This is a genomic window from Streptomyces sp. NBC_00846 (assembly GCF_045207325.1).
GTDB lineage: Bacteria > Actinomycetota > Actinomycetes > Streptomycetales > Streptomycetaceae > Streptomyces.
Map to the genome: position 1 here is coordinate 401052 of NZ_CP108846.1, position 57671 is coordinate 458722.

The window sequence follows — 57671 nt, forward strand, 5'->3', positions numbered from 1 at the left end:
GACCTGTCCGCAGGGCTCCCCCTGCCCCTCGCCGGCGAGCAACCCACCCAGAAGAAGGTGTATGACGTGGCGAAAGCGCGAAAGAACGGTCTCTACACAGGGATCTCCGAGGAACTGTCCGCTCTGATGCGGACGGGATGGGCGGACACCGAACGGCACGACCTGCGGCTCGGCGAGCAGGCTCCGCACGCGGCCCGCCGCCGCGCCGCGCTCTCCACGCGCTTCCCCGGCGAACGCCTGGTGATCCCCTCGGGGAATCTCAAGGTCCGTTCCAACGACGACACCTACCCGTTCCGCCCGTACTCGGGCTATGTGCACATGACCGGAGACCGGGCCAGGGACGGCGCGCTCGTCCTCGAACCCCGTGCCGACGGCGGCCATGACGCCTACTGCTACCAGCTGCCGCGGGACAGCAGGGACAACGACGAATTCTGGGTAGGCTCCACGGCGGAGCTGTGGATGGGCCGACGCCGCTCCCTCGCCGAGTCGGAGCTCGTGCTCGGCCTGCCCTGCCGCGACGTCCGCACGGCGGCCGACGACCTGGCCGCCGCCTCCGGTACGCCGACGCGGATCGTCCGCGGTCTCGATCCGACCCTCGAGGCCGTCGTCACCACCGAGGAGGAGCGCGACGCCGAACTGGAAGAGGCACTCAGTGATCTCCGCCTCGTCAAGGACGACTGGGAGATCGCCGAGCTCCGCAAGGCCGTGGACTCCACCGTACGCGGATTCACCGATGTGATCGGTGAGCTCTCCCGGGCGGTCGCGTCGTCCGAGCGGTGGATCGAGGGCACGTTCTTCCGCCGTGCACGCCTTGAGGGCAACTCGGTGGGCTACGGATCGATCTGCGCCGCAGGTGAGCACGCCACGATCATGCACTGGACGGACAACGACGGTCCGGTGCGCCCGGGGGACCTGCTCCTGCTCGACGCCGGCGTGGAGACCCACACCCTCTACACCGCCGACGTCACACGCACTCTTCCGATCAGCGGCACTTTTGCACCCGTGCAGCGCAAGGTGTACGACGCGGTGTACGAGGCCCAGGAGGCCGGCATGGCCGCCGTCAAGCCGGGTGCCGCATACCGTGACTTCCACGAGGCGTCCCAGCGCCACCTGGCGGCCCGGCTGGTCGAGTGGGGCTTCATCGAAGGCCCGGCCGATCGCGCGTACGAACTCGGCCTCCAGCGTCGCTTCACCATGGCGGGCACCGGTCACATGCTCGGTCTGGACGTCCATGACTGCGCGCAGGCCCGGCACGAGGAATACGTCGACGGCGTACTGGAGCCGGGCATGGTGCTCACCGTCGAGCCCGGTCTGTACTTCCAGCCGGACGACCTCACCGTGCCCGAGGAGTGGCGCGGCATCGGCGTCCGGATCGAGGACGACCTGGTCGTGACCCAGGACGGCCACGAGAACCTGTCGGCGGGCCTGCCGCGGTCGGCGGACGAAGTCGAGGCGTGGATGGCCCGGTTCGCGGGCTGACAGCGTCGCGGCAGAAGCCGGACGGCCTGACCACGGGCGTGGTCAGGCCGTATCGTGGCCAAGTTCGTCGACCTTCCCATCGCCAAGGCCCAGGTCCGGGCCCAGGCCCAGGTCCAGGTCCAGGGCGGCGGAAGTCGGGGGGCGACTGCCTGGTCAGCGACTCGACAGCGTTCGACACCCCGGTGTGGGCCACCGGACCAATGCCCGACGTCGCCGACCGGGCGGACGACGACACTGCCGTCATCCCGGGGTGATGCCACCGCGTGAGTGACCACATTGTCAGTTCTGGAGTTCCCCGAGCCGGCGCAGGGCGCTCAGGCTCGGCAGAAAGCAGTACTCGCCGCCGCGGGTCACGACGAACCGCGGCAGTGGCGTGAGGCGCCGTCGCAGCGGCCGCCGGGGAATGGTGAGGCCGGTGACTCCGTCGTGGGATCCGGTAACGGGGTCCTTGGTGTTGCCCGCGCCGAAGAAGACGCCGTCGTTCATCCATTCCGACTGGACGAACTCGAACTGCCGCCCGAGGTGCGCCCCGATGAACGCGAACATCAGGCCGCGATCGGCCCCGTCGTCCGCCAGGACTCCCTCGGGCAGCGGCGGACCGTAGACGGCGCCGCGTCTGATCATGCGGTGCAGTCGCACTTCTCCCGCCACCGAGGCGTCGCGAGGGTTTGCCCGGCGGATGTGGCAGCCGCCGGGCGTGATGAATCCCGCCGGGTCGTCCCGCTCGTACAGGAAGGTGTTGCGGCGGTCCCCGTCGGCGCCGAGAGCGGGGTCGTCGTGCTGCGGACTGAGCGCGAGGGGGGCTCCGCTGCGCCAGCGTCCCATGATCTTGGCCGCGAGCAGTTCCTCGTCTTCGGGAGAAGTGGCGTTGTCCCGCAGATAGCGCCGGAACGCGGCGACGTCCTGGTGGAGCTTTCGGAAGACCGCGTAGCTGCCGTTGCGCCCCAGCACCTCCGGCTGAGGGGTCTGGAGACCGCCGATCTCGTCCCGGTAGCCGAGCACGAACTCCCCGGCCTTCAACGGCAACTCCAGCCGGTTCGACCCGGCGATGCCGCTTCCTTCGACGGCTGGATGGCTGACGCCGTCGCGGTAGCCGAAATGCTCGGTCTCGGTGGGCAGCGCGTAGCAGTCCTGCCGCCAGATCGCGGTCACACCGGAAAGGTGGTCGTACACGGGACGGGCCCGATCGAGAGCCTCCTCCAACTGCGGGAGGCCAGGCGCGACCGCCGCGAGCACCACATGGATGTCCGGCGTGCCCAGCGGTGCTTCCCAGTTCTCGGGACTGCTCTCGCCGACATCGCCCAGCGTCCGGGCCCTGGCGGCCATCCCCTGCCGGAACTCCCAGGCGAACGTGCCCAGCGATGCGCTCTGCACACCCAGGGCCTTGAGTCCGTGAAAGGTGACCGCGACACTGACCCAGGTGTCCCCCCGGGGGCTGACCGAGTCGGCGGCGGAGGTCACCACCGCGCTCGCGCGCCGCATCAGATTCCGGCCGGCCGCCCGGTCATCGACGCGGAACACAAGGTAGGTCGCCGCGTAGGGGGTGGGGCGAGGGCTGAGAACCCCGCGCTGAATATCGTCGAGTTCCAACGCAACTTGCTCAGAACCACTCACGGTTCGCCTCCCTGCGGTACTACTTCGAGACGAGGTTCCGCCAGAAGTTCCGCAGACTTTCGTCACCGCCGAACAGCGAACTGAAGATCGTGGAGTCCGCCAGCAGCACATCGCCGGCCCGCTCACCGCTCGGAGGCATCCACAGGAACATGTTGAACTCGGTGTTGCCGGCCTCGATGAACGGGTGCGGCCTGGAGGTGTCTATCGGCTGCCGGGCCAACACGCGTATGACATCCGACTCTTCGGTCGTCACGGCGTAATGCGGAAGGTGCTGGTGGAAATTGAAGTTCGTCACCCCGTCCAGCCACCCTTTCGCGTCCAGGTCCCTCACCGTGGAGAGCGGGGCGATCTTGTTCTTCTCCCGCACCGCGGGTCGCAGTCCGTAGCGGTTCTCGACCGGCACCGCGAGGCCCTGCATCAAGCCACGGACGTAGGCGGCGAATCGTTGCTGGCGGGGGACCAAGGGATCGCCGTGGTGGTGATACTCCACGTCCCGCACGGTCAAATCGTCCGATGCCCCGACGTCATGGTGAGGCCCCAGGACAAGACGGGCGTCCTCCCGGCCAAGGAAGGTCCGCAGTGCCTCAACCTCCTCGGGCCGGGCCTCCTGCCCGGTGACCATGTGGTCCAGCCCGAACACGAAGAGAGTGTCGGTGTCGGCCAGTACGCGTTCGTCGAGTGGGGTCCGGAATCCGGCCTGGTCGATACGCTGATACACGGGGACGGGGTGCCCGGTGACCTCCTCGACGAACTGCTGGAACGGCACCCAGGCCCAGAAGAACAATTCCAGTGAGCCGGAGATGCCCTGCTGGAAATTCAACGGGTCGGACCACTTCGGGTCCTCGTAGGCAGGCCACGCCACCCGCCTGACCTCCGTCATCGTGGAGAACCGGTTGTCCAGCTCAGCCGGATTCCGGCCCGCCTCGGCCGGATAGCTCCACGAGACGTAGATGCTCACCCGTCGCCGACCAGGGGTGTATTCGCGCGGGTTGTGGTTCTGATTGTACGTACGCGCGGTCCTGACCTCGGTCATCTCGTCTCCGATCCGCAATGGGAGAAGCACACGACAGCCCGCTCTCACTGCAACTGGTCGAGCATCTCCGACAGGGCGTCCTTGATCCGCAGAGCCTTCTTGATCTCATCAGCGGACACGTACGGATACTCCCCGTACTCAATGAAGCTCGGACAGTGGTGTTCGCGCACAAACCTGACGAACGCCTCAGGGTTGGTCCGCCAGTCCTCGGGAAACCCTTCGAGGTTCTCGAAGGCCGTGTTCACCCCTGCCTTACCGAAAAGCGCGATGGCGTCCTCGGTGTATTTGTCGAAATCGGTATCGAAGATCCCCTGATACATGAAGCGCGCGTCGTCGTCGAAAAGCACCCAGCGCAGGTAGTGCAACTTCAGTGGCGCGAGGAGATAGGGGTCTTCCTTCAAAGCCTCGGCCAGAGTGTTGCCGTAGGCACGCATCGCGGCGGCCCTGCCCGGCTTGACCTTCGCAACGATGGTGAACCCGTAACACGCCGGTGTCTTCGGAAACACAGGTCCGTATTTCCCCTGCTCGAGCTGGTCGATCTCGGGGATGACCGCCGCCTGCGGCTTGATCTCCATGTCCGCTCCTCCCGTCACCGGTCGGCCGGGAACAATCCTCATAATCTTCCCACCCAGCAGGTCTATCCGCCTCGTGAGCAGAACTGTCGTGATCCCGGTCGCGGGTGCGGACAGCACCGTCGGCGGCCTGGTCGGAGCCTGCCGCGGAAGTGGTCAAGGGCAGTTCCGGACACGTGCCCCTGTCGAGACGGAAGGTGCCGTGCGGGTTGGGACCCGCAGCTGCATCACTGTGCTGATGTGGGCCGCGGCACTTTGGAGAAGACGGGGAGTCGGCGTTGGCCGGGCGGGCCCCCTGTTGCGGGGACCGCCCGGCCGGACCGTGTGGCTACCGGACGTCGTAGGCGCGGGTGATGGTCTGGGTGACCGCGTTGCCGTTGGCGTCGGTGAAGGTGGCCTTCGTCATGACCTGCTTGTCGGCGGCGCCGGTGTGGTCGAGGACGGCCGTCCACTTGCCGTCCTGCTGCTCGGTCGGCGCCTGGGTCCAGGTGGTGCCGCCGTCGTAGGAGTAGGACAGCGAGGCCGCTGTGATCGCGCCCGCGGTGTACCCGGCGTGACCCTCGACCGACAGGCCGACCTCGATGCCGCTCTGCGCGGGCAGGGTGTTCATGCCGTCCACCGGCAGGTCGTACGCCGGGTGGAGAAGCGGCAGGCCGCGGGAGTAGACGTCCGGCTCCCGGTGGGAGCGGAAACTCCAGGTGGTGTCGGCGGCAGTGGAACGCAGCCAGTTGCGGTCGCCAGTGTAGATCTTCTCCAGGTGCTGGGTGAGCTCGTACGCGGAGTCCTCGTCCGGCACCTCGAACACGCCGTACGGGTAGGTGAGTCTGCCGATCTCCTCACCGTTGCGCTTCAGCGACATGTTGCCGATGTCGCCGAACGACCCGCCGTAGGTCCAGTGGTCGCCGGAGCCGTCGACCCAGAGGGCGTTCTGGATGCCGAACAGGTTGCCCTGACGCTCGGCGGCCAGCATCAGGTTGCCGTCGGCATCGCGCGCCGCGCCCGGTCGCAGGGGGCCGCCGTACCACTCCTCGGCGCTCCGCTGCCCGGCCTTGTAGGTGCGGTCCTGGTCGCCCATGAACGCGGCGAACGGGAAGCTGGTCATCGCGCCGTGGGACCAGGCGTCGTCGCCGGTCGTGTAGTAGGCGGTGCGGGTACCAGGCACGTGGACCGTCTGGTACAGGCTCACGGGGATCTGGGTGCCGCTGCTCCCGGAGGGACGGAGGAACAGCGCGTCGATGTAGTCGGCCTCCTTGCCCATGGCATGCCACGTCTCGGTGACCTGGGCCAGCCGGGAGTCATTCGGCTGGTAGGCCTGGTCGGAGTGCAGCGGCCCCTCGGTCGGGAACGACAGGTTGTAGACGTAGGACGAGCCGTCCTCGGAGCCGGTCGCGCGCCAGGTGGGCCGGAACACGAAGGTGCCCTTCTGAGCGCGTCCGTCGATGTCCGCGTAGAACTTCTGCACATCGCCGTCGGCCATGAGTGTTCCGCTCAGCTGCCAGGTGTCGTCCCACGTGCGGGCGTAGTTCAACGTGGTGCCCCGCAGCGTCGAGGGGCGGTCGGTGCGCAGGCTCAGCTGGTGGGCCTTGCGGGCGTCGAGGACGACGGTGGTGTCCTTGGTGATCCGCATCTGCGGGTGGGCGAGGTAGCTGACCGATTCGGGCTTGTTGCTCGCGTCGGGCGTCGCCACGAAGCTGCTGAGGGCGTAGTCGCCCGGGCGCACACGGTAGGTCTGCTCGGGCGCACCCGCGTTGGTGCGGCGCTCGCCCTCGTCGGAGTCGATGCTGGCGACGTCCAGGGAGGAGGCGCCGGTCGCGGGCTTGCCGTTACGGTCGACGACCTTGACCCGGAGGGTGACCGTATCCGGCTGGACGTAGAGGGTGACGGGCACGGAGACGTGCACATCGCCGCCGGTGGCCAGGATCCGGCCGGTGACCGCACCGTACTGGGCGGGCTTCAGACGAGCGGTGGGGTCGATCCGCACCGGCACCTGAGCGGTGGCCCCCGCCGGGACCGTCACCTTGTTCTGCTCCGGCTTGATGATTCCGGAGGTGACGTCGCTGCCGTCGTTGCCGTGCACACCGCTGAGCTTCAGATGGAGCGTCAGGTCGCTGTCGCTGGTGTTGGTGAAGGGCACCTGCACGGTGGTGCGGTCCGACGCGTCCTGCGGCCAGTTGTAGCTGCCGGCCTGGACAGCCGGCGCGGAGAGCGCCTTCTGGTTCACCGCGCCGAACACGTCAAGCACCCCACCGCCGGTCTGGTCGGCGCCGGCGACCTTGCCGCCGGTGCGGGCGGAGGAGACCAGGGCAGCCTTGATCTGCTGCGCGGTCCAGTCCGGGTGCGCCTGGCGGACGACGGCCGCAGCGCCCGCGACATGCGGGGTCGCCATGGAGGTGCCCGACATCGTCCGGTAGGCATAGACACCGCGGCCGCCCGCGGCGGCCGCCGAGATGTCGACGCCGGGGGCGGCGATCTCGGGCTTGAGGGTGTGGGTGACGGCCACCGGACCGCGGCTGGAGAACTGCGCGGTGGTGTCGTCGCGGTCGACGGCGCCCACGGTCAGCACGCCGGGCACACAGCCGGGCGAGGAAACGGTCTCGGCGCCCGGGCCGGAGTTGCCGGCGGCGACGACGAACAAGGTGTGCTTGCTCTTCGACAGCTCCTGCGTGGCCTGGGCCATCGGGTCGGCGCAGTCGCCGATCCTGGGATTGCCCAGGCTCATGGAGACGACGTCGGCCTTCTGGTCGACGGCCCACTGCATACCCGCGATGATCCAGGAGTCCAGGCCGTAGCCAGCGTCGTTGAGGACCTTGCCGACGAGCAGGGAGGAACCGGGGGCGACGCCCTTCTTGCGGCCGTCACTCGCCGCTCCGGACCCGCCGACCGTGGAGGCGGTGTGCGTGCCGTGGCCCACATAGTCGTTGGTGGTCTTGGAATCCGTGAAGTTCTTGGACGCGTCCACCCGGTTCACCAGGTCCGGGTGCTCGGCATCCACGCCCGTGTCCAGCACGGCGACCTTGGTGCCCTTGCCGTCGTAGCCGGCCGCCCAGGCCTCCGGCGCGTGCACCTGCTTGGTGGACCGGTCCAGCGTGGCCTCGACCTTGCCGTCCAGCCACAGCTTCTTCAGCGTGGAGCCGGAACGTGAGCGGGTGTCGGTGACGTCCTGCCAGAAGGCGGCGGCGGTGTCCTTGCCTGCCTTGAGCGCGACGCCGTCCACAGCGGGGAGGCTCAGGCCCCGCTCGGACCCGCGAGGGGCCGCCGGCGCGCTTTCGGCAACGTTCACACTGTTCTGGTAGGTGGCGATGAGCGGCAGCGTGTCGGTGTGCGCGTCGTCGTATCCCTGGCGGATGAGCCCAGTGACGTTGAACAGCTGCTCGTCGACCTTGCCCTCGGCGATCGCCTGGGAGGCGCCCTCCGGGTAGACGTAAAGGTCCTTGCCCCTCTGATAGGTCTGGACCATCGGCTGCGTGCCGTCCTTGCGGGGCAGCACCGCCGCCGAGCTGCGGCCCGACGTATCCGTGGTCACCAGCACCTTGTCGCCGGTGACGAGCGTGACCGTCACCTGCTTGCCACCCGTTGCCGCGGTCTTGCTGCCGACGATGGGCCTCTTCCCCGAGGCACCGTCAGGCGGCGTATCCGCAGCCCCGGAAGGCGCGACTGCGGTAACGGCCAGGACGGCGGCGGTCGCCGTGCCCAAGGCCATACGCGTTATGGAACGCATGAATCTCCCTATGTGAGCCATGAACATATGCCAAACTGCGGCTGCAGCCTGTCAGACGTGTGGATTGAGTGGGGATGCCGCGCGTGACGGGTTTCCCACGTGGCGGTATTCCGTCACGCGGTCACATCAATCGGCTCGTCAGCTCGGTGGATCTTCGGGCCCGGCAGATGGGGGCACGCTTCGCCGGGCCGACGCTCGCCCGGATGATCTCGCCGAAGGGGCGCGGGGCACATTCCCCGGCTCCTTGACCAGCAGCAGACCCCGGCCTGCCTCAAGCTCCTTCCGTGACGCCGATTCCGCCGGATCCGTGCGGACTCCGATCCACCACCGGGGAACGGGCCCGTCGGCGGCGATGCAGAACCCGCCAGGAGTTGGCGGCCACCCTCGCAGGGGCCACCGGCAGACGGAAAATCCTTGGCTGTCAGGCCGAAGAGGAGGTCAAAGCCAGCCCGCACGTGCAGCGTGCCATCCGAGTTGCAGGCGCGACTCCACCCCGGCAAGGTCCATCAGATGGCGTATCCGCCGCTCCACGGTGCGTATGGAGAGACCGAGTTGGGATGCCGCCCGCCGGTCCGAGATCCCTGCCAGCAGCAGGGCCAGGACCTCCATTTCCTCCTCGGTCGGCTGCTGACCGGCTGCCTGCTCCTCGCGTACGCCCGCGGCAGTGGTGTACATCGGTCGGGCCTGGGCCCATTCCTTGTCGAAGAGATGGACCAGGGCCGTCAGCAGGCCGCTGCGGTGCACAACGATTGCGCTCGGCTCACCGCCTGAGTCCGCCATGTCCAGCGGCACCATGGCGCGCTCCCGGTCCGACACGACCATCTTCAGCGGCAGCGAATCGACCAGGCGAAGCTCGATGCCTGCCGTGACGGCCGCCCGCACGTCCTGTACGACGTCGTGACTGTCAAGATAGTTCTTGTCAGCCACGACCCGGAAGTCGACCCCGCGGTCCAGCGCGGAGCTCTCCGACGTGTCGGTATCCTCGCGCGGGACCGCGATGGGCGCGCCGACGAGGAAGACGAGCAACTCCCGCTGAGCGCCGCGCTGCAGTTGGTGGAACCGGTGTGCGACCTGCTCCACACCGACGACCACCTCCACGAAACCGCCCGCAGTGTGTGCGGCGGTGCTGCGGTACTGCTCGGTCAGCATCGAGAACGCGGTCTCGGCCTGGTGCAGCGCGTTGCGCTGCTCGACGAGGACCGGGGCCAGGGCGACCGAGGGCGGTGTGAGCCGGTAGTGGGGAGGCCGGAGACCGGCATCGCAATCGGCCGGGTCGGGTGCCCCGCTCTCGGCCTCGGTGGCAACGGCCACCAGGCCGCGCGCCGCCAGGTCGAGCAGGATGCGCATGCTCTCGGCCTTGTCGAGTCCGGTTTGCCGGGCGAGGGTCTGCGCGGAGGCTGTCGGGCGGTCCAGCAGTGCCGTGTAGATGGCCTCTTCGGCCGGGCCCAATCCCAGCGCCTGCAGCATCCGGTTCCTCCTCGGGCGGCCACCGTGTTCGGCCCCGGCGCAGCTCCCGTGCACCGAGCGGATTCTTCTCAGCCGAACCCTATCCCTCACCAGGTTGCCAGGTTGTCGCCCTTGACTGTTCGCCGGGCCGGTACCCCCGCCAGGATGCCGATCACCGGGCTCCAGCCTGCTCGAATGTCGACGTGTGCGAGGTCCACCCTGGCGGCCTTCGGAGTGTACGGAGACGGGGCGCGGAGACCGTGGTCAGGTCTCCGCACCCAGCCAGGTCTCCCGTACGGAGCGGAGCGGGTCGCACTCCGTGCGGGAGTCCGTGTTCCACATACGGGTCTCGCGCCGCTCGGTGGAGTACGCGGGCCAGGCCGCGCCGGGATCGAGGTCGCGGACGAAGGCGACCCAGGCCGCGTGCACGGCGTCGGCGAGCCGCTGCGGGGGCGCCTCTCCCAACGCCTTGTCGACCCCCTCGGCACCCAGGAGGTCGAACGCGAAGGGAAGGTCGGCGCAGTGGTGGGCCAAGCCCTCGAACGCGGGTGCCGTCGCGGTCCAGTCGAACTGGTAGAGCCACGTGGGGAGATCACGGCTCGCCCGGGACTCGGCGATGGCAAGGGCGGGTGCACGGAAGATCTCGTCGGTGAGAGCCTGACCGGCCGCTCCCTCCGCGGCTCCGTTGAACTCGTGCGCGGTGCAGCCGATCATCAGCGGGATGTCCTGGCCCGCCGTGCCAATGGTCAGCGCGTCCGGTACGGGTTCGGGGATCAGCTCTCCGTCGGCGAAGGGTGCGAGGACCAGCATCGGGAGGGCATCACGATCGGGACCGGGGGCGTTCAACGCGTCCTGGAGGGCGAGGATCTCCTCGTCCGTCAGGTTCTGGAGCGCCGCGGCCGTGGCGGGCACTCCGGTGCGTGCGGTGAAGAGTTCGGAGACGGTCGCCGCGAGCTCGGGGCCCTGCGGTCGCATGACCGCGCCCGAAGCCGAGATCGCTGCCCGGAACAGGCCCGCCGCGGCCGGCGTGGCCAGGAGTGTCTGGACCGCGCCGCCGCCTGCCGACTGTCCGGCGACGGTCACCTTGTCCGGGTCCCCGCCGAAGGCGGCGATGTTCTCCCGAACCCACCGCAGGGCTGCGATCCAGTCAAGCACCCCACGGTTGTCGGGTGAATTGTCCAGGTGCAGGAAGCCCTCGATGCCGAGCCGGTAGCCCAGCGACACCAGGACCACTCCGTCGCGGCTGAAGGTCGTGCCGTCGTACCAGGGGCTGGCCGAGCAGCCCGCGACGAAGCCTCCGCCGTGGATCCACACCAGGACGGGTAGGCCGGTCTCCCCGGCGGTGCGGGCCGGGGTGAACACATTGAGGTTCAGGGTGGAGTCACCGGGAATGCAGGGCTCAGGGATGGTGGTGACCTCGGCGAACGGACGGCGCTGCGCGGTGGGTCCGTACGCGCGGGCGTCGAGGACATCGGCCCACGGCTCCGGGGGGACGGGCGCGGCGAAGCGGAGCGGCCCGACCGGCGGGCGGGCGTAGGGAATGCCGAGGAAGCGGACGCCTGTCTCGGTGCGTTCACCACGCACCGGTCCGTGACTGGTACGGATGATGTGTTCCGTCATGCGGGACCTCTCTGGCGGTGTCGGCCGGCGGCGGGGCGCGGAGCGCTCGACGCAGTGGAGGGATATGCCTGCGAGTACCGCCATCAGACCGTTTGGGGGCCATGAAGTCTACAGCGTTGTCATAAGACACCAACCTCCCAACCAGACACGCCATAACTAAACAGCGACACGCTACTAGCTTTGGCCTCTCCGCCGGTCTCCGCCGTGGTCGCCCGTCCCGCACCCGCGCACCGGCCTTCACGAAAGGAAGCAGCATGGATCTCTCCGGCAAGGTCGCCGTCGTGACCGGCAGCGGCCGCGGTCTGGGGCTGGCCTACGCCCGCTCACTCGCCGCCTCGGGCGCGGCCGTCGTCGTCAACGACGTGGACGCGAAGGCCGCTGCCGCGGCCGTGGAACAGATCACCGCCGACGGCGGGCGCGCGGTCGCGGAGGTGGTGCCCGTCGGTTCCACCGAGGCCGCCGATTGCCGTCCCCGACGATCAACCGTACCGACAGCACGGCGCCCCCGGCCGCCTGCACCCCACCACTCCTCGGCCCCTCACCGGACGCCTTACGACAACAGCATTGACATGTGAATGGGCACCTCGGTTGCATGACCGTTCGACACGTCCCTCCCTCCCGCCTCGGAGCACCTCATGGCCAAGCCCGATCTGATCTTCACCCGTGGCCCCATCCATACGGGCGATCCCGCGCGCACCCGGGCAAGCAGCCTGGCCGTCACGGGCGAGCGCATCACCGCCGTCGGCCATGACGAAGTGCGCGAACTGATCGGCCCGGACACCGAAGTCATCGATCTCCAGGGCAAGTTGCTGCTTCCCGGATTCCAGGACTCCCACATCCACGCCGTGTTCGGCGGAATGGAACTGGTCGAGTGCGATCTGACCGGAACGGTGGGCGTCGAGGACTACCTCACCCGCATACGCTCCTACGCCGACGCGCACCCGGACCGTTCGTGGATCACGGGCGGCGGCTGGTCCATGGAGAGCTTCGACGGCGGACTGCCCACCCGGCAGCTCCTCGACTCCGTGATCCCGGACCGCCCCGTTCTTCTGACCAACCGCGACCACCACGGCGCCTGGGCCAACACCCGGGCGCTCGAACTGGCCGGTCTCACACGGGAATCCGCTGATCCTGTCGACGGCCGGATCGAGCGCGAACCGGACGGCACCCCGAGCGGGATGCTGCAGGAGGGCGCCACCGCCCTGGTCTCCCGGATCGTGCCGCCGAGCACGCCGGCGGACCGCCTCGCCGGTCTGCTGCGGGCCCAGAAGCTGCTGCATTCCCTCGGTATCACCGGCTGGCAGGACGCCCTGCTGGGCGTGTTCGGCGGCAATCCGGACCCGTCCGACGCCTATCTGACGGCCGCCCGTGAAGGCACGCTCACCGCCCGGGTTTCCGGGGCCCTTTGGTGGGACCGCGAGCGAGGGGCCGCGCAGATCCCTGAGCTGCTGTCCCAGCGGGAGCAGTTGAGCCACGGACGGTTCCGGGCCCGTACGGTGAAGATCATGCAGGACGGCATCGCCGAGAACTTCACGGCGGCCATGACCACCCCCTACCTCGACGGCTGCGGCTGCGCCACCGCCAACTCGGGGATGAGCTTCGTCGACCCCGTCGCCCTGCGCTCGTACGTCACCGAACTCGACGCCCACGACTTCCAGGTCCACTTCCACGCGCTCGGCGACCGGGCGGTGCGCGAGGCCCTGGACGCGGTCGAGGCAGCCGTCGAGGCCCATGGGCGACGTGGCAACCGCCACCATCTCGCCCACCTCCAGGTGGTCCACCCCGACGATCTGGATCGCTTCGCACGGCTCGGCGCCATCGCCAACATCCAGCCGCTCTGGGCCGCACACGAACCCCAGATGGACGAGCTGACGATCCCCTTCCTCGGACCCGAACGGGCCTCCTGGCAATACCCGTTCGGCTCCCTCCTGCGTGCTGGAGCCACCCTGGCCGCGGGCAGCGACTGGCCTGTCAGCAGTCCCGACCCGATCGCCGGAATCCATGTCGCGGTGAACCGGATGGAGCCCGGGGCCACCGACGGCCGGGTATTCCTGCCGGAGCAGCGCCTCGACCTCGCCACCGCGGTCGCCGCCTACACCGCCGGCTCGGCACATGTGAACGGGCTCGACGACACCGGCAGTCTGCTCCCCGGCCACCTGGCCGACCTGGTGGTGCTGGACCGGGACATCTTCACGCTTCCGCCGGAGGAGATCGCCGAGGCCCAGGTCCTGCGCACCTACGTCGGCGGCACTCAGGTGCACTCCGCATGAGGTCCTAGGACGGCCGCCGCGAGGACTCCCGGACCAGTAGGCGCGTCGGCACGAGCACGCCCGTGAGCCCTTCGTCGCCGTTCTCCAGGGCGGCGACGAGGAGTTCGATCCCTGCCTCGGCGACCTCCCGTGGCTGAAGGCTCAGCGTCGAGATCGGAGGTTCGGTGTGCTCGGCCGTACCGTCCTCGCTCACACACACCACGAGAAGGTCACCTGGCACGTCGTAGCCGTGGCGGCGCGCCACCTCCAGGACGAGCGGCGGGCTGAGCTCCGCCACCACGAAGAGGGCGTCGGGCCGTTCGGCAGCGGTCAGCGCGCTGTCGACCGCCCGGACGGCCGGGCCGTGCAGCCGCGTGTGGCACACCAGTTCCGGTAGGCCGCCAGCACGCCCCGGTGGAAGCGGGTGGTGCTGTCGGGCAGCACCAGCGCCGTCCGCCGGGCGCCCTGCGATGCCAGATGCTCCAGGGTTTCGCGGACCGCCTCCTCGGCATCGACGTCCACCCAGTGCGCTCCAGGTCTGCCGTCCACCGATCCGTCGCTGACGACGGGGATACGGGCGGCAAGCAGATCGTCCACCACCCGGTCGGGGGGCGATGCTGCCGGCGCTCGCACCGTCCGCGTGCATCGTCCTCGCCGTGGTCGCCTTCGGCATCGTCGGCGAAGGGCTCGCCGACCGAATCGCGAAGCGGGAGCGGTGAGCGCCATGACGGGTCGACGCCGGCGAGACCGTGGGCCTGGTCGGCGAGTCCGGATCGGGCAAGTCGGTCGCGTGCGGCAGTGTGCTCGGGCTGCTGCCGCCTCGGGCGCTGACGCGTGGTGAGGTGCGGGTCGCGGGCCGCGACGTCCTGACCATGAAGCGCGCCGAACTGGCCGGGCTGCGTGCCAGACAGGTTGCGATGATCTACCAGGACCCGCGCGCGTCCGTGAACCCGCTGCGCCGCGTGGGCGACTTCCTCACCGAGGGACTGCGCGGTGCGGGCACGCCCGCCGCCGTGGCCGAGAAGCGGGCCGAGGAGCTCCTCGACGCCGTGGGCATCCGAGATCCGCGGGGCGCGCTGCGCCGCTACCCGCACCAGTTCTCCGGCGGGATGCTCCAGCGCGTGGTCATCGCGGCCGCCCTCGCGGGAGAACCCGCCCTGCTGGTCGCCGACGAGCCGACCACGGCCCTCGACGTCACCACCCAGGCGGAGATCATCGCCATCCTCACGCGCCTCCAGGCCGCACGCGGCACCGGAATGCTCTTCGTCACCCACGACCTCGAACTGGCCTCGGCGATCTGCGACCGCGAGTACGTCATGTACGCGGGCCGGATCGTCGAAACCAGCGGCCCCGACGCGCTGTTCGACCGCCCACGCCACCCGTATACGGCGGGACTCCTCGCCTCCACGCCCCGTATCGAGGCCGGAGCCGCCGCTCCACGCCCCATCCCGGGCCGGCCGGTCTCCCTCGCCGAGTCCCCACCAGGGTGCGCCTTCGCGGCGCGCTGCGCCCATGCGCAGCCACGCTGTTCCGAGGAGACACCCGAACTTGAGCACCACGGCGACGGACTCGCCGCGTGCCACCGCGCCGACGAAGGGATCAGACTGTGACCGGGGCGACCGAGGCACTCGTCGTTCAGAAGCTGTGCAAACGGTACGGAGACCACACGGCGGTGGAGGACGTGTCCTTCACCCTGCCGCCGGGCTCCTCCCTCGGCATCGTCGGCGAATCCGGCAGTGGCAAGACCACGACGGTGCGGATGCTCGTCGGCCTGGAGCGCCCCGACGGCGACACCATCCGCATCGGCGGACGTGACCGCTCGGCACCCGCCCGGGGCAGAGCCGAGCGCCTCGCCCGCGCACGCGAGATCCAGATGGTCTTCCAGGATCCGTACCTTTCCCTCGATCCGCGGGTGACCGTGGGCCGGTGCGTCGAGGAGGTCCTGCGCCTCCACTTCCCGATGGAGGCGACGTCCCGGCACGAACGCGTCGCCGAGCTCCTCGACCAGGTCGGGCTCAGGGAACGGGAGGCGGCCGCCCTGCCCGGCAAGCTGTCCGGCGGCCAGCGACAGCGCGTAGCGATCGCCCGCGCGCTGGCCGCCGAACCGCGCGTCCTCGTCCTCGACGAGGCCGTGGCGGCCTTGGACGTGTCCATTCAGGCGCAGGTCCTCGAACTCCTGGGCACCATCCGGCGCGAGGTCGGCATCGGCTTACTCTTCGTCACTCACGACCTCGCCGTCGTCCGTCACATCACCGACGAGGTGATGGTCCTCAGGGAGGGACAGGTGGTGGAGACGGGCCCTACGGCCGAGGTCCTGGACGCGCCTCATCACCCCTACACACGCTTGCTGCTCAGCTCCGTCCCACGACGCGGCTGGAACCCCGCCGATGCCGCAGCCGCCCGTCGCGCCCTCGGCTGACCCCCGTCCGAGCCCCGGGCCCGGACCGACCGGCGGACGTCCGCGCGTGCCGGCTGCCCGACCTCCGACAAAGGGGCTCGCTACGTCGTAACCACCGATACCTGCCTCCACACATCGTCACCGTGTACAGCTTCGGGTCCGGCCTGCACACTGGGCAGCCCTTGATCTGTCTCCTCATGGTGCCCCTGGTACAAAGGCGCCGATTCGACAGCCTGCAAGCAGCACCGTCCCCTCCTATCCGTTCCTTGTCCACTGGAGGACGCAGTGGGACGAACCCTGTTCCCGGCGCTGCTGTCAGGGGCGCTGCTCCTCGGTGCACTCGGAGCTGCCACGGCGGCTGCTTCCACAGGCGCGTCGCCCACGACCCGCATACCGGCCGGACACGGCACCTGGTCGATCCTGAACTACGACGCGCAGGGTCGCCGGTCGGGGATTCTCGGAGGCAGTGACTGGCGCGCGGCCGACTGGAGCCGTCTCGTCGGCGCGGCGCAGAAGAACGGCCCGGTCGCGGCCGTCGATACGTGGGACATGCTCAACCTCGGTCACGCGGACGCGGTCCAGTCACTCCGGACACGCGCCCGGGGAGACTGGGATCCGGGAGCCCGTAAGGGGATGTGCCCCGACGGCCGGCGTCTTGCCGGTCTGGCCCACAGGGAAGGTCGGGGCCTGTGTCCGACGCCGGGGCTTCCCTGACCGTCCCTGCCGGTGCGCAGTCCACCGTGGTGCGCGACGAACGCCATGTCCGGCAGGGCGACTGGGCCGGCGGATACACCAAGTACCAGCGCGGAGTGAACGAGTTCATGTCCGGGTACGGCGTCCGGGGTCAGGGGGTGTCTGCTGTCCCGTGCTCCCCCGCAGGCCGCACGCTCGGGATGAGCGGTCGGACCGCCTGGTTCGACAGTGGAGACAACCGGCCTGCCGGGGAGCCGGGCGGCGAGTTCGCCCTGGGCAACTTCAAGGGCCGGTGCCGCACCGATGGGTATCTGGCGGGTGTCGCCTTCACCGGCGCCTGGGCCAAGGGGAAGACCCCGGACGCCCTTCTGTGTCGCAGGACCGAGTCGGTGTCCCGGACCTGCTCGCCGAGGCCCGAGCTCGTATCGCGGCCCTTACGCCCGGCGAGGAGCCTTGCCCCGATGACTGGGCATCAGCTCCCGAACCCGAGGCCGAGCCGGTCGAGGGTCTTGAGCCAGAGGTTACGGCGCCCGAAGTTCTCGTCCGCGCGGGCGAGGGACCACGTGGTGGCCTGGATTCCCGCCCATCGGAGCGGTTCCGGCGGAAAGGGAAGGGGCTTGCGCCGCACCATCTCCAGTCGGGTCCGCTCCGTGCGCTCGCCGGCCAAGAGGTCGAGCATCACCTCGGCACCGAAGCGGGTCGCACCCACGCCGAGGCCGGTGAATCCGGCCGCGAAGGCGACCCTGCCCCGGTGGGTGGTGTCGAAGAACGCGGAGAAACGGCTGCAGGTGTCGATTGCTCCGCCCCAGGCATGGGTGAAGCGCAGTCCTTCCAGTTGGGGAAAGGTCCGGAAGAAGTGTCGGGCCAGGGTGGCGAAGGTCTCCGGCCGCTGGTCGTGCTCAGCACGCACCCGCCCCCGGTAGTGGTACACGGCGTCGTAACCGCCCCACAGAATGCGGTTGTCGGCGGAGAGCCGCACGTAGTGGAACTGGTTGGCGACGTCGGAGAATCCCTGCCGGTTGTGCCAGCCGACAGAGGCGAGCTGTTCGTCCGTCAGTGGCTCCGTCATCAGCGCGTAGTCGTACACGGGGACGGTGTAGAGGCGGTGCCGCTTGACCAGGGAGGGGAAGGCGTTGGTCGCGAGAGCGACCCGGTTCGCCAGGATGCGTCCGTACGGGGTCCGCACCGTGATCCCCGGGTCGGCCTCCGCGATGGCCGTTGCCCGGGTGCGCTCGTGGATGCGTACGCCGATGTCCAGACACGCCTGCTTGAGGCCCCATGCGAGACGTGCGGGGTTGAGCATCGCCGTACCCTCCTCGTCCCAGAGCGCGCCCAGGAAGGTCGGTGAGTTGATCTCGGCACGGACCTGGTCGGCGTCGAGCACTGTCTGCTCGGAGCCGTAGCGGGCGGCAAGCGCGGCCAACTCGTGCAATTCATCGACCTGGTACGGCTCGGTCGCCACGTTGAGGGAGCCGGTGCGCTCCCAGTCGCAGTCGATGTCGTAACGCTTGATCGTGTCCTCGATCGCCTGGAGGTTCTGGATACCGAGCCGTTCCAGCTCGGAGAGCTCGTCGGGCCAGCGATCAAGGCCGTTGCCCAGACCGTGAGTGAGGCTGGATTCGCAGAAGCCGCCGTTGCGCCCGGACGCGGCCCAGCCGATTTCCTCGCCTTCGATCAGGACGACGTCACGGGAGGGGTCGCGCTCCTTGGCGATCAGAGCGGTCCACAGGCCGGAGTAGCCACCGCCCACCACGAGCAGATCGCAGCTGGTGTCGGCGACCAGGGCCGATGTGGCCTGCGGGCGGCCGGGGTCATCCAGCCAGAACGGGGTGGGGCTGGCATCCCGGAGTGCGTGGACGGGATCCATGAAGGACTCCTCGGGTGGTGCGTGGTGCGGCTGGGCCAATGGGTCCTGCCATCAGACTCCAGCCCGAGATTGATGTCAACGGTGTTGACATAAGCCCACTGCGTCTCACCCGGACCCAGGCCGCGACGCGGCCAGGGCATGCTGCGATCGACCTGATCCGCGTCCCGGCGGGGCGTGGCGCGAAAGCGCCCGGTCCGGACTCAGCCGACCGCCCCGGGCAACTTCGCTTCAACGGCGTCGAGCAGCAACTCCAGCGCGAACGGATAGCCGCTGAGCATCATGTCGGCGGCCAACAGGCTTACGGTGGCGGCGATGTGGGGGTAGTCGTTCGCATCCAGGCGGCCGTAGCGGTCCTGCCATACCTGGAGATCGGCCGCCTGCGCGGTAGCCGGAAGGGCGAGTGCCGCGGCGTCCAGGGCCGCGAAGGCGAGCGCCTGGTCCACGAAGGCGTGATAGATCCGCACCGCATCCCGGTCTTGGAAACCCGCCGACCGCAGCAACCCGAGGATCGTCTCCACGGCCCGCGTCTCGTTGTTCCGCCCCGTCGTCCGGTGCGCCGCCAACAGAGCAGCCTGTGGGTGCGCCTGGTAGGAGGCGTGGACGCGCAGACCCAGCTCGCGCAGGTCGGTACGCCATTCTCCGACCGGCTGCCAGCCCCGCCGGGCACGGCCGATGAGCTCGTCGGCGATCGCCAGCAGCAGGTCGTCGGTGTTGCGGAAGTACCGGTAGAGCGCGCTGGGGTCGGCCCCCAGCGCGGCCCCCAGCCGCCGGACCGTCAGAGCGTCCGCTCCATGCTGGCCGACCAACCGAAGGGCCGTCTCCACGATGACCTGCTCGGACAGCACCGTGCCCTGCTTCGTCGGCCTTCTGCGCCGCCGCTGCGGCTCCGGAACCACACGCTCATTCATGGTGCGGAGCTTATGACAACGCCATTGACGTGTGAAGGGGACAACGGTTTCATGGCCTGCCATCCGGCCCCTTGGGCCACCTTCCCCCCCGAAGCAAGGCGACGACCGTTGGCGGTACCAGTGAAGAACACAAGCACCGCGCCGAGAAGAAGCGCCCAGGAACCGCCGACAGCAATGCGGAAATCCATCAGCGTCGTCGACGGCATCGTCCTCGCCGCGTCGAGCACAGCGGCCACCAGCAGTATCGGCATCGGACTCGGCCTGATGGCGAGCATCGTCGGCCTGCACCTGCCGGCGATCATGCTGCTGGCCTTCCTGCCCGTGCTCGGCATAGCCGGCGGATACGGGCGCCTCAACCGCGTCGCACCCAACGCGGGCAGCAGTTACAAGTGGGTCGGCCGCGTCTTCAGTCCCTGGCTGGGCTTCCTGGTCGGATGGGTCAATGTCGTCGGCACCATCGTGTTCATGGCCTACACCACCACGGTGACGGGCTCGGCGATCATCCAGCTCCTGGGCCAGGCCAACCTCCACAGTGTCGGCGGCCTCTCCCTCGATCCGGACTCCACCCTCCAGTCCACTCTTCTCGGCATGGCCGTCCTGGTCGCTGCCGCGCTGGTCGCCGTTCGCGGGCTCGATCTGGCTGCGCGTCTCCAGAAGTACCTGCTGATCTTCGAGTACGGCGTGCTGCTCGCGTTCTGCGGCTATGGCCTGTTCGCCGGGGACCAGCCCTTCTCGCTCCAGTGGTACAACCCCTTCGACATCCCCTCGGCCGCGGCCCTCGCCCAGGGCATGGTGCTCGCGGTCTTCTGCTACTGGGGCTTCGAGTCGGTCTTCAGCGTCGGTGAAGAGGTCAGTGACCCGCGGGACGCCTCCCGCGGCGGGTTCATCGCCCTGACCGTCATGCTCCTCCTCTTCCTGCTCGCCGGCACCGCCTTCCAACGGGTCCTGCCGCTGGACGAGTTGGCGGACAACGGCGCGCAAGGGCTCGCCTACTTCGGTACGAAGCTCGCCGAGCAACCGTTGGCCGCACTGCCGCTCATCGCCCTCATGTTCTCCGCGGTGGCGTCGCTCCAGGCTTCGGTCATCCCCACCGCCCGAGGGATGTACGCGATGGGCCGCGACGGTGTCCTCGGCCCCGTCTGGACACGCCTGCACCCCAAGCACGGGACCCCCGCCGTCGGCACCATGCTGATCACCGCGATCGCCCTGGTCCTCGCCGCGATGGCGCTGGTCATCCCCACCGTCAACGACTTGATCTTCGCCGCCGTGAACGCGATCGGAATCGTCGTCGCCCTCTACTACGCCCTCACCGCCGCGGCCGCCGCGGTGTGCTTCCGCCACTTGCTCCGCACATCACCGCTGGAGGGCCTGCGCGCGGTCGTCGGACCGGTGCTGGGCGCGCTCGCGCTGCTCGCCACCGGCGGCTACCTCACCTGGACGTTCTATCGCTCCACCGACCACTTCGAAGTCTCCGCCGACAACGGCTGGTTCGCACTGCTCGTCCCGGTCCTGATGATCGGCTCCGGCCTGCTGGCCGCCGCGTGGGCCCGCTGGCACCACCGGTCGTCCTATTTCACCGATACCCGTGACGCCGCCGACAGCGAACCGGTAGGCGCCCTCTGACCGGCACCCTGCCGACGCGCGGCACGGACCGCGGCACCTCGTTCCCTCCAGCATCCCGCTCGCGGACCGCCGCCCCATCAGGAACACCTCCCAAGGCGAAGGCCGATCCGGTCTTCATCGCCGAACCCCCCGTCCCACCATGCCCCCGTGACCAGTCCCCGACATCCCAACACCCACCACCGGACTCCGGGGCCGCGGCCCCGGACGGGATCCGGCCCCACGTCCGCGCATGCTCCCGCGCACTCACCCGACTCCTCCGATTCAACGCAAAGGACCACCACATGACCGACCTCACCGACATTGCCTATCTGCCGGCGACCGAGGCCCTGCGCCGATTCCGCGACCGCTCCCTCTCACCGGTCGAGCTGATGACCGCGGTCATCGCGCGTGCCGAAGCCGTCGAACCGAAGATCAACGCCCTTGCCGAGCGGACCTTCGAGGAGGCGCTCGCCGCCGCCCGCGTGGCCGAAGCGCGGTACGGCGGCAAGGGCGAGGCACCTCGCGCCCTGGAGGGTCTCGCGGTCGCGACGAAGGAGGAGCAGCCCATCGCGGGCCGCCGAAGCACAGACGGCTCCCTGGCGTTCCAGGACGAGATCGCCGAGCAGACGCACCCGGTGATCGAGCGGGTCCGGGCTGCCGGTGGCATCGTGCATGCACGGACCACAACCCCGGAGTTCAGCTGCGCGGGGTACACACAGTCCCGGCTGTGGGGCGTCACCCGCAACCCGTGGAACCTCGAGTTCAGTCCGGGCGGCTCCTCCGGCGGCGCAGGCGCCGCGCTCGCGGCGGGTGAAACGACGCTCGCAACCGGCTCCGACATCGGCGGCTCGATCCGCATCCCCGCTTCGTGCACGGGCACGGTCGGCTACAAGCCGCCGTACGGGCGCGTGCCGGCGATGACGCCGTTCAACCTCGACACGTACTGCCACGACGGCCCGATGGCGCGCACCGTCGGCGACTGCGCCCTGCTGGAGAACGTCATCGCGGGGCCCCACCCGTTGGACGCGGTCTCGCTGCGGCCTGAACTCGTCCTGCCCGAGCGGTTCGAGGGCGTCAAAGGCCTGCGGGTGGCGCTTTCGGTCACCCTCGGGGACTGGCCGGTCGATCTCGAGGTCGAGGCCAACACCCGCGCGGTCGCGGAGGCACTGCGCACCGCCGGGGCCGTCGTCGAGGAGGTAGAGGTCCCCATCATGCGGGCGGACGTGATGCGGGCAGCGATGATCCACTTCGGTTCGATCTTCGGCCCGTACATTGCATCGGTTGCTGCCGAGCACGGCGACCGACTCACCACGTACGCACTCGACTTCGCCCAGCGGGCTGCCGAGGCCGTCCGCGAGCCCGGCAGCTTCCTGCAGGGCCTTGAGGCCGAGGCCGCGGTGCAGACGACGCTCGGCACCCTGCTGGACCGCTACGACGTCCTGCTGTGCCCGACGACCGCAATCCCCGCGCTCAGGGCGGACGACGACTACCTGTCGACCAAGGTTGTGATCAACGGTGTCGAACTGGACTTCTATCTGGAATCGGCGATGACCACAGCGTTCAACATAGCCAGCCGCTGCCCGGTGCTGAGCGTGCCGTCCGGTTTCGCCTCGACCGGAGTGCCGACGGGAGTACAGGTCGTCGGACGCACCTACGACGACGCCACGGTCTTCCGTGCCGCGGCAGCGATCGAATCCGTCCGCCCCTGGAACAGCTTCCCGGTCCTCTGACGTAGCGTCATTCCGCCGGAACCACGGGCCAGGGGTTCTGCCGCAGGAGGCCGGGCGCAGACCGACGCAGGCAACCGCGCGTCGCCGAGCGGACCGTGTACTCCCGGACGAGAGCCCGGCTCCACCCGGCGGGTGTCGCCCCCCTGGCTGATCGAGTCGCCCCGGAGCGGTGCACCGCTCCGGGGCGACTCGATCAGCGGGTCGGTCTCGACGACGCATGCGCCGGCGTCCGGAGCCGTCGCACACATCCGCAAAGGCGAGAAAGCCTGGAACCCCGAACTTGAGCAAGAACGCCGGCTGCGCGGCCCGACTGGACACGGTCGCCCCGGTCACCACTTCGACACCGTGCGCGACCAGCCCCCGCTGCACCGCGTCGCCCTCGTTCCGGGTGACCTGGCGGCGCACGAGCGGCAGGTCTCCGGCTCGATCCGTGCCCTGGAACGTGAGGTGAGGGTCTCCCTGTTCCATCGCACCACCCGCCGCCTCGTACCCGCCTCGGCGGGCTGGGAGCTGGTCCCGCCGGCGCGGCGGGTGCTCGACGACGCGGTCGCCGTCCACGACGCGATGTGCAGCGCCCATGAGGCCGGGGGCGGCGTCCTCACCGTGATGTGCACACCGGACACGTCAGCTGAGGCGGTGGCCTCCTGGGCGGGGGATTCACCCGCAAGTACCCCGTGGTCCGCCTCGACAGCAGCGAGGCAGGTTCCCGGCAAGAGATCGTTGCGGCGGTGGCGGACGGGCAGGCCGAACCGGGGTTCACTCTTGAATCCGACAAACTGCGCGGTGACCTGGGTGGATTTGCGACAGGTGGAGCCGCTCCGCCGCGCGCCCCGGACCGCCGTGGTCCACCACAGCCAGAAAGTGTTCCAGCTGTCCCGGCTCGCCGCCGAGCAACTGGACGCAACGGTCCGCCACCCGGCCCGCCATCTCGGAACAGAACGGCTTGGCCGCTGCGATGCGATGCCGTGGGATGCTGCCGGAGTCGAAGGCCCGGGCCGCCTCCACGGTCAGGGCCCGGCCGGCCTCCTGGTCCGCGAAGCAGCCGCCGGGATCCGCCGGCACGGCACCGAGGTCCTCAGCCAGGGCGCCCTCCGACGGAAAAGCCCCTGCTGTAAACGGAAGCCTCAACGGTGTTTTGGCAGGTCAGGCGGACAGAACCGGCCTAAAACGGATGACCCCAAGATTAGGGCTCCCCAACCAGCACATCGTGGGCTTAACTTAGGTGTCATGACCTCCCCCCGCTCCACCTACGGCGGCGGCTACTACGCCGCACCGTCGTTCCCCGACACCCCGATCTACGACTCCCTGGTCGCGGAGCGGGGCACCCCTCAGATCGCCCCGATCCGAGTGCCTGCCGCCTATGACACCGGCAACAGCTACCTGCCGGCTCTCCCGGCGGCCCTGCCGGCTCTTCCCGCGGCACCTTCCCAGCCCGGCCCGTCGTACGGCTACCAGCAGCCGCCCCAGCAGGGTTACGCGCCGGTGCAGCCCCCGCAGTTGCAGCAGGCCCCGGCGCCGTACATCCCGCAGCAGCCGACCGCGACCCGCGGCGGATACCAGGCGGCGCCCTACGCGCCGCAGCAGCAACGGCCCGCGCCGGGCACCGGGTACGAGGCGATGCGTCCGGCGTCGCCGCGCCCCGCCCCCGCGCCCTCTCCGTACGAGGACCCGTACAACCGCCCGCACCAGGGCCGGGGGTACTGAGCCGGGGAAGTCGCACACGGTCGTACCGAGGTCGCCGTCGAGCCGTGGGGACTCGTCGGCGGCCTCGACGTTCCCGCACCGGGCCGGGTGCCGCCCGTCGTGACTCCGTGCCGCCCTCGCGCGCCGTGCCGCCCTCTTCGGCCGGCCCGTACAACCCTTCAGGTCGCTCGCGCGCCCCGGACGGGCCGTCAGTCTCCTTCGGTGGGCGGGGAACTCACGGGGTCGGTCCATGCGTTGTCCGGGGGTGACGTTCCTCTCTCTTCGCCGCTCCAGTGCGCGAAGCACGCCGTATCGGGTTAAGACGGATACGGAAGGGGGTGCGGGACTGTGCGAGCGCTTACGGGCATGTGGCGTTGGCGGCACAATCCCCTGCGCCGCGCCACTGACCGGCGCGAGGCGTGGGTGGCATTGGTCGCGCTGATTCTCATGGTGCTGGCGGCGCCGGCGCTGGGCTGGCGGTGCGGATCGTTCACCGATGACGCCCTGCAGAAGTCGGTACGGACCCAGCGGGCCCAACGCCATGCCACGACCGCGGTCGTGCTGCGCCGGGCGCCGCAAGCGCCGCACTTCGTCACCGATCCCGAGGTGTCCTCGGAGCGCACCCCGCAGACCCGGGTGGTGGCACGCTGGAAGGCTCCGGACGGCACCGACCGCCGCGGTACGGTGACCACCCTCTCCCGGCAGCCCGGGCCGGGCACCGAGGTGAAGATCTGGACGGACCTCGACGGCCACCCCGCGCCGCGCCCCATGGACGCGCAGACGGCCCGTACCCAGGCGGCGCTGGCCGGGTTCGGGGCGATGCTGCTCGCCGTCGCGCTGATCGAGGGCTGCCGCCGCCTGATCGTCTGGCGCATGATGCGGGGGCGGTACATCAGGATCGACCGGGACTGGGCCGAGGCCGGTCCTGACTGGGGCAGGACCGGGACCGGCAGCTGATCAGCCGGGATCGGGTCAACTCCCGCCCGCCGCGCGCGCTACGGTGGACCGGCCCGCCCGCTTCCTCGGCGGGCGGACCCGGGTTTCGTCGTGGCCGGAAGGCCGGTGGACCCGGGCATCACACACGCACGAGGTGGGGGCACAACAGCGCCATGGCACAGGGCACGGTCCAGGTGACGCACACCGGCACATCGCGGTGGCGGCGCCGCACAGGCGAATACGCCTCCCTCACCGCAGCCCTGGAGGCCGCGGCGGACGGGGATGTCCTCACCATCGCGCCCGGCACCTACCGGGAGAATCTGGTCCTGCACCGGGCGGTGACATTGCGCGGCCCCGAGGGCTCGGCCGGCTCCGTACGGATCGCGCCCATCGACGGCGTGCCGCTGACGGTCCGCGCCTCCGCCGTCGTCTTGGACCTGCATGTGGAGGGCCAGGACTCGACGGCCCCGGCGCTGCTCGTCGAGGACGGCGCACCGGAGCTCGCGGATCTGCGGATAGTGACCCGCTCCGCCGCGGGGATCGAGGTGCGCGGTACGGCCCGGCCCACCGTGCGCCGTTGCACGGTCGACAACCCGGCCGGCGTCGGCATCGCCGTACTCGACGGTGCGGGCGGCGTGTTCGAGCAGTGCGAGGTCGTCTCGGCCGGCCAGTCCGGCGTCTCGGTGCGCGACGGTGCGCATCCGCGGCTGGAACGCTGCCGGATCCACCACGCGTCGGGCGCGGGGCTCAGCGTCACCGGCGAGGGCAGCGGTCTGGAGGCCGTCGGCTGCGAGGTGTACGAGATCAAGGGCAGCGGGGTCCAGGTCACCGCTCGTGCGGCCGCCCACCTCACCGAGTGCACGGTGCACCGCACTTCGGCGGACGGCGTCACGCTCGACACCGACGCCGTCCTGACGCTGGCCGACTGCGACATCCACGACATCCCGGAGAACGCGGTGGATCTGCGCTCTCGTTCGGTCCTCACGCTGACCCGCTCCACGGTGCGCCGGTTCGGCCGCAACGGTCTTTCGGTCTGGGATCCCGGCACCCGGGTCGATGCCAACCAGTGCGAGATACATGACAGTACGGGCGACTACCCGGCCGTCTGGGTGAGCGACGGGGCGACGGTGATATTGGACTCCTGCCGGGTCCACGACGTGCCGGACGCCATTTTCGTGCTCGACCGGGGCTCGCGCGCCGACGTGGTCGACAGCGATCTCTCCCAGGTCCGCAATACCGCGGTGTCGGTGAGCGACGGGGCGACCGCCCAGCTCGACGACTGCCGCATCCGCGAAGCGTCCACCGGCGCCTGGTTCCGCGACCACGGCAGCGGCGGCACGTTGAACAACTGCACCATCGACACCGCGCAGACCGGAGTGATCGTCACCAAGGGCGCCGACCCGACGATCGAGCGCTGCACGGTCACCTCGCCCACCGAGGCCGGTTTCTATGTCTCCGCCGAGGGCCGCGGCACCTTCCACAGCTGCCGGGTCACCGGCAGCGACGGTTACGGTTTCCACGTGATGGACGGCTGCCGTACGACGCTGACCCGTTGCCGTACCGAGCGGTGTGCCCGCGGCGGCTACGAGTTCGCCGAGGGCGGCGCCCACGGCGACGGGCAGGGAGCGGGGCCCGTCGTGGAGGACTGCACGAGCGACGAGAGCGCGCTGCGCTCCCCCGCTCCCCCGGCCCCGGCCGTGCTGACGGCGACCCAGTCGGCCCCCGGGCTGCTCGGCGGGATCCCGGGGCAGCGGGCAGCGGAGCCCGCCCCGGCCGAGGCTCCGGCCCCCGAGCCGGTGCGCGCGTCGGACGCCGTTCTCGGGGAACTGGACGCGCTGGTGGGCCTGGACAGCGTGAAGCTGGAGGTGCGCGCCCTCACCGACATGATCGAGGTCGGCCGTCGGCGCCGGGAGGCCGGGCTCAAGGCCGCGTCGGTCCGGCGGCATCTCGTGTTCACCGGCTCGCCCGGCACCGGTAAGACCACTGTGGCCCGGCTGTACGGCGAGATCCTCGCCTCGCTCGGGGTGCTGGAGCGGGGCCATCTGGTCGAGGTGTCCCGCGTCGACCTGGTCGGCGAGCACATCGGCTCGACGGCCATCCGCACCCAGGAGGCGTTCGACCGGGCGCGCGGCGGGGTGCTGTTCGTCGACGAGGCGTACGCGCTGTCGCCCGAGGACTCCGGCCGGGACTTCGGCCGGGAGGCGATCGACACACTCGTGAAGCTGATGGAGGACCACCGGGACGCGGTGGTCGTCATCGTCGCCGGCTACACCCACGAGATGGAGCGATTCCTCACCATCAACCCCGGTGTGGCATCACGTTTCTCACGGACCATCACCTTCAGCGACTACGAGCCGGCCGAGCTGCTGCGGATCATCGAGCAGCAGGCCGAGGAGCACGAGTACAGCCTGGCCTCCGGGACCGGGGAAGCGCTGTTGAAGTACTTCACGGAACTTCCCAAGGGCCCTGCGTTCGGCAACGGCCGTACCGCGCGCCAGACGTTCGAGTCGATGGTGGAGCGGCATGCGGGCCGGGTCGCCCAGCTCACCGATGCGAGCACGGACGACCTCAGCCTGCTCTATCCGGAGGATCTGCCCGAACTGCCCTGATCCCGCAGGGTTTTCGGGGCTTCCTCCCCGCCCGCCTGGCGGGGCAGGGCCGGGTCGAGCCGCTCCAGCAGTGCGGCCCGTTCCTGGGCGAAGACCGGGTCGGCCTGGTAGTCCGAGTGCCCCAGAACCGGTTCCGGCAACGGATGTTCGGGGGCCCGCCCGTAGACCAGCGGGTCCTTCAGCGGCCCCCGGTCCACCTCTGGCCCCGGTCCGTCGTCGAGCCGGACCCGGCCGCCGATCGGGTCGGTGGCCCGCCAGAGGTTGCGCCAGCAGTGCACGGACCGGTGCAGCCCGTGCAGCGGTCCGGGGCCGAAGTAGGCCGGGAACCAGCGCGCGTACAGCCGCTCGATCGGCGAACCGTAGGTGAGCAGAGCGACCCGGCTCCGGGTCTCCGGGGGCAGCTGCCAGACCGCGGACGCCGCGAGGACGCTGCCCTGGGAGTGGCCCGAGATGACGAGCCTGCCATGGGTGAGCCCGGTCCAGCCGGACATCCGTGACGCCAGGTCGGGGACGGCGCGCTCGGCGTAGCAGGGCGGTGCGAAGGGATGGGCGGCGCGCGGCCAGAACGTACCGACGTCCCAGAGGATGCCGATGGTGCGCCGGGCGGAGGCGTCGCGGTAGGCGCGCCGTCCCCAGGTGACGAAGAGTACGAAGCCGAGCCCGATCATCCAGGAGCCGGTCGACTGGGCCGCTGCGGCGACGGACTCGATGAACGGGCCGCTGCCCTTCATCGCCAGGCCGGGCACCTCACCGCTCGCCCAGGCCCCGCCGACCGCCGCCACACCGAGCAGCAGCGTGGCGCCGGAGACCGGGCCGAGGATCCAGGGCGCGGAGTCGGTGAGGGCCGCCGTGGCCCGGATCCGGGCGATCTGCCGGGTCCGGGCGGGGTCCGGCCGCTGCTGCCCGTACTCCCGGTCGATCTCGGGCTCCAGGGCGCGCGCGATGAGCCAGGTACGTACGAGCAGCACGGCGCCGGGGACCGCCAGCAGCACCAGGAGCACGGGGATGACCGAGGCCTGCCAGCTGAGCAGCACCGGGGGCCCTTCGATGAGGGCGCCGCGGCCCATGCCCGGGGTGCCGGAGCCGTCGAGCCAGTCGGCGACACGCTGGGCGACCCCGCCGGTCATGACGCCACCGAGAGCGCAGGCGAGCATGGCGACCACCGGTCCGCCGAGTCCGTGCATGACGGTGCGGGGTTCGGGGATCTTTCGGTACAGGCCGAGTGACACCACGGCGAGGACGACGACGAGCGCTCCCTGGCCGAGGGTGACGATGCTGAAAGTGACGTCACCGGGCAGGGCCCCCGCCGAGACCCAGGCGGGACGCGACCAGGCCGCGTACACCGCGGCGAGGACGAGCAGGGCCAGGGCGCTGCCGGGCAGCCAGGTGATGAGGGCACGGTCGAGCCCGTTGTCGAGACTCCGCTCGCTGCGTCCGCGGCGGCAGACGACCCACAGCACCACGAGCGCGCCCAGGACCAGCGCCGCCTCGATCAGCGATCCGAGGACGCCGGGCACGGGGCCGGTGACGGCGCGGTCATGGCGGCCCGCGGCGCCCGCGACCGACGCGGCGACGGTGAGGAATCCGGCGGCGGTGTGGGCGGCGCGCAGCCGGGCGACCAGCCGGCGGCCGTACCAGAACCCGGGCCGGGCGAGAGCCGGGCGGCTCCCGGCCGGGGTGGCGGAGGTGTTCGGATCGGGTGCGGTCTCCGGGTCGGCGTCGTCCGGTCCGGAGCCGGTGAGCGGGCGTTGCGATTCGTACGCGCTCCAGGTCCGGTTGGACAAGAACCAGAGCAGCCCGACCAGCGCGGTGGGCACGAGCGCGGCGAGGGCGAGGCGTCGGCCCGGCTGGGACCACCAGCCGCCCTGTGCCGTCGACAGGAAGCCGAGCCAGGACCGCTGGTCCGAGCAGTCCGGCACGCCCGCGCACTGCCAGGCCGTCAGGTCGAGCGCGACCTCGCAGGCCGCCGCGGTCAGCAGGACCGTGAGGCTCAGGGCGACGAGCCGGACGAGGACCCCGTACAGGCGCACCGAGCGGGTGCGGCTCCGGGCGGTGGGGCGCATCCAGTGGGCGAGGTTGACCACCATGAACGGGAGCAGCAGCAGCCACAGGGCGCGGGAGCCGTTGCCGGAGGTGAGGTTGGACCAGCAGTAGGCCTCGGCGATGGGCCGGTCGTGGTACCGCTCGGGGTGCTGTTCGGCGTCCATGTCCCCGGCCCTCCGGTACATGGCGGCGGTCGCGTCGCCCGTGACCCGGACCGGCCGCGGATCGTCGAGCATCTCCTGTGGGGTGGCTCCGCCCACGCCGTGGACCAGCAGTTCCAGCGCGGGCCTCGGACTCTGCGGGGCCTGGGTGACAGGTGCCACTGGAGTGACTCGCTCTCTCGGTCGTGGGGAAAGGCGCTGATACGCGGTCACCAGGATCACGGATGAGGGCCGGTGGACGCACCGCTCTCACGGAATCTCCCCAGTGCGGCGGCCGGCGACACCGCGTGGCAGGATGACCCCGTTCCGAAGAGACTGTTGCGCTGTCTGAAGGAAGGACCGGACCAGCGTTGAGCGAGAATCAGAACCTGCTCGCGGAGCAGCGGCGCGCCCTGATCCTCGACGAGGTGCGCAGGCGTGGTGGGGTCCGGGTCAATGAGCTGACCCGGAGGCTGAACGTCTCTGACATGACCGTCCGCCGGGATCTGGACGCGCTGGCCCGCCAGGGTGTGATCGAGAAGGTGCACGGCGGGGCCGTACCGGTGGTCGAGGCCAGTACGCACGAGCCCGGTTTCGAGGCCAAGTCGGCACTGGAGCTGACCGCCAAGGAGGACATCGCGCGGGCGGCCGCCGCGATGGCGGTGCCCGGTACCGCCATCGCGCTCTCCGGTGGTACGACGACGTACGCGCTCGCCCAGCATCTGCTGGACGTACCGGATCTGACGGTGGTGACCAATTCGGTGCGGGTCGCCGATGTGTTCCACTGCGCGCAGCACTCGGGGTCCGCGGGCGGGGCGCGTGCCGGGGCCGCCACGGTGGTGCTCACCGGTGGGGTTCGGACTCCGTCGGACTCCCTGGTCGGCCCGGTCGCGGATCAGGCGATCGCCTCGCTCCACTTCGATGTGCTGTTCCTCGGGGTGCACGGCATCTCGGTGGAGGCCGGTCTGTCGACGCCGAATCTGGCGGAGGCCGAGACGAACCGCCGTTTCGTCCAGTCGGCACGGCGCGTCGTGGTGGTCGCCGACCACACCAAGTGGGGCACGGTGGGACTGAGTTCGTTCGCGGCCCTGGCGCAGGTGGACACGTTCGTTACGGACGCGGGTCTGTCGGCTGTCGCCCGTGAGGAGATCGAGGAGCATCTGCCGAGCCTGCTGGTGGCGGGCCGGATCGCGGACGACGCTTCCTAGGAGGGTGCTGAAGATCTTGGCCGGATCAGCGAGCGACGTCCGGTGCGTGCAGCTGCAAGGCGCCGAAGCGGCCTCAGATGAGGCCTCCCCTGCTCGAACGCAGTTGAGAGCTTGGGGAAGGAGCTGTCAGGTCGTTCTGGCAACGCCGCAGGTGTGCGTGCCAGGCGTCGGGAGCCCGGCCAAGACCTTCAGCCCCTCTCCTGGCTATTGCCCCTCCCGGCAGGCTTTGCTCCGTCGCGGCACTGGCGACCGGGCGGTGTGTCGGTTCCGCTCAGCTCGGACCGGGCGGTGCACGGCTTAGGATCGGGCTGTGGCCGTCTTCCGGATCGAGCGTTTCACGCATCTGCCCACGGCCGAGTCCTGGCGCCGGGTGACGGACTGGGAACGGCACGCGGCGAGGGTGCCGCTGACCACGATCACCGTCCCCACGGGGCTCCCGACCAGGGTGGGGACCGTCTTCGTGGCGCGTACGGGCGTGGGTCCGCTGGGTTTCGACGATCCGATGGAAGTGGTGCGCTGGACCCCGCCCGCCGTCGGGCGCGCGGGGCTGTGCCGGGTGGAGAAGCGCGGTTCGCTGGTGCGGGGCCGGGCGTCGATCGATGTGTATCCCACGGATTCCGGATCCCATGTGGTGTGGGTGGAGGAGCTGAGTGTCCGGCTGCTGCCGCGGTGGGTCGATCCTTTGATCGCCGCGGCGGGCCGCCGGGTCTTCGGCCGGGTGCTCGACGGCATGTTCGGCCGTCCGGCGGGTCCGGGGCCGTAGCCCGGCGTGGGAGCGCCCGCCCGCATAACATCCTTACGTACAAGGACATCTGACGGCGTGACAGCTATGGTGTGCGCGACCTGTACGACCCCGTACGCCGCCGACCTACCGCACGGGAGGTGCGATCCGTGCCACGCCGACTCCGTTCCGTGGGCCTCGATTTCGTCGAGTCCGCTGCCCTGCGACTGGTCTTCGACGCCGAGGTGTCCGCCCCTCCCGAGGCGGTCTACCGTGCGCTCGCCGACGACGTGGCGGGCTGGCCGAGCTGGTTCACCTCGGTGACTGCGGCCCGGCCCATCGAGGAGGGCGCGGGCCGCGAGATCCGGCTCAGGGGCGGCACGGCGCTGCGCGAGTCGATCCTCGCGGCCGAGCCCGGCGCGCGGTACGCCTACCGGGTCGACGAGTCCAACGCCCCTGGCCCGAAAGCCCTGGTGGAGGAGTGGCGGCTCACCCCGGCCGGGACCGGGACGCGGGTGCGGTGGACGTTCGCCGCCGACGGTTCCGCACCCTTCCGCTTCACCCTGCGGCTGGCCCGGCCGGGAATGGGCCGGGCGTTTCGGAACGCCGTGCGCAATCTCGACAGGCGGCTGGCCGCACCCGCGGCCTGAGTGCGGCCGCGGACCGGGCGTACCGCGCTCCGTCCGTGCTATCCGGGCCAGTTGCCGCTGCTCAGGAAGGATTCGATGGTCCGCGTGTACGGGGCGATGTCCAGGCCCTGTTCGGCGAGCCAGCTGTCGGAGTAGTACTTGTCGAGGTAGCGGTCGCCCGGGTCGCAGAACAGGGTGACGACGCTGCCGGTACTGCCCTGTTCGACCATCTCCGCGACCAGTTTGAACGCGCTCCACAGCCCGGTGCCGGTGGAGCCGCCCGCCTTCCGGCCGATGGTTCCCTCCAGGGCGCGCACGGCCGCGACACTGGCCGCGTCCGGCACCTTCATCATCCGGTCGATGGCCCCGGGCACGAAGCTCGGCTCCATCCGGGGCCTGCCGATGCCCTCGATCCGGGAGCCGCAGTCGCTGGTGGCCAGGAGGTCGTGGTGGGTCCAGCCGTCGAAGAAACAGGAGTTCTCCGGGTCGGGCACACAGATCCGGGTGTCGAACTGCATGTAGTGCACATAGCGGGCGATGGTCGCCGAGGTACCGCCGGTTCCGGCCGTGGCGACGATCCACGTCGGCTCCGGATAGCGCTCCAGCCTCAGCTGCTGGTAGATCGACTCGGCGATGTTGTTGTTGCCGCGCCAGTCGGTGGCCCGTTCGGCGTAGGTGAACTGGTCCATGTAATGACCGCCGGTATCGGCGGCCAGCATGGCGGACTCCTCGTACAGCTTCCGTGAATCGTCGACGAAGTGGCAGCGGCCGCCGTGGAATTCGATCAGCCGGCACTTCTCGGGGCTGGTGGTACGGGGCATCACGGCGATGAACGGCACACCGATCAGCTTGGCGAAGTACGCCTCCGAGACGGCCGTCGAACCGCTGGACGCCTCGATCACCGGCCTGCCCGGCCGGATCCAGCCGTTGCAGAGCCCGTAGAGGAAGAGCGAGCGGGCCAGGCGGTGCTTGAGGCTGCCGGTGGGGTGCGTCGATTCGTCCTTGAGGTAGAGGTCGATGCCCCAGGTCTCGGGCAGCGGGAAGCGCAGCAGGTGGGTGTCGGCGGAACGGTTGGCGTCGGCCTGGACCTTGCGAACGGCCTCCTTGAGCCAGGCCCGATACTCGGAGTCGGAGCGGTCGATGTCGATGGTCGCCACGACCCGGCCGTCGTCTGTGTGCTTTGCGGTGCCCATCAACGCGTTCCTCCTCGTATCACCGGACTCTCGCCGTCAACGATATTCCCCCTACCTGCAGAAACGTTCACTTTGATGCTCCATAGCCCTGCCTTGGCCCGGCCGGACAGGACGGCTGCCACATTGCTCCGGGACGCGGCCTGGCGCGCAGGTCCCGGATGCGTGCAGACTTCTGACAGAGGCGTTACGAAGGGGGCGAAGCAGTCATGCCGGAAACGGAGTTCAGTGCGACGGGGGTACGGATCGAGCGGTGGGCCCGCTCGCTCACGAGGGCCGGGCAGGTCATCGTCAAGGACGGCCGGCTGGCCCTGCTGACCAGTTACGGACGGGAGATCGACAGCGCCCCGGTGGTGGCGGTGAGCGCGGGCAGGCCGTGGTTCGCCGGAGCAGGGGCGGCCGTGGCGCGTCTCAACGGGACGCGGTACCGGCTGACGATGGGGCAGCGCAACCACGGTCCGGACACGGCCGGACCGGCCCACCGCTTCCTCGAGACGCTGCGGAGCGCGGGCAGCCGGATGATCTGACGGAGCAACCCCGCCGGGACAGCGCGAGTTGCAGAGCCGTGGCCCCTGAGCGACATTGGTCACATGTCACTCATGGTTCACCAGCGGTGACACTGAGATCCGTCACCGCCGGTCCGGATTCAGCGGTTCGTCGTCTGCTGGATCCGTCCCTCTCGTCTTCTTCCGGACCTATTTCGGGGAGTCGCAGCCGTGATCAGCGAGCCAAGCAGGCACTGCACGGTGGAGCTCCAGGCCCTGCCGTCGCGGATCGGTCAGGTCCGCAGAATCGTTTCAGCGCAGTTGCGCTACTGGCATCTCGATCCGTTGATCGACCATGCGGCGCTCGGCGTCACCGAACTGCTGACCAATGTCCACCGGCATGCTCAGCCGGACAAGTCGTGCACCGTCGAGATCGAGTTGCTGCTCGAACGGCTGACGGTGTCCGTCCACGACCACGACCCGCGGCTGCCGACCGTGCGCGACCTCAGTACGTCCAGTACGTCGGGGCGCGGGCTCGCGCTGATCGCCGCGGTCAGCGAGAGCTGGGGCGTCCGCCCGAGCGGCGAGGCCGGGAAGGTCGTCTGGTTCACCCTTCCGGCACCTCCTCCCCTGTTCACCGGGCGGCCACCGCACTCGGTGTACGGGGCGACCACGGACGGGCCGTTCGAGCCGGACGCCGTCACGTATCTGGAGAGCCGTACGCCCTCCGTCGCCCGGTCGGCGGTGGTCGGGTAGCGGAAATGGAGGAGCGGGGCGCCGGACGGCGCCCCGCTCCTCCATTTCCGTGCGCTGTTCGGCTCCTTTCCGTGCGCTATTCGGCGGCGATCGCGCGGAGCACGTCCAGCCGTGCCGCCCGGCGGGCCGGCCGGCGGCCTGCCAGCGCCCCGGCGGTGATCCCCACGAGGGCGATCACCAGGAGCCGCAGCGGCGGCAGCGCGAAGGCGAGGGCGGTGCCACCCGCGGATGCCTCGACCAGCACCCAGCCGAGGAAGCCGCCGAGCAGCAGACCGCCCGCCGTGCCGAAAGCGGCGACCAGGACGGACTCGCAGCGGACCATGGACCGCAGCTGGCTCCTGGTCTGCCCGACGGCCCGCAACAGGCCCAGTTCCCTGGTGCGTTCGTGGACGGCCAGCGTGAGCGTGTTGGCGATGCCCAGCAGCGCGATCAGTACGGCGAGTGCCAGCAGGGCGTAGACCAGGGTGAGCATCATGTCGATGCCGCCGGCCGAGGACTGTGCGTACTCGCTGCGGGTCTGTACGTCCGGGTTGCCGTACGCCTCCGCGGTCTTCGCGACTGCCGCCTTGCCGTCGGCGGTGGACACGCCGGGCTTGAAGGAGACGGCGATCAGCGAGTCGGAGTCCTGGGCGCGGTGCGGGTCCCAGGCCTGGCGGGTGATGACGTAGTCGCCCGCCAGTTCCGGCCGGTCGTAGACGGCGCGGACCGTGAAGTTCTGCCGGGTGCCGTCGGTGAAGGTGAGCCGTGCGGTGGAGCCGGTGCGCAGTCCGCGCTTGCCGGCCTCGGCGGCGGACACCGCGATCCCGTTCGTGCCCAGCCCGTTCAGCGATCCGTCGACCCGGCCGAGGTCGAAGACCCTGCCGAGCGCGGCCGGGTCGGTGACGGTCAGAGCGCGTCCGGCGCCGTCGACCTCGGCGACCCCTTTACCGAGGCCGACGGCGGTAGCGACCTCCGGCAGCCGGTCGACGGCCGGGGCGAGCCGGGGGCTGAGGCCGCTGCCGCCCGCCCCGAAGGCGGGGGCACTGATGGCGACGTCGCCCGCGAAGGAACGGTCCACCGTCTGGTTCATGGTGGCCTTCAGCGAGGCACCGAAGACGGTGAACAGGGAGACCACGGCGACGCCGATCATCAGCGCGGTCGCGGTGGACGCGGTCCGTCGGGGGCTGCGCAGGGCGTTGCGGCGGGCCAGCCGGCCCGTGACGCCGCGCAGCCGGTCGAGCGGAGCGCCGAGGAACCGTACGGCGTACGAGGAGGCGACCGGTCCGAGCGTCACGAACGCGGCGAGTGCGAGTACCGCGCCGGCGGCCGACAGCGGGCCGGACCGGCCGGCCGACACGCCGGCCAGGATGGTGCCGACGGAGGCGGCCAGCAGTACGAGCCCGCTCAGGGTGCGTGTACGGGATGCCGCGGAGTGGTCCACGGCGCTCTCGCGCAGGGCGGCGAGCGGAGCGGTGCGGCCGGCCCGGACGGCGGGCAGGAGGGCGGAGCCGAGGCAGACGAGGATGCCGACGGCGAGCGGCAGCAGCAGCGACCCGGCGCCGATCACCAGCGGGCCCGCGGGGAACGGGAATCCGACGGCGGAGAAGAGCGCCCGCAGTCCGGCGGCGACCCCGATGCCGCCGGCCAGCCCCGCGGCGGAGGCGGTCACGCCGACCGTGCCCGCCTCGACGAGGCTCGCTCCGACGACCTGGCCGCGGGAGGCACCGAGCGCGCGCAGCAGGGCGTTCTCGCGGGTCCGCTGAGCAACGACGATCGCGAAGGTGTTGTGGATGGAGAAGGTGGCGACGAGCAGCACGATCCCGGAGAACACCAGCAGCAGCGTGGTGAACAGGCTGAGGAAGGCGCCGGAGATCATGTCCCGGTCCTCGGCGGCCGAGGCCTGACCGGTGATGGCCTCGACGCCCTTGGGTAGTACGGGGCGCAGTGCGTCGACGAGTTCCTGCTGGCTGGTGCCCGGGCCCGCACGCACCTGGATGGTCGATGCCTCGCCGGGCTTCGGCGTGAGGTGCTTCTCGGCGTCGGCCTGCGTCATCGCGGTGTAGGTGACCTGCCCCATGCCGTCCTGGCTGCCGAAGGTGGCCAGTCCGACGATCGTGACACGTACGGGGTCGGGGGTGCGCAGCACGGTGGTGTCGCCGATCCTGAGCCCGCCCCGGTCGGCGGCGCCGCGGTTGATGACGACCTCACCGGGTGCGGCGGGGGCACGTCCGGCGGCGAGCCGGTACGGGTTGAGCTTCGGGTCGTCGATCCAGTTGCCGGCGAGGGTGGGCGGCCCCTGGCCGCCGACGGGTTTGCCGTCGGAGCCGATGAGCTGGCCGGCGCCCTGGATGTCGGGGGCCGCCGCGGCGACCTCGGGGGTCTGCTCGATCGTCTTCACGAGTGCGGTGCTCACCGGCTGCCGGGTGCCCCGGGACTCACCGGCGACGGTAATCACGTCGGTCCCGCGCACGACGGCGTCGGTACCGGCGGTGGCGTTGCCGAACATGGTGTCGAAGCTCGCGCGCAGGGTGTCGCCCATGACGAGCGTCCCGGTGAGGAACGCGACGCCGAGCAGGACGGCGACGAAGGTGCCGGAGAAGCGGCGCTTGTGGGCGCGGAGCGAGGAGACACTCAGGCGTACGGATGCCCGGGGGCTGGTCATGGCGTCACCGCCCTCGTGAGGGGTGGGGGGCGAAGGACTTGAACCGGTCGATTACGCGCTCCGCCGTGGGGTCGGTCATCCGGTCGACGAGCCGGCCGTCGGCGAGGAAGACGACCTCGTCGGCATGGGCGGCGGCGACCGGGTCGTGGGTGACCATGACGACCGTACGGGCGGTCTGCCGGACGGTGCCGCCGAGCAGCCGGAGCACCTCCTGGCTGGAGCGGGAGTCGAGGTTACCGGTCGGTTCGTCGGCGAAGACGACATCGGGGCTGCCCGCGAAGGCCCGGGCCACGGCCACCCGTTGCTGCTGTCCGCCGGACAGTTCGCCGGGGCGGTGGTGCAGCCGGTCCCGCAGTCCGACGGTGTCGATCAGTGCGTCGAGCCACTCCGGGTCGGGGCGCTCGCCCGCCAGATCCAGGGGCAGGGTGATGTTCTCCGCGACGGTGAGTGTCGGCAGGAGGTTGAAGGACTGGAAGACGAAGCCGATGCGCTGTCGGCGCAGCAGGGTGAGCCTGCGGTCGTCGAGGGCGCTGAGGTCGGTGTCGCCGATGAAGGCGGAGCCGGAGGTGAGGGTGTCGAGTCCGGCCGCGCAGTGCATGAGAGTGGATTTGCCGGAGCCGGAGGGGCCCATGATCGCGGTAAAGCGGCCGGCCGGGAATTCGACGCTCACCCGGTCCAGGGCCCTGACCCGGGTGTCTCCCGTGCCGTAGAGCTTCACGGCGTCGACGACCCGGGCCGCGGCGGCGGTGGCGGACGTGGGGGTGGGGGTGGGCCCGGAGGTGGGAACGGTGGTCGTCATGCCACTCCTTCCTTGTTGCCTCGGCCGAACTGTTCATCGAGGACGGAGATCCGGCGCCAGTACTCGTCCTCCTCGATCTCCCCGGCCGCGAAGCGGCGGCCGAGCAGCGTGATCGGTGACGGTTCGGCGGGGCTCTCCTGGGTGGCACGGGCCTGCCAGGGGCCGCGTCGGCCGCGCAGGACCGTGCGGCGCAGGAGAGTGACGCCGCCGATGACGACGGCTGCCCAGAAGAGCGGGAAGAGGAGGATCCAGGGCCCGGGTCCACCGCTGTACGCCAGGGTGTTCATCTCGGTCAGCTCCCTCGGTTCAGGATGCGCGGTCAGGTTTTCCCGACGACTGCGAGCCTGGCCCCGGAAGGGGGCCCGAGTCGTCGTACGGCCGGCGGCCGTGCGCGTACACCTTCGGGAGTACGCGGCGGATCCGCGGCTGCTCCCGTGGTCGGGCCGGGAGCGCTGGGGCAGATGTACCGGAAGGCCGGTCCTTCATCGGCTGGAATGCGTCGATCGCGTTCGTCACCGTTCTACCGGCGGTTCATCAGATGACGCTCGCTTTTGTCGGCTGGTCGGGCCGGACGGGCGTGGATACGGTCGGTCGCGTCGTCCGGAAAGGGCGGCATCCGTCGCGTGTTGCGCGCGCCCGGGCCGTCCCGGCCGTCATGTGCCGGTACGGAACACGCTCAGGCGGTTCCATGGGAGTGGACATGAGCTCTGTCGGTCGTAGGACCGTTGTGGTGATGGCCGCGGCTTCGGCGTCGCTGGGCGCGGGGAGCGGTGTCATCGCGTCTTGCGGCCGCCACGTCGTGCAGCGGGGCGCAGTGCCCCAGCCTGAAGCCGACCAGGCTCACGACGAGCCAGGCCGGCCTGAATGTCACCCGGATGCAACTGGAGAACATCCAGGCGACGGCGTCCGAGGCGGTGACCGGGGAGCCCATCCGCGGTGCGGAGACCGTGTTCGCCACCATCGGCGGCCGGACGCTGGGATCGGCCTGCACCGACTACGACGGCGTGGCCTCGGTCACCGCCCCGGAGAACCTGGCCTCGGGGCCCGTCACGCAAGCGCGGCCAGCGGATCGTCCAGCACCGGCTGCCAGGCGAGTTCCGCCGCGCCCACCAGGCTGTTGTAGTCGAGCGTGCACGGCAGGATCGGCACACTGCCGCTGCGCCCCCACAGGCTGCGGTCCGCCACCACCGCGCGCAGCCGCTCCGGATCCGCGTCGAGCAGGGCGCGGTGCAGTCCGCCGAGGATGATGCGGTCGGGGTTGAGGATGTTGACGAGCCCGGCGAGCCCGAGGCCGAGCCGGTCGATCAGCGCCTCGGCCGCGCCCCGCACCGCCCCGTCCTCGTACTCCGTACGCAGCAGATCGCCGGCCTGCTTGAGCAGCGACTCCTGCGGACCGGGTTCGCGACGGGCGGTGATCAGGAAGGCCAGCGGGTCGGTCTCGACGTCCAGGCAGCCGCGGCCGCCGCAGTAGCACGGCCGGCCCTCGGGGTTCACCGTGAGATGCCCGACCTCCAACGCGAGTCCCGAACTCCCGGTGTGCAGGCGGCCGTCGAGGACCAGTGCCCCGCCCACGCCGCGGTGACCGGTGGCCACACAGAGCAGATGCTGGGCGCCGCGCCCCGCACCGTGCCGGTGCTCGGCGAGTGCGGCGAGGTTGACGTCGTTCCCGGTGAACGCCGGCCCGGGGATGCCCGCTTCCCGTACCCGGTCGGCGAAGATCTCGCGCACCGGGGCACCCGCGGGCCAGGCGATGTGCAGTGGGTTCAGTGCGGTGCCCTCCGGTTCGGCGACCGCGGACGGCACCGCGAGGCCCGCGCCGACGCAGCGCAGTCCGCTCTCCCGCAGCAGCCGGGCGCAGTCGTCGACGACGTCGCCGATGACCTGGGCCGGGTCCGCGGTGACGGTGGCACAGCTCGGGGTGGTGGCGACGAGCCGTCCGCCGAGCCCGACGAGCGCGGCCCGGAACCCGTCGGCGTGCACCTGGGCGGCGATGGCGACGGGGCCGGACTCCCGGATGGCCAGCCGGTGCGAGGGGCGGCCCTGCGAGCCGGCGGCGGAGCCCGGCCGGGAGTCGACCCGGATCAGGCCGAGCGCCTCCAGTTCCGCGGCGACCGCACCGGCCGTCGCCCGGGTGACGCCGAGTTCGGAGGTGAGGACGGCGCGGGTGGGCGCGCGTCCGGTGTGGACCAGTTCCAGCGCGGGTCCGAGCGCGCTGCGGCCCCTCTCCAACTTTGTCCGGGTGGTGGTCACCTTGCCGTTCATGGGGGCGAGTCTCCCATGATCCGCGGGTGTTGCCGACGCCCCGGTGGCGCACATGCGCCTCGTGCGCCCGCGACAGGCAGCCGTCTTGCGCGCGTTGTCCGGACGCCCCTATGCTGAGTTTGTGCCGCAACTAAACAAATTGCGGACGGCCCTGCCGGGGGGACCGGGCGAAATCACCGCCCCAGCTTCATCGGCCCGCCTCCGTACCGCGCTGACCGTGTTCTTCGCCCTCGACGGCTTCCTCTTCGCCGGCTGGGTGGTCCGCATCCCGGCCATCAAGCACCAGACCGGCGCCTCGGCCGCCACTCTGGGGCTCGCCCTGCTCGGCGTATCCGCCGGGGCCGTGGTGACCATGACGCTCACCGGCCGGCTGTGCCGGCGCTTCGGCAGCCATCCGCTGACCGTGGTCTGCGGCGTTCTCCTTTCCCTGAGCATCGCCCTGCCCGCACGGACGCATTCGGCGCTCGCGCTCGGCCTGGTACTGCTGGTCTTCGGCGCCGCGTACGGGGGGATGAACGTGGCGATGAACAGCGCGGCCGTCGACCTGGTCGCTGCCCTGCGGCGCCCCGTGATGCCCGGCTTCCACGCCGCGTTCAGCCTCGGCGGCATGGTCGGCGCCGGGCTCGGCGGCCTGGTCGCGGGCGGCCTCTCCCCCGCCACGCATCTCTTCGTCCTCACCGGGGTCGGACTCCTGGTCACCGCGGCGGCCGGCCCGGTGCTGCTGCGTACTCCGGCACCGGGGCCCGCGTCCACGGCCGGCACCGCCGAGGTGCCGCGGCCGGCCGGGCGGGCCCGCCGCACGGTGCTCCTGTTCGGCGTGATCGCGCTGTGCACGGCGTACGGCGAAGGCGCGCTGGCCGACTGGGGCGCCCTCCATCTCGAACAGGACCTGCACGCCCACCCGGGTGTCGCCGCCGCCGGATACTCCCTGTTCGCACTGTCCATGACGGCCGGTCGGCTCAGCGGTACGGCGCTGCTCGAACGGCTCGGCCAGACCCGGACCCTCGTCGCCGGCGGGACGACGGCCGCCGCCGGGATGCTCCTCGGCTCGCTCGCCCCGACCACCTGGTCGGCGCTCCTCGGTTTCGCCGTCACCGGTCTCGGTCTGGCCAATATCTTCCCCGTCGCGGTGGGCCGGGCGGGCGAGCTGGCCGGGCCCGGAGGAGTGGCCGCCGCGTCGACGCTCGGGTACGGCGGGATGCTGCTCGGGCCGCCCGCGATCGGTTTCCTGGCCGACTGGCTCTCCCTGCCACTGGCCCTCACCACGGTGGCGCTGCTGGCCATCGCGGCCGCCGCGCTGGGATACGGAGCACGCAACGCGGCGCACGCCTGAGAGGCCGGCCCTGCTGCGCGAACGCCCCGCCGGGCAGCCCGGCCCGCTGACACAATCACCACCATGGAGATCACGGATCACATCAACACCCTCGCCGCCGAAGGGCACTTGCTGGCGGCCGCCGCACAGGGAGCGGGAACCGGGGCGCCCGTGCCGACCTGTCCGGACTGGCAGGTACGCGACCTGCTCCGGCACACCGGGCGGGTGCACCGCTGGGCGACCGCTTTCGTCGTCGAGGGCCACACCTCGTACCACCCCGCCGGTGAGGAACCGGATCTGGACGGACCCCAGTTGATCGACTGGTTCCGCGAGGGCCACGGCCTCCTGGTCGACGCGCTGAAGACCGCACCGGCCGGACTGGAGTGCTGGACCATCATGCCCGCCCCGTCGCCGCTGGCGTTCTGGGCCCGGCGACAGGCGCACGAGACCACGATTCACCGGGTGGACGCGGAGTCGGCGCGCGGTGGACGACTTTCACCGGTGACGGCGGATCACGCGGTGGACGGCATCGACGAGTTGCTGCGCAGCTTTCACAGCCTCCCGAGAAGCAGGGTACGTAGCGACACACCGCGCTCCCTGAGGGTGTGCACAACGGACACCGACGCCGCCTGGACCGTGCGGCTCTCGCCACAGCCGCCGCAGACCGTGCGGGATGACGCGTCGTCCGAAGCGGTCGCCGTGGACTGCGAGTTGAGCGCTACGGCCGAAGAGCTCTATCTGACGCTGTGGAACCGGCTGCCGCTCACGGCGATCACCGTGACCGGAGACCCGGAGCCGGCGCGGATCTGGTCCGAGAACTCCGGGATCTGATCCCGTCGGCGGGCCGGGGCGAGACGACGCCGGACGAGGCGCTCAGTCCCCCGGCCCGTTCAGCATCCGGGCGAGCACGGACCTCTGCAGCGGCTTCACCTCGGCATGGCGCGCCCGGCCCTTCGCCGTCAGCTCGACCCTGACGCCCCGGCGGTCCTCGCCGCACATCGCCCGGCACACGAGGCCGTCCTTCTCCAGCCGCGCGACGAGGCGGGACAGCGCGCTCTGGCTGAGATGGCCCCGGGCAGCCAGCTCCTGTACGCGGCAGGCGCAGCCGCCGTCCTGCGCCGCGCCTTCCGCGAGGATGTCGAGAACCTCGAAATCGCTGGCGCCCAGACCGTGCCGGTGCAGCTCGCGGTCGAGCTCACAGAGCGTCCTGGCGAGCGCGAGGATGTCCCGCCACTCGTCGACGACCACCCGCTCGGACTTGTTCGCCGCCATGACCGCACGTCAGCAGAGATGACACCTCTTGTTGCATGTGCATCAAATGCACATGCGTTCAATGCACGCGCACGTACTGTGCTGCTCGTGACCTCTCCGCTCAACGGTGGCCGAGGGGAAGTTCCCGGCCCTCGGCCACCGCACGCGTGAGCTTCGAGACCCGGGTTCACGAGGCCGTGGCCCGGCCGGCCGCGCCTGTCGGGGTGCGCCGGGTCAGCCGAGCCAGCCGGGGCGCACGAGCCCCGACTCGTAGGCGAGTACGACGAGCTGGGCTCGATCCCGGGCGCCGAGCTTCACCATGGTGCGGCTGACATGGGTCTTGGCGGTGAGCGGGCTGACGACCAGCCGTCGGGCGATCTCCTCGTTGGAGAGCCCTATGCCGACGAGTGCCATCACCTCCCTTTCCCGTTCGGTGAGTTCACTCAGGCCGGTGACCGCCGCGGGTTCCTTGGACCGGGCCGCGAACTCGGCGATCAGTCGGCGGGTGACCCCGGGCGAGAGCAATGCGTCGCCGGCCACCACCGCGCGTACCGCCCGCAGCAGTTCCTCCGGTTCGGTGTCCTTGACGAGAAAGCCCGAAGCGCCGGAGCGGATCGCCTCGAAGACGTACTCGTCGAGCTCGAAGGTGGTGAGCATGACCACCTTCACGTCACGCAGCCCGGGGTCCTCGGTGATCGCGCGGGTGGCGGCGAGGCCGTCGAGACATGGCATCCGGATGTCCATCAGCACGGTGTCCGGCCGTAGTTCGCGCACCTTGCGTACGGCCTCCTCACCGTCGGCGGCCTCGCCCGCCACCTCGATGTCGGGCTGGGCGTCCAGCAGGGCCCGGAAACCGGCCCGGACCAGTAGCTGGTCGTCGGCGAGCAGTACGCGGATCACGGTGTCTCCTCCTTGGGCGCCGCCGCGCCTGGCGAGTCGGACAGCAGCGGAAGCTCGGCCCGCACGCGGAAGCCGCCGTCGGCCCGGGGGCCCGCCTCGATCGTGCCACCCAGGGCGGCGGCGCGCTCCCGCATGCCCGCCAGTCCGTTGCCGCTGCCGCCCGCCTCGTTACCGGTGGCCGGTCCTTCGTCGTCGATACGGAGCCGGATGCGGCCGGGCTCGTAGCCGATCCGGACCTGCGCGGTGCGCGATCCGGAGTGCCGGACCACGTTCGTGAGCGCCTCCTGGACGATCCGGAAGGCGGCGAGATCCGCGCCGGGCGGTACGGAGCCCCGCATCCCGTCGGTCTCGACGGTGACGGTCAGTCCGGTGCTCGCCGCCTGTTCGACGAGTTCGGGGAGCCGGTCGAGTCCGGGAGCCGGGGCCCTGGGGGCGTCTCCGGGGGCGCGCAGCGTGTCAAGGACCTGACGGACCTCGCCCAGCGCCTCCTTGCTGGCGGCCTTGATAGTGGTGAGGGCGGTACGGGCCTGTTCGGGGTCGGAATCCAGCAACGCGAGCCCGACGCTCGACTGCACGTTGATGACGGAGATGCTGTGGGCCAGGACGTCATGGAGCTCACGCGCCATCCGCAGTCGCTCCTCGTCGGCCCGGCGCTGCTGGACGGCCTCCCGTTCGGCGCGCTGGTCCGCCCACTGCTCACGGCGTACGCGGACGAATTCGGCGGCGGCGACGATGGCCACCACCCAGGCGGCGATGCCCAGTTCCTGCCCCCACGGTGCGGCGTGGCCACCGGAGGGCGGGAGCCAGTGGGCCACCAGGACGTGCCCCAGCCACACCATGCCGACGGCCGACCAGGCGGCCCGCCGGTGCCCTGCAACGACGGCGCTGAAGCAGGCCACGGCGACGGCCAGGAAGACCGGCCCGTACGGATATCCGGCGGCCAGATAGACCATCGCGGCGGCCGACGCCCCGAAGACGGCCACCACGGGGTGACGGTGGCGCAGCAGAAGCACGGCGACGGCCAGGAAGAGCAGCAGCCGCGCGAAGAGGTCCAGCGGCGCCCGCTCGCCCATCTGCCCCCGGGCCGCGATGGTCGAACCGATCATGACGACGGCACCGAGCAGGATCGTCGACGGCCAGGGCAGCCGGGAGGCGGAGTACCCCGGTTCCCCCGTCAGCCACCGCGGCAGCCCGCCGTGGCCCCAGTGTGAGCGTTGCTCTTCCATGGCGGCCACGCTAGACGGCGGACCACCGCGCGGGCGTCAGCCGGGCGTGGTGATCACCCGTACTCCCTGTGGAGTACGACGTACGGACCGATGGAGGGCGACGCCCGGTCCCGGGCCTGCCATTCGGCGATCAGACCTGATTCGCGTGCCCCCGGCACCGCCGCGATCAGTCCCGGTCCGGACGAAGGACCCTAGCGCCCCTCCCGGCAAGCTTTGCCCCGTCGCGGCACCAGTGCCGGGAGCGGCACTAGTGCCGCGACCGGCAATGTTTGCCCGGAAGGAGCGTCGTCCAGTGCGTGCGATCGCAAGGCGGCCGGAAGTCCTTGTAGCGGAGCTACCAGGGCTTTTGGCCAACGCAGCGAGCGTGCGTGCTGGGCGGCGCGACGGGGCAAAGCTTGCCGGGAGGGGCACTAGTAGACCGTCGCAGCTAATTTTTGGGATAGAGGTGGCGCAGTTTGATGCGTGCGTCGTGCGTGGTGAACTGCCAGTCCACGTGACGTTGGTCGGTGTTGGTGGCGTTCTGCCAGGCCGAGAGTTCGGTGTTGAGGATGTCGAGGTCGCCGATCCGGCGGTCGAGACATTGCCGGGTCAGCGCGGAGAGTTCGATCTCGGCGATGTTGAGCCATGACCCGTGTTTGGGCGTGTGGTGGATCTCGAGGCGTTGGGCCAGCGCGAAGGCCTCTTCTGGTTCGAATGCCTCGTACAGTGAGGCGATGCCGTGGGTGTTGAGGTTGTCCATCACCAGCACCACGGCCTCGGCGTCGGGGTAATCCACGCTCAGCAGCTGCTTGACCTGGCCGGCCCAGTCGATCCGGGTCCGCTGGGACAGTGCCTGAACTCGACGCCACCCGCGCAGGGGTTCGACCCACACGAAGATTGAGCACGTGCCGCAGCGGATGTACTCGCTGTCCTGGCAGGCGTCGTGACCAGGGCGGGCCGGGAGCGGGTCGCGGGCATGGTCGAGGAGCTGGTAGGGCTTCTCGTCCATGCACACCACCGGACGTGCCGGGTCATATGGCCGGGCATAGACGGCCAGCACGTCTTCCATCCGGGCCGCGAACTCCGCGTTCGCTCGTGGTGGGATGGTCCAGCACTTCTTCAGGTGAGGACGCAGTTCCGTTTTTTTAAGACCCGCCCGATGGTGGAGTGGTCCAGATCGGGGATGTCCTCGACCAGCGCGACGTGCTTCTCCAGCAGCCGCAGTGACCACCGGGCATGGCCTTGGGGTGGCTGTGAGCACGCCATCGCGATCAGCCGGGCTTCGACCTCACCGGTCACTGGCGAGGGCACCGGTGGGAGGTCGCGCTTCTTCCGCGCGATCGTGGCGTGAACATCGCCACCGGTCTCGGCGAAACGCTTGGCGACCAGCCGCAACGTCTCACCGGAGACGCCGAGCCGGGCCGCGATCACCTCCTTGGGATCCGCCTCACCCGCCGAGGTATCCAGTGCAAGCAGTACCCGCGCACGCATGATCATCGAGGCCCCACGAACACCTGTCGTGGTCACCCGGACCAACTCCTCGCGATCCTGCACGGTCAACCTGACCGGCCGCTTCTTCTGCGAACCCATGACAACAGTCCTGTCTGGCAAAGGGGAAGGAATCTGCCAGACACCAACCTCCCAACCAGACACGCCATAACTAAACAGCGACACGCTACTAGCTGCCACGGGGGCCGAGCAGCCCGACCGTGCGGGCCAGTTCGGTGACGGCCTCCCGGAAGAAGACCTCCCGGGCCTCCACCACCCGGTTGAACTGGCCGAAGATCTCGAAGGAGATCAGCCCGAATATCTGTGACCAGGCGGCGATCAGCGGCGCTGCGACACCCGGAGGGAGGCCGGGCGCGAATTCGGCCACCATCCGCCCGGCCTCGGCGCGCAGCTCGGCGGCGAGTGGCGGCACGGCGAGACCGTCCGTGCGGTAGGCGTCGCCGACGATGGTGATCAGGACGAGGCCGACGCGGGAGGCGGGTCCGATCGTGGCCTGCGGCGCGGTGTAGCCGGGCACGGGCGAGCCGTAGATCAGGGCGTACTCGTGGGGGTGGGCCAGAGCCCAGTCGCGTACGGCGCGGGCGACCGCGGTCCAGCGTGCGAGGTGCGGGGCGGCCTCGTCGACGGCGGCCCGGTGAGCGGCCTCGGCGGTCTCGCCCACGGCGTCGTACGCGTCGACGATCAGGGCCGTGAGCAGCTCGTCCCGGCTGGGGAAGTAGCGGTAGAGCGCGGAGGACGCCATGCCGAGCTCCCGTGCGACGGCGCGCAGTGAGAGTTTCGCGGCGCCCTCGGCCGCCAGTTGCTTCTTCGCCTCGCCCTTGATGGCGGCGGTGACCTCGATACGGGCCCGTTCCCTGGCTCCCCGGACAGTGCTCATGGGCTTCAGTCTGCCACGGACAGAGAGCACCGACCAACAACGAGAGCGGCGCTCTTGTTTTTGAGCACCGATTCCGTGCACACTGCTCTCAATCGAGAGCACCGCTCTCACAATGAGGAGAGTCACCATGTCTCAGCCGTACTACCTTCAGGGCAACGCCTTCAGTGTCCGGATGAACGGCGTCATCGGCTGGCTGGCCCGGCACGGCGTCAGCCTTCAGGGCTCGGCCGAACTGTCGGTACGCGGCCGCAAGAGCGGGCAGCCTCAGCGCATCCCCGTGAACCCCCACACCCACAAGGGCGCGCAGTACCTGGTCTCCGCACGCGGTCACTCCCAGTGGGTGCGCAACATGCGGGCGGCCGGCGGCGGCGAACTGCGGGTGGGCCGGAAGGTTCGCACCTTCACGGCCGTGGAGATCGCGGACGACGAGCAGAAGGCACTCGTCGTCCGCACCTACCTGGAGCGGTGGGGATGGCAGGTCAACCAGTACTTCCAGGGCGTCACCGCGAAGTCCACGGACGCCGAACTCCTGGCAGCCTGCCCGGACCACCCCGTCTTCCGGGTCGCCGTACAGGACTGACCCGTAGCGGCCCGCCCCTCCCGGGCGTCCCGGCACCCGGCACCCGGCACCCGGCACCCGGCACCCGGCACCCGGCACCCGGCACGACCCTCCCAGTCTTCCGAGCGCCGCGAAGCGCCCCGGGTGTCAGGCCCTAACGGTCCATCGCCGACAGTGCCCGCTGCGCCAGCGGATGCGTACGGACCAGCTCGGCCAGCGAGGTCGTTCCCCGGGTGATCCCCGCGAACGCGTTCCACGCCGGGCGGAAACCCGTCAGCACCGCGTGCAGCACCCCGGGGCGGCGCTCGAAGAGCTTCAGCATGCGCCGTCCGACGCCCATCTCGACACCCAGGCCGGCCTTGATGGCGAAGGCGTAGTTCAGTGCCTGGCGCCGGGCGTCCACCGCGTCGTGCGACTCCGCGATGCGCACCGCCCACTCACCCGCGAGCCGCCCCGACCGGAGCGCGAAGGAGATGCCCTCGCGGGTCCACGGCTCCAGCAGTCCCGCCGCGTCGCCGCACACCAGCACCCGCCCGCGTGACAGCGGCGAGTCGTCGCTGCGGCAGCGCGTCAGATGCCCGGAGGAGACCTTCGGTTCGAAACCGGCGAGACCGAGCCGGGCGATGAAGTCCTCCAGGTACCGCTTCGTGCCCGCGCCGTCGCCCCGCGCCGAGATCACGCCGACGGTGAGGACGTCCCCCTTGGGGAACACCCAGCCGTAACTGCCGGGCATGGGACCCCAGTCGATGAGCACCCGCCCCGCCCAGTCCTCCGCGACCGTCTCCGGAACCGGGATCTCCGCCTCCAGGCCGAGGTCCACCTGGTCGAGCTTCACCCCGACATGAGCACCTATCCGCCCCGCGCTGCCGTCCGCGCCGACGACCGCGCGGGCAAGCACCGTCTCGCCGCCGGACAGCACCAGGGCGACCGTGCGCCGGTCCGGTACCGCGGCGCCGTGCTGCTCGACCCTTGTCACCGTCGCTCCGGTACGGAGTTCGGCGCCCGCCTTCTGCGCCTCCTCGACCAGTCCCGCGTCGAACTCGGGGCGGTTGATGAGCCCGAAGAGCATCTTCTTCGAGCGACGGGTGCGCGCCAGCCTGCCGTTGAGCGAGAACGTGACCGCGTGGATCCGGTCCCGCAGCGGCAGTTCGAATCCGGGCGGCAGCGAATCACGCGAATACCCGATGATGCCGCCGCCACACGTCTTGTAGCGGGGCAGTTCCGCCTTTTCGAGGAGCAGTACCCGTCGGCCGGCGACCGCCGCCGCGTATGCCGCGGAGGCTCCGGCCGGTCCGCCACCGACTACGACGACGTCCCACACGGACGACTCTTCGTGCTCATGCCCGGCATCTGCGTTCTCGCTGCTCACGATGTGCTTCTGCTCCCGATCCCACCAGTGGCCCATGCTGCTCACGGCATCCTACGGCGCGCCCGGCCCGCCGCCCGCTGTGGGAGGATCGACCGTACCTTCGTCCTTCATGCAACGCCGCACACCCGGTGTGCATGTAGCCGGATTCGTACACATAACGTCGCACCCACGAGGAGCGTGCCCATGACCGCCCGTCCGATCTCCGAGACCATTGCCTCGCTGATGCCTCGCGCCAAGACGGAGCTGGCCGAGCTGGTGGCCTTCCAGTCGGTGGCGGATCCCGCGCAGTTCCCGAAGAGCGAGTGCGAGGCGGCCGCCAACTGGGTCGCCGACGCGCTGCGCGCAGAGGACTTCCAGGACGTCGCCCTGCTCGACACCCCCGACGGCACCCAGTCGGTGTACGGCTTCCTGCCCGGCCCGGCAGGCGCCCCGACTGTACTGCTCTACGCGCACTACGACGTGCAGCCGCCGCTCGACGAGTCCGCCTGGCTCTCCCCGCCGTTCGAGCTGACGGAGCGGGACGGCCGCTGGTTCGGCCGCGGCTCGGCGGACTGCAAGGGCGGCTTCATCATGCATCTTGTCGCCCTGCGCGCCCTCAAGGCGAACGGCGGCGTCCCGGTCTCCGTCAAGGTGATCGCCGAGGGGTCCGAGGAGCAGGGCACGGGCGGCCTTGAGCGTTACGCGGAGGCGCACCCCGAGCTGCTGACCGCCGACACGATCGTCATTGGCGACACCGGCAACTTCCGGGTCGGTCTGCCGACGGTCACGGCGACACTCCGCGGCATGACGATGCTGCGCGTCACGCTCGACACCCTCGAAGGGAACCTGCACTCCGGACAGTTCGGCGGCGCCGCCCCGGACGCGCTGGCCGCGATGATCCAGCTGCTGGCGTCGCTGCGCGCCGAGGACGGCACCACGACCGTCGACGGTCTCGCCACGGACACCGAATGGGACGGACTGCAGTACTCGGAGGCCGAGTTCCGCAAGGACGCGAAGGTCCTCGACGGCGTCGGACTGATCGGCACGGGCACGGTCGCCGACCGGATCTGGGCCCGGCCCGCCGTCACCGTCATCGGCATCGACTGCCCGCCGGTGGTCGGCGCGACCCCCTCGCTCCAGGCGAGCGCACGGGCGCAGATCAGCCTGCGTGTACCTCCGGGCCAGGACGCCGCCGCGGCGACCGGGCTCCTGACCGCCCACCTGGAGGCGCACGCCCCCTGGGGGGCCAGGGTGTCGGTGGAACAGGTCGGCCAGGGCCAGCCGTTCCGCGCGGACACCTCCAGCCCGGCGTACACGTCGATGGCGCAGGCGATGGAGGCCGCGTACCCCGGCGAGAAGATGCAGACGTCCGGCATGGGCGGCTCGATCCCGCTCTGCAACACCCTCGCCGCGCTCTACCCGGAGGCCGAGATCCTCCTGATCGGCCTGAGCGAGCCGGAGGCGCAGATCCACGCGGTGAACGAGAGCGTGTCGCCGGAGGAACTGGAACGTCTGTCGCTCGCCGAGGCGCTGTTCCTGCGGAACTACGCGGAGTCCAAGCTGGCCTGACCCTGCGTCACCGTTCCCGCCGTGTTCCGGCGGGTCTCCTGTGCGCAGGGCTCGACCGGTCCGCCGCTCCGTCCGCGGTGGACCGGGTCCGGACCACGGAACGTTCCTTGGCGCCGACTCCGGTTCACCCCCGGCCCCGCGGGTTCCGGGCCGTCTGCGCAGCCGCACTACGCGGTGAGCGGAGCTCGCGGCTCGGGGGCCCGGGTGGTCCACTCCCCCGGCCACACCCCCGGTTCCATCGGTGTCCATCTGCCGCACCACGGTGTGCTGTTCACCGGCGACTGCGTGGCCGCGGTCGACCGGGTGATGCTGGGCGTCCTCAACATCGACCGGACGCGGGCCCTGGCCTCGTTCCGGCGGCTGGCCGCGCTGGAACCGGCCACGGCCTGCTTCGGGCACGGCGATCCGCTCACCGTCGACGCCGCCGCGGTGCTGCGCGCCTCAGCCGACCGGGACTCCGGCCTCCAGGTTGAGCACGGTTGACCGCTCCCGGGCGCGCAGCGCCCAGCGCAGCCGTTCGTACCGGGTGGTGGGCAGCATGGTGGCCGCCTCCTCCTCGGTGACGAACCGCCAGCAGCGCAGTTCGGAGCCGGGCAGCAGCAGCCGTTCGGCGTCCGCGCCGGGCAGCAGGCCGCCGTCGAAGAGCATCCGCAGCCCTCCGTAGCCGGGTGGTTCGGGCGCCTCCCAGTCGACCACGAGGAGTTTCGGCACCCGGTCGAGGTGGATGCCTATCTCTTCGGCCACTTCACGGATTCCGGCCTGTGCCGGTGCCTCGCCGGCCTCGACCACCCCACCGGGGAATTCCCAGCCGGGTTTGTACGTCGGGTCGACGAGCAGCACCCGGTCGTGTTCGTCGAAGAGCAGGACGCCGGCCGCGACGGTCTCCGCCGTCGGCTCGGGCGTCTGTACGATCTCGCAGGCGGCGGCCGCTCCGGTGCGGACCGCCTCGGCTATTCGCTCGGCCGTCTCGTACGGGGAGAGCGCGCTGGTGTCGATGGGGTGGGCGTCCCGGGTGAGCCAGCCGAGCGCCGCCCGGTAGGGCTCGATGTGCTCGTAGGCCCACTGCCGGATTCGTTCGCTGTGCTCCGGGTCGTCGGCGAACTCCACCCGGTCGGCGATCCTTTTGCGCAGGATCGTTTCCTCGGGTGAGAGCAGAACATGGCGCACCGGAATGCGCCGGGAGGCGAGCCCTCCGAAGATCTCGTCGCGATACTCCTGTCGTAGCAGCGTCATCGGCACCACCAGTACCCCGGACACCTCGGCGAGCACGGCTGCCGCGGTATCCACCACCAGACGCCGCCAGATCGGCAGGTCCTGGAAGTCCGTCACCTCGGCAAGTCGCTTCTGGGGCAGCAGATACCGCAGCCCCGCGCCGATCAGTTCGGGGTCGTAGAAGGTGCTGTTCGGGATCAGATCGACAAGCTCGCGCGCGGCGCTCGTCTTGCCCGCGCTGAACGCACCGTTGATCCAGACGATCACGGTTCCCCCTCTTCCGTAGCCCCCTGTGGCTTGCCCGCAACACCCTGCCGCGAAAACCCGCCTGTGGCGATGCTGCTACCCGAAAGGACCCGTCGGATGCCCGCGTGCGACGTCCCCTTGTGTTCGCCGTGCCCCGCCGAGCAGCGTGACGCTGTAGTGGACGGCCGCGCTACGGACCCGTCGTCGACTGTCCCCGGCCGGACGGACAGGCAGCACACGGCTGTTGCCGAAGCGACGGTGGCACGGGGGAACGAACGATGCGGAAGAAACGAGCCGGAGCACAGGAATCGGGCCGGCCGCCGGCGTATGACACGTCGATCGCCCAGCAGTCGATCGCCCAGCAGAAGTGCGAGAACGAACTGCGCACAAGGGGCTGTGCGCCAGGAACCGCCATGGCCCCTGCGGGCCGCGGACGCCCTCCCCTCGGCTCGCAGGGGCACAGGACCGGGACGAAGTCCTGCCGACCGGGCAGGAATCGTCGTCCCGGTGCGGGATCCTAGGACGGCGGCATGAGGACCTTGTCGACGAGGTAGACGGTGGCGTTGGCCGTCTTGATGTCCCCACAGACGATCTTCGCGGTGTCGTTGACCTTGAACGACGTGCCCGACCCGGTGGTCTTGAGCATCGAGCCCTCCCGCGTCTTGAAGCTGCCGTTGGGGAGCTCGCTGGGAGTGATGGTCTTGTCCACGACGTGGTAGGTCAGGACCTTCTTCAGCTGCGCCTTGTCCTTGAGCAGGCCGGCCAGCTGCATCTTGGAAATCTTGTCGAAGGCCGCGTTCGTGGGGGCGAAGAGGGTGACGTGCTTCGCGTCATTGAGCTTGGTGGTGAGTCCGGCATCCTTCAACGCGAGTGCCAGCTTGGTCAGTTTGGGGTTGTTGGCCGCTGCGGTGGCCACGCGTTCCTTGGCACTGCCCTTGCCCTCGTGCGGCAGCGAGGAACATCCCGGGCCGAACGGGCTCGGTGTGCTGGAGGGGCTGGACGCCGTGTTGTCGGCGAACGCCTGCGGGGCGAACGCGCCGAGCGAGAGCGGGAAGGCCACCACAGCGGTGATCGCTGCGGCACTCGTACGGATGCGATGTGAACTCATGCCGGTTCCTCTTCCCTCTGGAAGGAGGTCCGTGAGGCGTCGATGGCGACCCTCGCAGGACGAAGAGTGTGTCCGGCCGCCGGGGGCCTGTGCACCGCTCCGACATGCCTCATGGACCACTGGATCAAGCCTAGACATCACCTGGCGAAAAGCGCACCCCGAGGGCATTTGACTGGTTGCACCACTTACCCACGCCCGGTTTCTCACCGGCCGTCCGCTACCCCTTGCTGGAGCCCAGGGTGAGGCCCGCGATGAAGTGGCGCTGGAGCAGCAGGAAGACCACGAGCGTCGGCAGCGCGACGATCACGGAGCCCGCTGCGAGCAGGTTGTAGTCCGTGAAGAACTGCCCCCTGAGATTGTTCAGCGCCGAGGTGATGGGGAGCTTGTCGCCGTCGGAGATGAAGACCAGTGCCCAGAGGAAGTCGTTGTACATCCAGGTGAACTGAAGCGTGCCGAGTGCGGCCAGGGCGGGACGGCAGAGCGGCAAGGTGATCCGCCGGTACTGGGTCCAGACACCCGCGCCGTCGACGATGGCGGCCTCCAGGATCTCCTGCGGCAGGGTGCGCATGAAATTGGCCAGGACGAAGACGCAGAAACCGAGCTGGAAGCCGATCTGGACGACGATGACGGCCCAGTACGAGTCGAACATCGTCATCGAGTCGGACATCCAGTAGGGCAGCGGAATGCGGTTGAACACGACGTACAGGGGCGTGACGATCACCTGCTGCGGCAGCAGGTTCCCGGCGGTGAAGAGCATCAGCAGGACGAGCCCGCCACGCATCTTCAGCCGGGCCAGTGCGAAGGCCACGAACGAGGCGAGGAAGAGGGTGATGACCACCCCCGGGACGGCGATGATCATGGTGTTGACGAAGTACTTCGTCATGCCGGAATCGGAGAACGCCTGGCGGTAGTAGTCCAGGGAGAGGTGGCGCGGCAGCGAGAAGTAGCCGTGTGCGGAGGTCTCGTCGTACGGCCGCAGCGATGCGTACACCGCGAGTAGCAGCGGGGCGAGGAAGGCGAGGGAGACCGCCATCAGGAAGGCGTGGACACCGATCCTGCCGGGGCGCACCCGGCGCCGGGCGGCCGGGGCCGGATGCGTCTGTGGCGCGGTGGGGCGGGCGGCGGCGGGGGCGGCGTGGACGGTCAACGGTTCTTCTCCCCTCGGAGCTCCTGGACGAGGTACGTCACGACGAATCCCAGGGAGACGGCCAGCAGGACGACGGCGATGGCGGAGCCGAAGCCGATGCGGCTGGCCTCGCCGATGATGTTGTCGGTGACGAGCACCGAGAGCAGTTCGAGTCCGTTGCGGCCGTGATTGACGGCGTACACGATGTCGAAGGCGCGCAGGGACTCGATGACGGTGATGACGCCGACGATGACGTTGACCGGCCGCAGCGTGGGGAAGACTATGCGGAAGAAGGTCTGCGCCTCGCCCGCCCCGTCGATCGCCGCGGCCTCCTTGAGCGAGGGGTCGACGGCCTTGAGCCCGGCGAGGTAGAGGATCATCACGTAGCCGGTGTGCCGCCAGGCCGCGGCCAGCAGGACCATCCAGATGTTGAGGTCCGGATCACCGAGCCAGTCGGTCGGCGAACTCGTGTCCCCGATGACCGCGTTGAGTGCTCCCTGGTCGCGGGAGAAGACCAGTTGGGCGATGAAGCCGACCACGGCGAGCGACAGCACGACAGGCATGTAGAGCGTCGACTGGTAGAAGCGGCTGAAACGCACGCCCCTGTCGATGAGTACGGCGAGCAGCAGCCCGAACGGTGCGGCGACGAGGCCGAGGAAGGCGAGCCAGAGCAGGTTGTGCCGGGCGGCGGGCCAGAACTGCGGGTAGTTGGTGAAGAGGTTCGCGTAGTTCTGCGTACCGACCCACTTGATGTCACCGATGCCGTCCCAGCTGGTGAAGGAGAGCACGACGGAGGCAAGGGTGGGTCCCCATACGATGGCGATGTCGAGCAGGACGGGTATGCCGAGCAGCACACCCAGTACGGCGAGGTCGCGGCGGGTGAACCGCCGCGAGACCCGCCGCCCGGTGCGCCGCGTCGAGATGAACGACACGGTCGGTACTCCAGGTTCCGTCGGATTGCATCGGCGCGTCCGGGTCAGTCGGCGGCGAAGATGGTCTTCTTCTGCCGTTCGATGTCGTTGACCAGTCCGTCCACGTCGTTCGGGTTGCTGATGAACTTCTGGATCGCCGGGATCATGACCGTGGAGGAGAAGTCCGGCCGGGTGTCGCGGTCCAGGAACTGGGAGATCTGCTTCGCCCCGGAGACCAGATCCACGGCCTTCTTCTGGAGGGGTGAGTAGGCGGAGATGTCCGCCTGGTCGCTGACCGCGATGTTGTTCGGGTCGCTCTTCAGGTAGATGTCCTCGGCCTTCCCGGTGGCCAGCCACTTCAGCAGGTCCTTGGCGCTCTCCAGGGTCTTCTTGTTCTTGAGGTTCTTCGACTTCTTCGCCAGCAGGAATCCGTCGATGGGTGCCTCGACCGCGTCCTGTCCGTGCTCCGGGTTGATGACGGGGAAGGGGAAGAAGTCGATGTCGCTCTGTTCGCCCTTCGGGAACTGGGCTCCGGGGTGCGGCAGACCGAACACGGCCATGCCGGCCTCCCTCTTCTGGAGGCTGTTGGCGGCCTCCTGCCAGGTACGGCCGTTGGCGCCCTGCTGGCAGTACGGGAGCAGCCGGCGCCAGGTGTCGAAGACCTCCCTGACCCGCTTGTCGGTCCAGGCGACTTCCCCCGCCATCAGGCTCTTGTGGAACTCGTAGCCGTTGGTCCGCATGTCGATGTAGTCGAAGGTGCCCATGGCGGGCCAGCCGTCCTTGTCGCAGAAGGCGATGGGGTCGAGCTTGTCCTTCTGCATCTGCTTGGCGAGAGCCACGTACTCGTCGAGGGTTTTCGGAGCCTGATAGCCACGGTCGGCGAACAGGCTCTTCCGGTGGAATACGGCCCATGGATAGTAGTAGTACGGCGTGAGGTACTGCTTGCCGTCCGCTCCGGTGGACTGGGCTTTCAGTGCGGCCGAGAAGCCCTTGTAGTCCTGCCAGTTGTCGCTGATTTCGTGCAGCAGGCCCTTCTTGGCGAAGAACTGCATGCGGTTGCCCGCGAACCACATGAAGACGTCGTCCGGCTTGCCCTGCAGATACCGGTTGATGTTCTCCTGAAAGGTGTTGTGGTCGACCGTGTTGACCTTCACCTTCCGCCCGTCCGACTGCGCCTCGTACGCCGCGAAAGCTTCCGCGAATGCCTTCTTCGGAATGGGGTCGGACGAATTCGAGCCCATGGTGATCGTTTTCCCGTCGCCACCGGGGCCGCTGCCGCAGGCGGTGAGCAACGCCGGCAGGGTCACGGCTCCCGCACCAACTGCCGTACCACGCAACAGACTTCGCCGAGACATCCGATGTCCTGCGACGCTGCCCGGTACACCTGACCTGCCGTAATCAGACTGCGTCATGCCCGACTCCTCCGGAGATGCAACCCAACACAACCGAACGTGCGATTGGATCTCACCCCCAACTGGGGGCGTCGTCAAGGGTTTTGACGAGATAT

49 protein-coding genes and 2 pseudogenes are annotated in these 57671 nt (G+C 70.1%); 22 read left to right on the forward strand and 29 right to left on the reverse strand.

Annotated elements, in window-relative coordinates:
• Positions 1-66: 66 nt before the first annotated feature.
• On the forward strand, positions 67-1479 hold the full coding sequence (locus OG936_RS01885; RefSeq protein WP_406492072.1) for an aminopeptidase P family protein: 1413 nt from the start codon (positions 67-69) through the stop codon (positions 1477-1479).
• A 279-nt stretch (positions 1480-1758) separates the two neighbouring features.
• Here OG936_RS01885 and OG936_RS01890 read toward each other — a convergent pair whose 3' ends face one another.
• The 6 genes from OG936_RS01890 to OG936_RS01915 all read right to left on the reverse strand — a co-directional run bounded on the left by OG936_RS01890 (position 1759) and on the right by OG936_RS01915 (position 11482).
• Positions 1759-3093 (reverse strand): Dyp-type peroxidase, encoded by a 1335-nt coding sequence (locus tag OG936_RS01890; RefSeq protein ID WP_406492073.1) that lies wholly within the window; start codon positions 3091-3093, stop codon positions 1759-1761.
• 19 nt (positions 3094-3112) lie between these two features.
• Positions 3113-4126, reverse strand: a complete 1014-nt coding sequence (locus OG936_RS01895; RefSeq protein WP_406492075.1) for a hypothetical protein — start codon at positions 4124-4126, stop codon at positions 3113-3115.
• Between the two features lie 44 nt (positions 4127-4170).
• Positions 4171-4701, reverse strand: coding sequence for a hypothetical protein (locus OG936_RS01900; RefSeq protein WP_406492076.1), 531 nt, complete (start codon positions 4699-4701; stop codon positions 4171-4173).
• 325 nt (positions 4702-5026) lie between these two features.
• Complete coding sequence (locus OG936_RS01905; protein WP_406492077.1) at positions 5027-8416, reverse strand: S8 family serine peptidase; 3390 nt, start codon at positions 8414-8416, stop codon at positions 5027-5029.
• 438 nt (positions 8417-8854) lie between these two features.
• The gene (locus tag OG936_RS01910; protein ID WP_406492079.1) at positions 8855-9883 is read right to left on the reverse strand and encodes a helix-turn-helix domain-containing protein; all 1029 of its coding nucleotides are present in this window, start codon (positions 9881-9883) and stop codon (positions 8855-8857) included.
• A 243-nt stretch (positions 9884-10126) separates the two neighbouring features.
• Complete coding sequence (locus OG936_RS01915; protein ID WP_406492080.1) at positions 10127-11482, reverse strand: carboxylesterase/lipase family protein; 1356 nt, start codon at positions 11480-11482, stop codon at positions 10127-10129.
• Between the two features lie 254 nt (positions 11483-11736).
• Between OG936_RS01915 and OG936_RS01920 the strand changes: the two are divergent.
• Both OG936_RS01920 and OG936_RS01925 read left to right on the forward strand, forming a co-directional pair.
• Positions 11737-11943: pseudogene (locus OG936_RS01920) on the forward strand (SDR family NAD(P)-dependent oxidoreductase); the annotation flags it as partial.
• A gap of 174 nt (positions 11944-12117) precedes the next feature.
• Positions 12118-13752 (forward strand): amidohydrolase, encoded by a 1635-nt coding sequence (locus OG936_RS01925; protein ID WP_406492081.1) that lies wholly within the window; start codon positions 12118-12120, stop codon positions 13750-13752.
• A gap of 4 nt (positions 13753-13756) precedes the next feature.
• Here the strand turns inward: OG936_RS01925 and OG936_RS01930 are convergent, their stop codons facing one another.
• Positions 13757-14116: a substrate-binding domain-containing protein gene (locus tag OG936_RS01930; protein WP_406492082.1), complete on the reverse strand. Its 360-nt coding sequence runs from the start codon at positions 14114-14116 to the stop codon at positions 13757-13759.
• Positions 14062-14328, reverse strand: coding sequence for a hypothetical protein (locus OG936_RS01935; protein ID WP_406492083.1), 267 nt, complete (start codon positions 14326-14328; stop codon positions 14062-14064). The genes OG936_RS01930 and OG936_RS01935 overlap by 55 nt, the downstream gene beginning before the upstream one ends.
• 146 nt (positions 14329-14474) lie before the next feature.
• Between OG936_RS01935 and OG936_RS01940 the strand changes: the two are divergent.
• The 4 genes and pseudogenes from OG936_RS01940 to OG936_RS01955 all read left to right on the forward strand — a co-directional run.
• Positions 14475-14903, forward strand: a pseudogene (locus tag OG936_RS01940) (ATP-binding cassette domain-containing protein); the annotation flags it as partial.
• A 144-nt stretch (positions 14904-15047) separates the two neighbouring features.
• The gene (locus OG936_RS01945; RefSeq protein ID WP_406500295.1) at positions 15048-15341 is read left to right on the forward strand and encodes an oligopeptide/dipeptide ABC transporter ATP-binding protein; all 294 of its coding nucleotides are present in this window, start codon (positions 15048-15050) and stop codon (positions 15339-15341) included.
• Positions 15338-16150 (forward strand): ABC transporter ATP-binding protein, encoded by an 813-nt coding sequence (locus tag OG936_RS01950; protein WP_406492085.1) that lies wholly within the window; start codon positions 15338-15340, stop codon positions 16148-16150. Before OG936_RS01945 ends, OG936_RS01950 begins: the two co-directional genes overlap by 4 nt.
• Before the next feature lie 264 nt (positions 16151-16414).
• On the forward strand, positions 16415-16843 hold the full coding sequence (locus OG936_RS01955) for a hypothetical protein (RefSeq protein ID WP_406492086.1): 429 nt from the start codon (positions 16415-16417) through the stop codon (positions 16841-16843).
• Positions 16844-17294: 451 nt separating this feature from the next.
• Here the strand turns inward: OG936_RS01955 and OG936_RS01960 are convergent, their stop codons facing one another.
• On the reverse strand, positions 17295-18689 hold the full coding sequence (locus OG936_RS01960; protein ID WP_406492088.1) for an NAD(P)/FAD-dependent oxidoreductase: 1395 nt from the start codon (positions 18687-18689) through the stop codon (positions 17295-17297).
• Between the two features lie 200 nt (positions 18690-18889).
• Positions 18890-19597, reverse strand: coding sequence for a TetR/AcrR family transcriptional regulator (locus OG936_RS01965; RefSeq protein ID WP_406492090.1), 708 nt, complete (start codon positions 19595-19597; stop codon positions 18890-18892).
• A 174-nt stretch (positions 19598-19771) separates the two neighbouring features.
• Here OG936_RS01965 and OG936_RS01970 point away from each other — a divergent pair, with 174 nt between their 5' ends.
• On the forward strand, positions 19772-21220 hold the full coding sequence (locus OG936_RS01970) for an APC family permease (RefSeq protein ID WP_406492092.1): 1449 nt from the start codon (positions 19772-19774) through the stop codon (positions 21218-21220).
• Positions 21221-21501: 281 nt separating this feature from the next.
• Positions 21502-22929 carry an amidase gene (locus tag OG936_RS01975; protein ID WP_406492094.1) on the forward strand — a complete coding sequence of 476 codons (1428 nt, stop codon included), beginning with the start codon at positions 21502-21504 and terminating at the stop codon, positions 22927-22929.
• Positions 22930-23685: 756 nt separating this feature from the next.
• Here OG936_RS01975 and OG936_RS01980 read toward each other — a convergent pair.
• Complete coding sequence (locus OG936_RS01980; protein WP_406492095.1) at positions 23686-23991, reverse strand: acyl-CoA dehydrogenase family protein; 306 nt, start codon at positions 23989-23991, stop codon at positions 23686-23688.
• A 165-nt stretch (positions 23992-24156) separates the two neighbouring features.
• Here OG936_RS01980 and OG936_RS01985 point away from each other — a divergent pair, with 165 nt between their 5' ends.
• From OG936_RS01985 to OG936_RS01995, 3 genes are all read left to right on the forward strand, one after another.
• Positions 24157-24633: a DUF6643 family protein gene (locus tag OG936_RS01985; protein ID WP_383759139.1), complete on the forward strand. Its 477-nt coding sequence runs from the start codon at positions 24157-24159 to the stop codon at positions 24631-24633.
• Positions 24634-24978: 345 nt separating this feature from the next.
• A complete protein-coding gene (locus OG936_RS01990) occupies positions 24979-25569 on the forward strand; it encodes a hypothetical protein (RefSeq protein ID WP_406500296.1) in 591 nt (196 codons plus the stop codon).
• Positions 25570-25721: 152 nt separating this feature from the next.
• Positions 25722-28157: a right-handed parallel beta-helix repeat-containing protein gene (locus tag OG936_RS01995; RefSeq protein WP_406492096.1), complete on the forward strand. Its 2436-nt coding sequence runs from the start codon at positions 25722-25724 to the stop codon at positions 28155-28157.
• Here the strand turns inward: OG936_RS01995 and OG936_RS02000 are convergent.
• Entirely contained in the window at positions 28127-30436 is a 2310-nt protein-coding gene (locus OG936_RS02000) for a hypothetical protein (RefSeq protein ID WP_406500297.1), read from the reverse strand. The two genes, OG936_RS01995 and OG936_RS02000, sit on opposite strands and share 31 nt — an antisense overlap.
• 275 nt (positions 30437-30711) lie before the next feature.
• On the opposite strand from OG936_RS02000, the gene OG936_RS02005 reads away from it, so the two are divergent.
• The 3 genes from OG936_RS02005 (at position 30712) to OG936_RS02015 (ending at position 32919) form a co-directional block, all read left to right on the forward strand.
• Entirely contained in the window at positions 30712-31548 is an 837-nt protein-coding gene (locus OG936_RS02005; protein WP_406492097.1) for a DeoR/GlpR family DNA-binding transcription regulator, read from the forward strand.
• A gap of 310 nt (positions 31549-31858) precedes the next feature.
• Complete coding sequence (locus OG936_RS02010; protein WP_383759143.1) at positions 31859-32311, forward strand: SRPBCC family protein; 453 nt, start codon at positions 31859-31861, stop codon at positions 32309-32311.
• A 128-nt stretch (positions 32312-32439) separates the two neighbouring features.
• The gene (locus OG936_RS02015) at positions 32440-32919 is read left to right on the forward strand and encodes an SRPBCC family protein (RefSeq protein ID WP_406492099.1); all 480 of its coding nucleotides are present in this window, start codon (positions 32440-32442) and stop codon (positions 32917-32919) included.
• A gap of 38 nt (positions 32920-32957) precedes the next feature.
• On the opposite strand, the gene OG936_RS02020 is transcribed toward OG936_RS02015, so the two are convergent.
• Positions 32958-34091: a PLP-dependent cysteine synthase family protein gene (locus tag OG936_RS02020; protein WP_406492100.1), complete on the reverse strand. Its 1134-nt coding sequence runs from the start codon at positions 34089-34091 to the stop codon at positions 32958-32960.
• A gap of 206 nt (positions 34092-34297) precedes the next feature.
• Between OG936_RS02020 and OG936_RS02025 the strand changes: the two genes are divergently transcribed.
• Both OG936_RS02025 and OG936_RS02030 read left to right on the forward strand, forming a co-directional pair.
• Positions 34298-34615 (forward strand): hypothetical protein, encoded by a 318-nt coding sequence (locus tag OG936_RS02025; protein ID WP_383759146.1) that lies wholly within the window; start codon positions 34298-34300, stop codon positions 34613-34615.
• A 189-nt stretch (positions 34616-34804) separates the two neighbouring features.
• Entirely contained in the window at positions 34805-35329 is a 525-nt protein-coding gene (locus OG936_RS02030) for an ATP-binding protein (RefSeq protein WP_406492102.1), read from the forward strand.
• Positions 35330-35405: 76 nt separating this feature from the next.
• Here the strand turns inward: OG936_RS02030 and OG936_RS02035 are convergent, their stop codons facing one another.
• From OG936_RS02035 to OG936_RS02050, 4 genes are all read right to left on the reverse strand, one after another.
• Positions 35406-37970, reverse strand: coding sequence for an ABC transporter permease (locus OG936_RS02035; protein WP_406492103.1), 2565 nt, complete (start codon positions 37968-37970; stop codon positions 35406-35408).
• Positions 37971-37974: 4 nt separating this feature from the next.
• The gene (locus OG936_RS02040) at positions 37975-38769 is read right to left on the reverse strand and encodes an ABC transporter ATP-binding protein (protein ID WP_406492104.1); all 795 of its coding nucleotides are present in this window, start codon (positions 38767-38769) and stop codon (positions 37975-37977) included.
• Positions 38766-39056: an SHOCT domain-containing protein gene (locus OG936_RS02045; RefSeq protein WP_406492105.1), complete on the reverse strand. Its 291-nt coding sequence runs from the start codon at positions 39054-39056 to the stop codon at positions 38766-38768. Before OG936_RS02045 ends, OG936_RS02040 begins: the two co-directional genes overlap by 4 nt.
• A 760-nt stretch (positions 39057-39816) precedes the next feature.
• Positions 39817-41031, reverse strand: coding sequence for an ROK family protein (locus tag OG936_RS02050; RefSeq protein ID WP_406492106.1), 1215 nt, complete (start codon positions 41029-41031; stop codon positions 39817-39819).
• A 121-nt stretch (positions 41032-41152) separates the two neighbouring features.
• On the opposite strand from OG936_RS02050, the gene OG936_RS02055 reads away from it, so the two are divergent.
• Positions 41153-42364 carry an MFS transporter gene (locus OG936_RS02055; RefSeq protein ID WP_406492107.1) on the forward strand — a complete coding sequence of 404 codons (1212 nt, stop codon included), beginning with the start codon at positions 41153-41155 and terminating at the stop codon, positions 42362-42364.
• A 63-nt stretch (positions 42365-42427) separates the two neighbouring features.
• Positions 42428-43174 carry a maleylpyruvate isomerase family mycothiol-dependent enzyme gene (locus OG936_RS02060; RefSeq protein ID WP_406492108.1) on the forward strand — a complete coding sequence of 249 codons (747 nt, stop codon included), beginning with the start codon at positions 42428-42430 and terminating at the stop codon, positions 43172-43174.
• A gap of 42 nt (positions 43175-43216) precedes the next feature.
• Here the strand turns inward: OG936_RS02060 and OG936_RS02065 are convergent, their stop codons facing one another.
• The 6 genes from OG936_RS02065 to OG936_RS02090 form a co-directional block, all read right to left on the reverse strand.
• A complete protein-coding gene (locus tag OG936_RS02065) occupies positions 43217-43615 on the reverse strand; it encodes a MarR family winged helix-turn-helix transcriptional regulator (RefSeq protein ID WP_406492109.1) in 399 nt (132 codons plus the stop codon).
• Positions 43616-43828: 213 nt separating this feature from the next.
• Positions 43829-44494: a response regulator gene (locus OG936_RS02070; protein ID WP_406492110.1), complete on the reverse strand. Its 666-nt coding sequence runs from the start codon at positions 44492-44494 to the stop codon at positions 43829-43831.
• Entirely contained in the window at positions 44491-45720 is a 1230-nt protein-coding gene (locus tag OG936_RS02075; protein WP_406492111.1) for a sensor histidine kinase, read from the reverse strand. Before OG936_RS02075 ends, OG936_RS02070 begins: the two co-directional genes overlap by 4 nt.
• Positions 45721-46147: 427 nt before the next feature.
• Positions 46148-46930 carry an IS630 family transposase gene (locus tag OG936_RS02080; RefSeq protein WP_406492112.1) on the reverse strand — a complete coding sequence of 261 codons (783 nt, stop codon included), beginning with the start codon at positions 46928-46930 and terminating at the stop codon, positions 46148-46150.
• A complete protein-coding gene (locus tag OG936_RS02085) occupies positions 46819-47289 on the reverse strand; it encodes a helix-turn-helix domain-containing protein (protein ID WP_406492113.1) in 471 nt (156 codons plus the stop codon). The genes OG936_RS02080 and OG936_RS02085 overlap by 112 nt, the downstream gene beginning before the upstream one ends.
• 88 nt (positions 47290-47377) lie before the next feature.
• Positions 47378-48085, reverse strand: a complete 708-nt coding sequence (locus tag OG936_RS02090; RefSeq protein ID WP_406492115.1) for a TetR/AcrR family transcriptional regulator — start codon at positions 48083-48085, stop codon at positions 47378-47380.
• 127 nt (positions 48086-48212) lie between these two features.
• Between OG936_RS02090 and OG936_RS02095 the strand changes: the two genes are divergently transcribed.
• Positions 48213-48665: a nitroreductase family deazaflavin-dependent oxidoreductase gene (locus OG936_RS02095; RefSeq protein WP_406492117.1), complete on the forward strand. Its 453-nt coding sequence runs from the start codon at positions 48213-48215 to the stop codon at positions 48663-48665.
• A gap of 133 nt (positions 48666-48798) precedes the next feature.
• Here OG936_RS02095 and OG936_RS02100 read toward each other — a convergent pair whose 3' ends face one another.
• Positions 48799-50013, reverse strand: coding sequence for a geranylgeranyl reductase family protein (locus OG936_RS02100; RefSeq protein WP_406492119.1), 1215 nt, complete (start codon positions 50011-50013; stop codon positions 48799-48801).
• Positions 50014-50196: 183 nt separating this feature from the next.
• Between OG936_RS02100 and OG936_RS02105 the strand changes: the two genes are divergently transcribed.
• Both OG936_RS02105 and OG936_RS02110 read left to right on the forward strand, forming a co-directional pair.
• On the forward strand, positions 50197-51561 hold the full coding sequence (locus OG936_RS02105) for a dipeptidase (RefSeq protein ID WP_383759157.1): 1365 nt from the start codon (positions 50197-50199) through the stop codon (positions 51559-51561).
• Positions 51562-51582: 21 nt separating this feature from the next.
• A complete protein-coding gene (locus OG936_RS02110) occupies positions 51583-52044 on the forward strand; it encodes an MBL fold metallo-hydrolase (RefSeq protein WP_406492121.1) in 462 nt (153 codons plus the stop codon).
• On the opposite strand, the gene OG936_RS02115 is transcribed toward OG936_RS02110, so the two are convergent.
• From OG936_RS02115 to OG936_RS02135, 5 genes are all read right to left on the reverse strand, one after another.
• Positions 52003-53040 carry an NUDIX domain-containing protein gene (locus OG936_RS02115; protein WP_406492123.1) on the reverse strand — a complete coding sequence of 346 codons (1038 nt, stop codon included), beginning with the start codon at positions 53038-53040 and terminating at the stop codon, positions 52003-52005. The two genes, OG936_RS02110 and OG936_RS02115, sit on opposite strands and share 42 nt — an antisense overlap.
• Before the next feature lie 496 nt (positions 53041-53536).
• Positions 53537-54127: a fasciclin domain-containing protein gene (locus OG936_RS02120; protein WP_406492125.1), complete on the reverse strand. Its 591-nt coding sequence runs from the start codon at positions 54125-54127 to the stop codon at positions 53537-53539.
• 217 nt (positions 54128-54344) lie between these two features.
• Entirely contained in the window at positions 54345-55274 is a 930-nt protein-coding gene (locus tag OG936_RS02125) for a carbohydrate ABC transporter permease (RefSeq protein WP_406492127.1), read from the reverse strand.
• Entirely contained in the window at positions 55271-56185 is a 915-nt protein-coding gene (locus OG936_RS02130) for a carbohydrate ABC transporter permease (protein WP_383759162.1), read from the reverse strand. Before OG936_RS02130 ends, OG936_RS02125 begins: the two co-directional genes overlap by 4 nt.
• A 44-nt stretch (positions 56186-56229) precedes the next feature.
• Positions 56230-57519, reverse strand: a complete 1290-nt coding sequence (locus tag OG936_RS02135) for an ABC transporter substrate-binding protein (protein WP_406492129.1) — start codon at positions 57517-57519, stop codon at positions 56230-56232.
• Positions 57520-57671 lie beyond the last annotated feature (152 nt).

Bases quoted from the DNA above. Each gene is read 5' to 3' on its own strand.
- OG936_RS01895 (WP_406492075.1), bottom strand. From the start codon at position 4,126: ATGACCGAGGTCAGGACCGCGCGTACGTACAATCAGAACCACAACCCG.
- OG936_RS01900 (WP_406492076.1), bottom strand. From the start codon at position 4,701: ATGGAGATCAAGCCGCAGGCGGCGGTCATCCCCGAGATCGACCAGCTC.
- OG936_RS01905 (WP_406492077.1), bottom strand. From the start codon at position 8,416: ATGCGTTCCATAACGCGTATGGCCTTGGGCACGGCGACCGCCGCCGTC.
- OG936_RS01910 (WP_406492079.1), bottom strand. From the start codon at position 9,883: ATGCTGCAGGCGCTGGGATTGGGCCCGGCCGAAGAGGCCATCTACACG.
- OG936_RS01915 (WP_406492080.1), bottom strand. From the start codon at position 11,482: ATGACGGAACACATCATCCGTACCAGTCACGGACCGGTGCGTGGTGAA.
- OG936_RS01925 (WP_406492081.1), top strand. From the start codon at position 12,118: ATGGCCAAGCCCGATCTGATCTTCACCCGTGGCCCCATCCATACGGGC.
- OG936_RS01945 (WP_406500295.1), top strand. From the start codon at position 15,048: ATGTACGCGGGCCGGATCGTCGAAACCAGCGGCCCCGACGCGCTGTTC.
- OG936_RS01960 (WP_406492088.1), bottom strand. From the start codon at position 18,689: ATGGATCCCGTCCACGCACTCCGGGATGCCAGCCCCACCCCGTTCTGG.
- OG936_RS01965 (WP_406492090.1), bottom strand. From the start codon at position 19,597: ATGAATGAGCGTGTGGTTCCGGAGCCGCAGCGGCGGCGCAGAAGGCCG.
- OG936_RS01970 (WP_406492092.1), top strand. From the start codon at position 19,772: ATGCGGAAATCCATCAGCGTCGTCGACGGCATCGTCCTCGCCGCGTCG.
- OG936_RS01975 (WP_406492094.1), top strand. From the start codon at position 21,502: ATGACCGACCTCACCGACATTGCCTATCTGCCGGCGACCGAGGCCCTG.
- OG936_RS01985 (WP_383759139.1), top strand. From the start codon at position 24,157: ATGACCTCCCCCCGCTCCACCTACGGCGGCGGCTACTACGCCGCACCG.
- OG936_RS01990 (WP_406500296.1), top strand. From the start codon at position 24,979: ATGTGGCGTTGGCGGCACAATCCCCTGCGCCGCGCCACTGACCGGCGC.
- OG936_RS01995 (WP_406492096.1), top strand. From the start codon at position 25,722: ATGGCACAGGGCACGGTCCAGGTGACGCACACCGGCACATCGCGGTGG.
- OG936_RS02000 (WP_406500297.1), bottom strand. From the start codon at position 30,436: ATGCTCGACGATCCGCGGCCGGTCCGGGTCACGGGCGACGCGACCGCC.
- OG936_RS02020 (WP_406492100.1), bottom strand. From the start codon at position 34,091: ATGGGCACCGCAAAGCACACAGACGACGGCCGGGTCGTGGCGACCATC.
- OG936_RS02025 (WP_383759146.1), top strand. From the start codon at position 34,298: ATGCCGGAAACGGAGTTCAGTGCGACGGGGGTACGGATCGAGCGGTGG.
- OG936_RS02035 (WP_406492103.1), bottom strand. From the start codon at position 37,970: ATGACCAGCCCCCGGGCATCCGTACGCCTGAGTGTCTCCTCGCTCCGC.
- OG936_RS02040 (WP_406492104.1), bottom strand. From the start codon at position 38,769: ATGACGACCACCGTTCCCACCTCCGGGCCCACCCCCACCCCCACGTCC.
- OG936_RS02045 (WP_406492105.1), bottom strand. From the start codon at position 39,056: ATGAACACCCTGGCGTACAGCGGTGGACCCGGGCCCTGGATCCTCCTC.
- OG936_RS02050 (WP_406492106.1), bottom strand. From the start codon at position 41,031: ATGAACGGCAAGGTGACCACCACCCGGACAAAGTTGGAGAGGGGCCGC.
- OG936_RS02060 (WP_406492108.1), top strand. From the start codon at position 42,428: ATGGAGATCACGGATCACATCAACACCCTCGCCGCCGAAGGGCACTTG.
- OG936_RS02065 (WP_406492109.1), bottom strand. From the start codon at position 43,615: ATGGCGGCGAACAAGTCCGAGCGGGTGGTCGTCGACGAGTGGCGGGAC.
- OG936_RS02075 (WP_406492111.1), bottom strand. From the start codon at position 45,720: ATGGAAGAGCAACGCTCACACTGGGGCCACGGCGGGCTGCCGCGGTGG.
- OG936_RS02085 (WP_406492113.1), bottom strand. From the start codon at position 47,289: ATGGGTTCGCAGAAGAAGCGGCCGGTCAGGTTGACCGTGCAGGATCGC.
- OG936_RS02090 (WP_406492115.1), bottom strand. From the start codon at position 48,085: ATGAGCACTGTCCGGGGAGCCAGGGAACGGGCCCGTATCGAGGTCACC.
- OG936_RS02095 (WP_406492117.1), top strand. From the start codon at position 48,213: ATGTCTCAGCCGTACTACCTTCAGGGCAACGCCTTCAGTGTCCGGATG.
- OG936_RS02105 (WP_383759157.1), top strand. From the start codon at position 50,197: ATGACCGCCCGTCCGATCTCCGAGACCATTGCCTCGCTGATGCCTCGC.
- OG936_RS02120 (WP_406492125.1), bottom strand. From the start codon at position 54,127: ATGAGTTCACATCGCATCCGTACGAGTGCCGCAGCGATCACCGCTGTG.
- OG936_RS02135 (WP_406492129.1), bottom strand. From the start codon at position 57,519: ATGTCTCGGCGAAGTCTGTTGCGTGGTACGGCAGTTGGTGCGGGAGCC.